This window comes from Pararhodobacter marinus (assembly GCF_003122215.1).
In the GTDB taxonomy this organism is placed as follows: domain Bacteria; phylum Pseudomonadota; class Alphaproteobacteria; order Rhodobacterales; family Rhodobacteraceae; genus Pararhodobacter; species Pararhodobacter marinus.
Window position 1 is genome coordinate 283492 of record NZ_QEYD01000002.1, and the last position, 56816, is coordinate 340307.

Sequence of the window (56816 nt, forward strand, 5' to 3'; positions counted from 1 at the left end):
TGGGCCGCCTTCGCCTGCCTCTGGCCGAGGTGCTGGCGCTTGGGCCGGGGGGCGCCCTGACCCTGCCGCTGTCCAACCTTGAAGAAGTGAAACTCGTGGCCCTCGACGGCACGCCGCACGCCATCGGGCGGCTGGGCCAGACCCGGGGCATGCGCGCCATCCGCCTGACCGGCTGGCCCGGCGGGTTGCAGCACCACACGATGATCGACGCGTCCCCTCCGCGGGCTCAGGGGACAACCGGTCTTGCGTCCGGCTTGGCGCTTGGCGCGTCGTTCCAGGAGCCGACGCAGCACAGCGCCCCCCAAGACGCGCCGCCTCTCGCCTTTGACCCCCCCGAATCCGACGATGCCGCCAACGAGTTCCCCGCCTTGGCGCCGATGTCGCTGGACCTACCGGGCGATGACTGACCCGCCCGCGCGCGCCGCCCGTATTTGTTCCTCAAATATCCTCGGGGGTGAATTGGCCGTCAGGCCAAGAGGGGGCAGACAGCCCCCTCGCTCCCCCCACCGCTGGCGCTGTCAGCGCAGGGTGGCGATGGGGCCCTCGACGCGCCCTTGGGTAAACTGGCGCATCACCGGGTCGTCGGTGGTCAGGGCCTCGGCGGCCGGGCCCTGCCAGTGGATCCGCCCGTCGTGCAGCATCGCCACGCGATCGCCCACCTCGCGCAGGGTCGTCATGTCATGCGTGATCGTCACCGCCGTTGCGCCGGCTTCGGTCACGATCGAGCGGATCAATGCGTTGATCACCGCCGCCATGATCGGGTCCAGCCCCGCCGTCGGCTCGTCGAAAAACAAGACCGGCGGGTCGCCCGCGATGGCGCGCGCCAGCCCCACGCGTTTCTGCATGCCCCCGGACAATTCGGCGGGGTAGAGATCGGCCACCCGCTCGTCCAGCCCCACGCGCGCCAGTTTCTCGATGGCCAGCGCCCGCGCGCCCGCGCGCCGGGGGCCGCGCAGCATCCGGAAGGCCACGTTCTGCCAGACGGGCAGCGAATCGAACAAGGCCGCGCCCTGAAACAGCATGCCGACATGCGCGGCCAGCGCCTGCGGCTTCGGATCGCGCAGCCCGGCAATCTCGACCGTGCCGCTATCGGCGCGCTCCAGCCCCAGAAGACAGCGCAGCAGCACCGATTTCCCGGTCCCCGAACCGCCGATCACGACAAGGCTCTGACCCCGGTCCAGCGTGAAATCCACGCCGTTCAGGACCTGCTTGGCGCCGAAGGCCTTGTGTAATGCGTTTGCCCGGATCATGCGGAGAAGAACGCCTCGGTCAGCAGGTAATTGGCCGCGAGGATCAGCACCGAAGCCAGAACCACCGCCGATTTCGTGGCCTCGCCCACGCCCTGCGCGCCCCGGCCGGAATTCATGCCGAAAAAGCAGCCCGCCAGCGCGACCAGGAAGCCGAACACCGCGCCCTTCACAAGCCCCGAGGCCACGTCCCAGAATTGCAGGAATTCCAGCGTGTTGCGCAGATAGGTCGCGCCGTCGAATCCCAGCCGCGTCACGCCGACCGCGTAGCCGCCCAGGATGCCGATGGAATCCCCCGCCGCCACCAGAACCGGCATCGCCAGCGTCGCCGCGATCAGGCGCGGGACGGTCAGGTATTGCATGGGTTCCACCGCCAGCGTGCGCAGCGCGTCCAGCTGTTCGGAGACTTTCATCGTGCCGATTTCGGCGGCGATGGACGAGGCCACGCGCGCGGCCACCATCAGCCCGCCCAGAACCGGCCCCAGCTCGCGCACCATGCCGATGGCGGTGATCGAAGGCACGGCAAACTCGGCCCCGTAGCGCGCCGAGCCCGCGAAGATCTGCAGGGCCAGCGCGGCGCCGGTGAAAAGCGCGGTCATGCCGATCACCGGCAGCGACAGCCAGCCGATCTGCATCAGTTGCGCGCCGATCTCGCGCGGGTACCAGGGCGGGCGAAAGATCCAACCCAGCGACTGCACGCCAAAGCCCAGGAAGCGACCGATGGCGCCCAGGATTCCCGCCGTCCCGCGTCCGGTCGCGCCCAGGAACGCCGCGGGGCTCATGCCCCGCCGCCCAAGTAGCGCCGCTTGTAGCGCGCACCCAGCGAGGTCAGGATTTCGTAGCCGATCGTGCCTGCCGCGTCGGCCAGTTTGTCGACGGTCTGGTGCGCGTTCAGCAGGTCCAGCGCCTCGGGCTCGTCGGGCAGGTCGGTGACGTCGACACCGATCAGGTCCATCGAGATCCGCCCGACCGTCGGGCAGGGCGTGTCGCCTGCCCAGAGCTGAAGCTTGTGCGACAGTGCGCGGTGGATGCCGTCGGCATAGCCCGCCGCGACCGTGGCAATGCGCGAGGGGCGCGCGGCGGTCCAGGTATTGCCGTAGCCCACCGTCTCGCCCGGCTCGACATCGCGGATCTGGATCACCGGCAGCGCCGCATGGACGACGGGCTTTGCACCCTCGAAAGGCAGCCCGCCATAAAGCCCGACGCCCGGACGGCTGAGCTCGAAATGATAGTCGCGACCCAGAAGCATACCGCCTGTCGCCGCCAGCGAGCGCGGCGCGTCCAGACCCGCGGTCATCTCGATAAACCTGTCGCGCTGTCTGGCATTCATCTCGTGCGCGGGCTCGTCGGCGCAGGCGAGATGCGACATCACAAGCTGCGGCGCGGTCTGCAGCGCGATCTGCCGGACCGCGGCCCATTCGGGCGCCTCCATCCCCAGCCGGTTCATCCCTGAATCGAGCTGGATGCCGAAGGGATGATCGGGCAGCGTTTCGGCGTGACGGGCCATCTGCTCGGCCGAGTTGATCAGCGGGATCAGTCCCAGCTCGCGCAGCATCGCCGCGTCACCGGCCATGTGCCCCGAGAAGACGAAGATCCGGGGCCCGTTGCCCAGCACCTTGCGGATTGCCAGCCCTTCCTCGGCCAAGGCGACGAAGAAACTGCGCGCCCCGGCTTCGGCCAGCCGGCGGGCCACGCGGCTGGCGCCAAGGCCATAGCCATCGGCCTTGACCGTGGCCCCGGTTTCCGAGCCGGAGAGTTGCGCAAGCCGCCGCCAGTTATCGGCGAGGGCGTCGAGATCGAGGGTCAGAAGGGGGGCGCTCATGGGGCGTGGTTTGGCCCCCGGCCCGGCGTCAAGTCAAGCGGGAAAACACGCTGGGCGAGCTTCCGCTCAGCCTGTGGATAACTCGCCATAGAATCGGCGCATTCGGAAATGAACCTCTTGTGCATGACAAGCGACAGATAGATGTAACGCCAGCGATTCGAAGAACCGTATCGTGCAGTAACCAAGGACAGGACAATGTCGACCACCGCTCGCAAGAACACGCCCAAGCCGGCCCCGGAAAAGAAGGGCCAGACCCATCGGTTCACGGATTGGGCGATGATCTGAGCGCCACGAGATATGCAGCGATTGCCGCCCTGTCCGGGGCGGCAATCCGGCTCATGTTGTCAATGACATCGGCCATCTCTCCGCCCGCCGTGTCGAATTCCGGGGTAAAGCCGGTCTCCAGATAGGCGGCAATGTCGAAGGCGCTCCAGCCTTCGGGCGGCAATGCGGGAATACGGCCCTCGCCGGCCGGGTTCGGCGCTCCCGCCAGCCACTGGCCCCGCTCCAGCCCGCCAAGGGCATCGCGCGGCGTGTGGCATTCGGCGCAATGCCCCAGAGCCTCGACCAGATACTGCCCGCGCGCCAGTTCGGCATCGTCGAAAGCGGGCGTCGCGTAATCGTCGTGCAGGTTGAACCGTTTCCACAGCCCCAGACCTCGCCGGAACGAGAACGGAAAACCGACATCATGCGCGCGCGATGGCGTCGCGTCGGCGGGCAAGGTCTGCCAGAAAGCCCAGAGATCGGCGATATCGCCGGGCGTGGCGTGGATATAGGTCGTATAGGGGAAGGCGGGGTAGTAATGCGCGCCCTCGGGCGAGACGCCCTGCATCACGGCATGGGCGAATTGCGGCAAGGTCCAGTCACCGATCCCGTGCTCAGGGTCGGGCGAGATGTTGGGTGCGTAGAAGGTTCCGAAATCGCTGGGGAAACTGCGCCCGCCCGTCAGCACCATGCGGGCTTCGGGCGCGGCGCCGGGGGCCAGATCCGGGGCGCTGTGGCAGCTGGCGCAGCCCGCCGCCCAGAACACCGCCTCGCCCGCCTGCGCGTCGGCATCATGCGCGGACAGGGCGGCCAGCGTTTCGTCGGACAGACTGGCCGGCTGCGTCAGCATCCAGAAGGCACCGCCCGCAAGGACGGCAAGGACCGCGACACCCCCCGCCAGTCTTCCGATCATCGCCGCTTACTCCGGCTGCCGGAACGTGCGGTGACAGCCCGAGCAGCTTTGCCCGATACCGCCGACACCGGCCTGCAGGCTGGCCAGATCGGTCCCGACCGTGCCCATGGCGGATTCCGCCGCGGCCGTCAGCGCCTCGGCGGCCGCATCGAACTCGGCGCGGTTTTCCCAGATCGCGGGAAGGGCGCGCGAATCCTCGGTGGCGCCGGCTTCGGTGCCCTCGGGCCACATGCGGTCGGCATGCGCCATCGAGACATGGTAAATCGCCGTCGCGGCTTCGGTCGCCAGCTCGGGATCGTACTCGATCCGCGCCTGCGCCATGCCGCCCAGCACGCCGAGGTTATAGGCGTAAAGCTGCATCATCGCGTGGCGCGCGGTGACATTGGGGTCGGTGGCCTCCTGGGCCTGGGCAAGGCCCGGCAGAAGCGTCGCGGCGGCAATGGCGGCTGCGCTCAGGTAACGGAACATCGGAAACTCCCTGTACGTTGCGTAACCCGAGGATAGACACGAAAGCCGGGTGTTGTGGTCGCGAATGCGTGATCGCCCTGCGTGGATTGCACAGGCAGTGTTGAGCGATGCACAAAGTTATCCCTTCGCGCGATTCGCCCGGGATCGCGCGGCTGCCGGGCTGAAGGGTCGGGCGCCCCCGTCACCGTGCCCCGGGCGCGAGCACCGGGACCAGCCGAGCGCCCAGCCATTCGAGCCCCGCGCGCCCAAGGTGATCGCCGTCGCGCCACAGAAGACGCTCGCAGGTGAGGAAATCCCCGGGCATCGTCAGGTCTAGCGCGGCAGGTTGGTCCACGACGCGCAGGTTCGGAACATCGGCGGCGAAGTCCTCGATCGCCGATGTCAGACGCTCGAAAATCGCGAGTTGCCCGGGCCTCAGCGCGAACGGGTAGTCGCAGCCATGCTCCATGATCCAGCTGTCGGGAATGTGCGGCTCGATCCGGGGGGACAGCCAGACCACCGGCAGCCGTCGAGCCAGCGCCGCGGCATAGGCGCCATTGGCGGCAATCGCATCGTCCAGCAGGCGGATATCGGCCTCGGGGATCTCGGCATCGGGGGCGTAATAGCGAAACAGGCTTTCCGTCCGGCGCCCGCCCGGTCCCTCGATCAGGCGCTGACCCGCGACTTCGAACACCACGTCGGAAAAGAGATGCGGCGCCTCGTCCATCAGGGCCGAGAACCCGTCATAGCCGCATTCGCCGCGCGGCGTGTCGGGCCGGCAATTTCCCTGCGTCATGCCGTACACGAACGGCGCAGCCTCGGCGAGGATCAGGGCATCGGCAAGATTGATGGCATGGCTGTCCCCAATGACCGCCAGTCCCGGCCCGTATTCAGCGTGGCAGCGTTCAAGCCGGGCAGGGGTGCCGGGGCCGACCACCCGTTCGTTGAACCGGCAATCGCCGTCATCGAGATGGCGGATCAGTTCGCGCGCGGGGGCGAACAGGGCGTAGGTCCGGCGCTCGAGCTCGCTTGCGTGGCGCAGCCAGAGCGCGGCGCGCCCCTCGCTGGTCCAGCCCCACAGCGCGACCAGGACGAAGGCCGCGATCCCGCCAAGCGAGGCTGCGAAAACCTGCCAGCGGCGCGCCAGCAACGCCTTGCGGACCCCGCCGGTGCGGAAGGGTTGTTCGATGAACCGCCAGCTGAGCCAGGCGAGGACCAGCGACAAAACCGAAAGCCCCAGCATTCCCAGCGTACCGGGCTCGCGGTCGCCGGCGGCGCGGGCAAAGACGAAGACCGGGTTGTGCCACAGATAGGCCGAGTAACTGATCAGCCCCACCGCGACCATCGGCCGCCACGACAACAGCCGCCCGGCAAGGCTGCCCTCGGCCAGGATCACCGCCACCGCGCCCCCCACCGGCAGCAAGGCCCAGAGCGAGGGGAAGGGATAGGAGCGATCCAGCATCACCACCGCGACGACGATCGCGGCCAGACCGGCGAGCCCCAGCACCTCGCGCGCGGCCTTGCCCGGACGGGCGGGGATCAGGGCACAAAGCGCGCCCGCGCCCAGTTCCCACGCGCGGGAGGGCAGGAAATAGAAGCTCGCCGCCGGGTCATGGCGCCATGCCCATTCCGAAAAGACCAGCGAGGCCAGCGTGATCGCCGCCACGCCCCAGGCCAAAGCCCGCCCGCGTCCCAGCTTCCACAAGGCCCACAGGATCAGCGGAAATAGGATGTAGAACTGCTCTTCCACGGCCAGCGACCATGTGTGCAGCAGCGGCACCTCGTCGGCGGAGGGGCCGAAATAATCCACCTCGCTGATGAACAGCATGTTCGACAGGAAAAGCGCCACGGCAAAGACCGAGGCCGAGAAATCCTTGAAGGCGGGTGGCATCAGCAACAGATGCGCCACCACCGCGCTGACCGCCATCATGACGAACAGCGCGGGCAGGATCCGCCGCGCGCGACGCTCGTAGAAGCGGGCGATGGAGTAGCGTCCCTCCGCCAGATCCCCGGCCAGGATGCCGGTGATCAGATAGCCCGAGATGACGAAGAACACGTCGACACCCACGAAGCCGCCCGAAAATCCGGGGAAACCGGCGTGAAAGGCAATCACCGGCAGCACGGCCACGGCGCGCAGCCCGTCGATATCGGCGCGGTATTTCTGGCTCACGGATGTTCCTCTGAGGGGCTTTCTTGATGCGGACGGTCTTCGGGGTCGTAGCCCAGAGCCGTGAAATCCTCGGCGTAAAGCCGCGCGACCAGCGCCGCGCGCGCGGGCGTGTAGAAGCTGCCGAGCTGCCGGTCGGCGCCGGTCTGTTTGCCCTTGTCGCCCTTGTGCTCGCCTCCCAGCGCGTCCTCGGGCAGGGCGAGGCCGCGCGCGCTCAGGAACGCCACGGCATCCGCGCGCAGGGTTTCGAACCGCAGCACCGCGTCGTAGCGGTCGAGCGGCAGCGCCAACAGCCGCACCTGCCGGTCCCAATGCGCGTCGCGCGACAGACCGCCCGCGTCGAGCCAGTCGAGAAAGGCGCCGAACCCGTCGGGCGTCAGGGGGAAATCGCCATGCTTGCGGCGATATTCGTCGAAACGGAACTTGTCGAGAAAGGCCGACAACACCCGGGAATAGGGGTTCCGGATGGTCACGAACACGGCGAAGTCATCGAACCGGACCAGATCGGCGGGCGACAGCTCGAACAGCTTCACCGCCGCGTCCTTGGCCTGGTCCGACAGCGTGGACTGGCCGGTTTCCAGCTCGTGCAGCAGCAGGATCAGCGCCGAATTGGCGTTTTTCTTGATCCGGTTGAAGCCAAGCCCAAGCCCCGGATAGAACGCCAGCCGCCGCAACGCCTTGCGATGCGCGACGCCCTTGCCATAGCGCCGGTCCACGGCGGCCAGCGCGCGGGGCGCGCGGATCAGGTTGCGCAGGTTGCGCGCCAGCAGCGGCAGCCCCGACATCCCGCCTTCGGTCTCGTCCTGCGTCATCGCGCTTGTCCCCTTCTGTCCTGCCCCAAGCACCGGCTCATCGCGGGCCGATCCGGGCGATCAGCGCCTCGATCGCGGCGAGCGACACGGCGAGCGGATGCATGTTCTCGGCCTGAACCCGCGCCGCGCCGTCGAGATAGGGCTTGCGGAAGTCGGGATCCTGCGCCGCGACCACCGCCCGCGCCATCGCCGCGGCATCGGCCACTTCCAGCGCCCCGCCCGCCGCTTTCAGCCGCGCATAAGCATCGGCGAAATTGCCCACATCGGGACCATGCACCACCATCGCCCCCAGCGCGATGGCTTCGAACGGGTTCTTGCCGGTAAGGGGTGTCCCGGGCACCCGCAACGAATTGCCGGTATAGGCGACGGGCGCCAGCCGGTACCACAGACCCATCTCGCCGATCGTGTCCGCGATATAGACCCTGGTGGCCACCGTGATCGGCTCGCCGCGCGAGCGCCGGGCGATCTGGGCCTGCGTGAACAGGGTGCGGGCGGCGGTTTCGGTGCGGTCGGCTTCGGTCCGCTGGCGGGGCGCGATCAGGAACAACAGGTCGGGACAATCCTGCAAGGCCATGGCCTGCGCCTGCATGAGCAGCGGCTCTTCGACAACCTTGGTCGAGGCGGCGAGCCACACAGGCCGCCCGCCGATCTGCGCCTCGAGCGCGGCGCGCTCGTCCGGGCGGTCGGGCAGCGGGTCCGAGGCGGCCTTGAGCACGCCCATCACCGACATTTTCGCCGCCGGCGCGCCCAGATCCCGGAACCGCGCCATCGAGACCTCGTCCTGCACGAGGATGCGCTCGAAAAGGTTCATCAGATAGCCGTTGGTGGCGGCCATGCGGCTGCGCCGCCGGTAGCGCCGGGCGGTGACATGGGTGTTGAGCAGCAGCATCGGCACCGCCGCCCGATGCGCCCGGGTCAGCATGACGGGCCACATATCGGCCTCGGCCACGATCAGCGCATCGGGGCGCCAATGCGCCAGAACGCGCCCGACCGCACCGGGATAATCGGCGGGGGCATAGGCATGGATCACCCGGGGGGGCAGCCCGCGCGCGTCGAGCGCCCGGACCGAGGCCAGCGTATGGGTCGTCAGCAGCACCTGCACGGCCGGATGCTTCGCGGTCAGGCGGTCCAGAAGCGTGACCAGCGCCTGCGCTTCCCCGACCGAGACGGCGTGAAACCACAGCAACAGGCCCTCGGGCCGGGGGGGCAGTCCGTAGCCCAGCTTCTCGCGCCCGCGCACAGGATCCTCGCGCCCGGTGCGCTGACGCCGCCACAGAACCAGCCGCCACAGGGGCGCCGAGACGGCGGCAAAGGCGAGGTACAGGCGCAACAAGAGCGGCATCGGGCATCCTTTCCCGGCGGGGATAGCCGGGGGGCGCGCGTGGCGCAAGGGCGAGGGGTTTCGCCCTTATCCCCCGCGCTGACGCGCGGGCTCTGCGGGCGACCCGGGCGGGGGGCATTCTGCCCCCCGCACCCCCCTGAGGATATTTAAGGAACGAAGACGAGGGGCGCTTGGTGTCAGGGCAATGCGCATCGTCAAGGGATTGATTTTATTGCAAGACGCGATCCGTGCAGCGACCCGGGCCCGCTCAGCGGCCCTTCCAGACCGGGTCGCGTTTCTCGGTGAAGGCGCGCTGGCCCTCGTGCAGGTCCTCGGAGCCATAGAGCCGGTCGACGGTGGCGAATTGCCGCTTGGTGATCCGGTTGAGCGCATCCTGAAATCGCATGTCCTCGGCCTCGCGCACGATCTCCTTGATCGCGGCGAAAACCAGAGGCGGGCCGGATTCCAGATGGCGGGCCAGGTCCCAGGCCTTGGTCATCAGCTGGGCCTGGGGGACAATCTCCTTGATCAGGCCCCACCGCTGCGCCTCCTCGGCATCGAACCAGCGGCCTGTGAGCAGAAGATCCATCGCGACGTGATAGGGGATCCGCTTGGGCAGACGGAGCGTCGCCGCATCCGCCACGGTGCCAGAGCGGATCTCGGGCAGGGCGAAGGTGGCCTGGTCGGCGGCAAGGATCAGGTCGCAGCTGAGCGCCAGCTCGAACCCGCCGCCGCAGCAGATCCCGTTGACGGCGGCGATCACGGGCTTGTTGAGATGCGGCAATTCCTGCAAGCCTCCGAAGCCGCCGACGCCGTAATCGCCGTCGACCTCATCGCCCTCCGCCGCGGCTTTCAGATCCCAGCCGGGGCAGAAGAATTTCTCGCCCGCGCCGGTGAGGATGGCCACGCGGAGCGTCTCGTCATCGCGGAAGTCCTTGAAGACCTCGCCCATGATCCGGCTGGTGGCAAGGTCGATCGCATTCGCCTTCGGGCGATCCAGCGTGACCTCGAGGATCCCGCCCTCGCGCCGGGTTCTGATCGGGCCGTCGGTCCGGTCGTTCATGTCTCTCTCCATATCACTGCATCCACGGCGACCGCGCGATCCTGCGTGAGGATCAGTGGGTTCACCTCGATTTCCCGCAAGGCGGGGTCGGTCGCCATCATCGCCTGCATCGCCAGCGCCGCATCGATGGCTGCGCCCAAAGCCGGGCGCGGGCGCCCGCGCCAGCCGTCCAGCAGCGGCCAGAGCCTGAGCCGCCGCAAGGCCGCCGCGATTTCGGGCCCCGTGACCGGCGCCACCAGCGTGACCGTATCGGCCAGAAGCTCGGCCGTCACGCCCCCCAGACCCAGCGTCAGCGTGGCGCCATAGACCGGATCGCGGCGGATCCCGATCAACAGCTCTGCCACGCCGTCCGTCACCATTTCTTCCAGAAGGTAGCCCTGCACGCCCGGCATCGGCGGCTCGGCGGCGGGATCGGTGACGCCCAGCCTGACCGCCCCGGCCTCGGTCTTGTGCGCAAGCCCGAGGCCTTTGAGCGCAAAGGGCCCTACAAGCCCGGATCGGTCGAGCGCACCGGGCGCTGGCGCGGTCACACCCCGCGGCACGGCGATGCCGGCACGGGCCAACAAGGCCTTGGCCTTGGCCTCGTCCAGCATCTCGGCCGGGGATGCGCCGACCAAAGGCCAGGGCCGCCAGCCGGGGTCGACCGAATCCGTGCGCAGCGCCGACAGCGCCTCGAGCGCGGTCTCGATCCCCATCAGCGGAACCACGCCGCGCGCGATCATCGCCTCGGCGCGGGGCTCGTCGAAATTCTCGGGCATCGACGAGACCGGGAAGGCCGGCTTGCCGGTCCGCGCCTGCGCGGCCTCGATGGCCTGCAACGCCGCCTCGAAGCTCGACGGGTCGCAGCGGTCGGGTCGCGGCGGGTCGATCAGGTATATCCCGGCGTCATACCCGTCGAGCATGGCCGCGAAAACCTCGGTCGTCTTCTCCAGATCGCCCCAGATGAACGTGTGGTAATCGAGCGGGTTCGCCAGCATCACCAGCGGTCCCAGCACGGCGCCCAGCTTTTCCTTCTGCGCGTCGGAGGGCGGGTCGAAGGTAATCCCGGCAGCGGCGCCCAGATCCGCTACCAGCCCGGCTTCGCCCCCCGAACAGGACAGCGAACACAGGCGGCCGCCCAGTCCGGGCCCGTGGACATGCACGATCTTCAGCGCCTCGATCAAGCCGCCCAGGGTGGCGACCTCGGCCACGCCCAGCTGCCGCAGGAAGGCGCGCGACGCCGCGCCGCCACCGGCCAGCGCTGCCGTGTGGCTTGCCGCCGCCGCGCGCGAGGCTTCGGTCTTGCCCGATTTCAGCGCGACGATCCCCTTGCCCGCCGCGCGCGCGGCTTCGGCCAGTTCCGCGAAGGCGCCGGCATCGTCGAAGCCCTCGACATAGATCCCCAGAGCCGTCACGCGCGCATCGGCCAGCAAAGCCTCGCCCAGCTCGGCCAGACCGACCTGCGCCGCGTTGCCCAAGCAGGCGACATAGGCCACCGGCAGGCCGCGCGCCTGCATCGTCAGGTTGATGACGATGTTCGAGGACTGGCTGATCAGCGCGACGCCGCGTTCCACGCGCTTGCCGCCATGCTGGTCGGGCCAAAGCAGCGCCCCGTCCAGATAATTGATCACCCCGTAGCAATTGGGCCCGAGGATCGGCATGTCGCCGGCCGCCTCGACCAGCTGCGCCTGCAGGGCCGCCTCGCCGCTTTCGCCCCAACCCGAGGCGAAACAGATCGCGCCGCCCGCGCCCATGGCCGATAATTCGGCCACCACGTCGAGCGTCGCGTGGCGGTTGACGCCGATGAACACCGCGTCCGGCGCCTCGGGCAAATCGGCAAGGCGTCGGAAACAGGCCACGCCGCCGATCTCGTCACGCGTCGGATGCACCGGCCAGACCGGCCCGTCGAAGCCCATCTTCCGGCATTGCTCGATCACGTTGGCCGCCCAGCCCGCGCCCAGAACGGCGATCGAGCGAGGCCGCATAAGCCGCGAGAGCCGCGTGTCCTGTCGCAAGGGGCGGGCCAAGCTTGCCATCTTTGTTCTCCAAATATCCTCGGGGGTTTGCCAAGGGGGCAGACAGCCCCCTTGGTCGGGGGGCGCGGGGGGCTGGCCCCCCGCTTACCCGCCGACCGATCGCAGCATCTCGCGCGAAATGATGTGGCGCTGGATCTCCGACGTCCCCTCCCAGATCCGTTCGACCCTTGCGTCGCGCCAGATGCGTTCGAGCGGCAATTCGTCCATCAGGCCCATCCCGCCATGGATCTGGATCGCCTCGTCCGCGATCATCGCCAATGCCTCGGTCGCTTTCAGCTTGGCCATCGCCATGTCGCCATCGGTGACGCTGCCCTCGTCGAATTTCCACGCGGCCTCGTAGGTCAGAAGTTCGGCCGCCTTCAGCTCCAGCGCCATATCGGCCAGCTTGAAGCTGACGCCCTGGAACTTGCCGATCTGCTGGCCGAACTGCTTGCGTTCGGCGGCGTAGGACAAAGCGTGGTCGAGCGCCCGCTGCGCCCGCCCGATCGAGGTCGCGGCGACCTGCAGCCGGGTCGCGCCCAGCCAGTCATTGGCCACGTCGAACCCCTTGTGGACCTCGCCCAGGATATTCCGGGCCGGGACGCGGCAATCGTCGAATTCCAGAACCGAGTTGGTATAGCCGCGATGCGAGACGTTGCGGTAGCCGTCGCGCACGGTGAAGCCCTTGGTGCCCTTGTCGACGAAGAAGGCGGTGATCTTCTTCTTCTTGCCGCGCGGCGTGTCCTCTTCGCCGGTGGCCAGGAAAGCGATGGTGAAGCCCGCGACATCGGCATGGCTGATGAAATGCTTGGTGCCGTTCAGGATCCAGTCCTCGCCGTCCTGCCGGGCCGAGGCGCTCATGCCGCGCAGGTCGGATCCGGCGCCCGGCTCGGTCATGGCCAGGCAGTCCCAGGTCTCGCCGCGGATGCAGGGCATGAGGTATTTCTCACGCTGCTCGGGCGTGCCGGCCAGCAGGATGTTCGACGGCCGCGCCACGCAGGTCCAGTGCAGCGCGTAATTCGTCCGGCCCAGCTCGCGCTCGTAGAGCAGCCACGACAGCGTATCGAGTCCCGCGCCGCCGACCTCTTCGGGCATGTTGGCGGCATAGAGCCCGGCCTCCATGGCCTTCTTCTGCAACTCGCGGATCAATTCCATCGGCAGATGGCCGGTCCGCTCGACCAGCGCTTCGTGCGGATAAAGCTCGGTCTCGACGAAGGCGCGCGTCGTATCGACGATCATGCGCTGTTCTTCGGTCAGTCCAAAATGCATCTTTGTCAGCTCCTTACGGGTCGACGTTATGGTGTCGGGCCACCGGCGCCCGCGGCATTCCGGGCACCTTGGGAAGCAGGTCGCCCCGGGTCACCCCCGCGGCGCGCCCACGAAACGACCGGCGGCGGCGGGACGCTCCAGCGCCTTGTGTGCCTCGGCGATGGGCATCAGCCGGTCCAGCACTGCGGGTTTCGCCGCGCAGGTCTTGCCCGCTTTCATGTCCACATGCAGCAGCATCTGCTCGATCGAGGCGACCAGCGTGTCGCCGCGCTGGATGCGGATGAACAGGTGGAGCCGCTTCTCGTCGGCCGACAGAACCTGAACCGAACCGGTCAGCCGGTCGCCCAGCTTCGCTTCGCCCGCGTGCAGAATGTGGCTTTCGGCGGTGTAGTAGCTGTGACCGCCCGCGACATAGTCGAGCCCGGCCCCGATATGGCGCAGGAACGCATCGCAAGTCTCTGACGAGGCGAACAGATACCGGCTTTCGGTCATGTGCCCGTTATAGTCGATCCAGCCGGGCAGCACCTGCATATGCGCCATCACCATCGGCGCGGCGGTCTCGGGCGTGGGATCGGGCGCGGTCGCACGGCGGCGGGCGTCATGCTCCAGAAGCACCTTGCCGGCGCCCCAGTTGCTGTCTTTCAGCACCCGCATGAAGCCGATCAGGTTGCGGTCGCGAATACGTTCCAAGTCGCGGATCGAATGCATGCCCGATTGCGCATCCGACTGCCCGGCGATCAGCTCGACCAGTTCGTCATTGTATTCCGGGACGTCCATGAGCCGCGTCCACGGCCAGCTCAGGCAGGGGCCGAACTGGTCGAGGAAGTGCTTCATCCCGGCTTCACCGCCGGCGATGCGATAGGTTTCGAACAGACCCATCTGACCCCAGCGCAGGCCGAAGCCCATGCGGATCGCCTCGTCGATTTCCTCGGTCGTGGCGACGCCGTCCTTGACCAGCCACAGCGCCTCGCGCCAGACGGCTTCCAGGAAACGGTCGGCGATGTGGGCGTCGATCTCCTTGCGCACATGGAGTGGGAACATCCCGATTTCGCGCAGGATTTCCTTTGCGTTTTCAATCACTCCCGAGTCGTTCTTGTCGGACGGGACGATTTCGGCCAAGGGCAACAGATAGACCGGGTTGAACGGATGCGCGACGAAGATTGTCGCGGGATTGGCGGCGTTTTCCTGCAATTGCGAGGGCTTGAAGCCCGACGTGGATGACCCCATCGGCACATGCGGCGCCGATTGCTGGATCTGGGCATAGACGCGGTGTTTCAGGTCCAGTCGCTCCGAGATGGATTCCTGAATATAATCAGCGCCTTCGACGGCGTCGTGAATGCTGTCTTCGAAGGTCAGCGTGCCTTCTTCCGGCATCGGGACGTCGGCCAGAGCGGGCAGCGCGGCGCGGGCATTGGCCAGAACCTCGGCCACCTTGCGGGGGGCTTCGGGATCGGGGTCGAAGACCGACACGTTCCAGCCCGAGAGCAGGAAGCGGGCGGCCCAGCCACCCCCGATGACGCCCCCACCGATGATGGCGGCCTTGCGATTGTTGGACATGGAGTTCTCCGGGTCAGTCGACGCAGATGTCGACGCGTTCGCCATCTTCGGCGAGGAACGCGTAACAGCCGAACGGGTAGTTGTAGATTGCGCAGGTGCGCGTGTCGGCGTCGCAATAGGACGAGCAGTCGGACGCGACCGAACAGCTTTCACCGGCCTGAGGCGAGCGTGTCGCGCACATCTCGTTGCCGCTGAGCCCGGCGATCAGGACCTGTCCGCCCGCCGCCTCGCATTGCGCCCGTGCGTCGGGTGCAAGCCGGTCGGCCGGAGGCGGGGAATCGTCGCCGGACGGGGTGCAGGCGGCAAGGGCCAGCGCGACCGACAGGATCAGCGGCAATTTCACAGCGGCGCCCTCTTTTCCAGCTTCAGCCGGGTGCGCACCTCGTCGGGGGTGATGACGCGCGCGCCCATGTTCTCGGCGATGGTGACGGCGCGCTCGACCAGCTGCGCGTTGGTCGCCAGCACGCCCTTGTCGAGCCACAGGTTGTCTTCCAGACCCACCCGCACATTGCCTCCCGCAAGGATCGAGGCCGCGACATAGGCCATCTGGTGACGTCCCAGGGCGAAGGCCGACCAGTGCCAGTCGGCGGGCACGTTGTTCACCATCGCCATGAAAGTGTTCAGATCGTCCGGCGCCCCCCACGGCACGCCCATGCAAAGCTGCACCAGCACCGGGTCCTTGATGATCCCTTCGCTGACCAGTTGCTTGGCGAACCACAGATGGCCGGTATCGAAGGCTTCGATCTCGATCTGCACACCCGAATCGGTCATCCGCTGCGCCATGTCGCGCAACATGCCGGGCGTGTTGACCATGACGTAATCGGCTTCGGCGAAGTTCATCGTGCCGCAATCGAGGGTGCAGATCTCGGGCCGGCAATCGACGACGTGCTGCACGCGCTCGGCGGCGCCGGCCATGTCGGATTTCTGCGACATGCGGTTCATCGCCTCGGTGCCGTCGAACATCAGGTCGCCGCCCATCCCGGCGGTCAGGTTCAGGACAACATCGGTGCCCGAATCGCGGATCCGCTCGGTCACCTCGCGGTAAAGCGCCGGATCGCGCGAGGGCACGCCCGTTTCGGGGTCGCGGACGTGGCAATGGACGATGGCGGCACCCGCCTTGGCCGCGTCGATCGCGCTGTCGGCGATCTGCTGCGGCGAGCGGGGCACATGCGGGCTGCGGTCCTGCGTCCCGCCCGAGCCGGTGATGGCGGCGGTGATGAAGACCTCGCGGTTCATGGTCAGAGGCATTGGTTTCTCCCGTGTTCGGGCGCAGCGTAACAGGGTTGCGGCATAAGAATTGGCGCAGTACGAAATCGATATGGCAAATTCCGAAACCATCTTTGCGCCGTCCAACGCCACGCTGGAGATCGCCGTGCTGGTCCTTCCGCGCGCCTCGATCCTCGAAGTGGCCTCGGTGCTGGACCCGATCCGCTCGGCCAACCGGCATCTGGGGCGCGAAGGCTTCCGCTGGCGCGTGGTCTCGCCCGATGGTGGGCCGGTGCCCTTGACCTGCGGGATCGAACTGCCCGCGAAGGGCGGGTTGGCGGCAGCCGAGGGCGCGGACGTGCTGATCGCGGTGGCGGGCTACGGGCAGTCCGAGGGGGCGCCGCGCAGCGTCATCGCCGGTCTGCGGCGCATGGCCGGGCGGTTCCGCGCGGTCGGGGGGGTCGATGCGGGGCCGTGGGTGCTGGCGCGCGCGGGCTTGCTGGATGGCCACCGCGCGACCGTCCACTGGGAGGATATGGAGGATTTCGCCGCCGCCTTTCCCGCCGTGGACGTGGTGGCGGACCGCTATGTCGTCTCGCGCAACCGGTTCACGGCGGGCGGCGCGGTGCCAGCGGCGGACCTGATGCTGCATCTGATCGGCAGCCGTTGCGGGGCGGGCGTTGCGGGACAGGTCGCGGATTCGTTCCTGTACGACGCCCGCGCGGACGGCGCCCGGCCGCAGCGCACGGGGCTGGTCCCGGGCGCGCGCGACCCGAGGCTTTCGGCCGCGCTGACGCTGATGAGCCGCCATCTGGAAGAGCCGCTGAGTCTTGAGCGGATCGCGCAGGATCAGGGGGTCGGCGTCCGTCGGCTGGAGCAAGTGTTCCGCGACGGGCTGGGGCAGGGACCGGGTGCCGCCTATCTGGAATTACGGCTGCAGGGCGCGCGGCGGATGATGGCCGATACCGCGCATCCGGTGCAGGAAATTGCCCTGCGCTTCGGCTTCAGCGACCAGTCCAGTTTTTCGCGCGCGTTCCGGCGGCGTTTCGGTCACCCCCCGCGCGCGATGAGAAGCGCGCGGACGGGGACGGGCTGACGATTTTGCCAGTTGGACTGCGCCTCAGCTGGGCGCGGGGCGTTCCGGCGCCTTCCTGTGGATGAAAGCTGCCGATGCGCTCGGGATCTTGAACTTATTTAGCGATAACTTGTAGATAAGCTTGCCTGCTCATGTCAGGCAATTAAATGCCTGACATATCAATCCAGCGCAACCAGCGCGTGACGCTTGCGTCCGGCGGTCAGTTTCAGCGGCGACGACAGGTCGGCACCGGTGATCACCAGTCCGGTGTCACCCAGCGCTTCGTCGTTCACCCGCGCGCCACCTTCCGCGATCAGACGCTTCGCGTCCTTGCCCGATTTCGCCAGTCCCGCGCGTACGAAAAGCTGCACGATCGACACGCCCTCGGCCGCTTCGGCGGCGGTGAGCGTGACGCGGGGCAGATCCTCGCCCAGGCCGCCCTGCTCGAACACCGCTTTCGCCGTGGCCTCGGCCGCCTCGGCCGCGTCCGCACCATGGCACAGCGTGGTGACTTCGCGCGCAAGGACGATCTTGCCCTCGTTGATCTCCGACCCCTGCAGCGCCCCCAGACGGTCGCATTCCTCGACCGGCAACTCGGTATAGAGCTTCAGGAACCGGCCCACATCGGCATCCGTCGTGTTGCGCCAGAACTGCCAGAACTCGTAGGGGCTGAGCATGTCGGCATTGAGCCACATGGCCCCGCCCTGCGACTTGCCCATCTTCCGCCCGTCCGAGGTGGTCAGAAGCGGCGTGGTCAGGCCGAAGATCTGCGCGTCGATCACCCGGCGCGTCAGGTCGATGCCGTTGACGATGTTGCCCCATTGATCCGACCCGCCCATCTGCAACAGGCAGCCATAGCGGCGGCGCAGTTCCAGGAAGTCATAGGCCTGCAGGATCATGTAGTTGAATTCGAGGAAGGACAGAGATTGCTCGCGGTCGATGCGCGACTTGACGCTTTCGAACGACAGCATCCGGTTGACCGAGAAATGCCGCCCGATATCGCGCAGGAATTCAAGGTAGTTCAGCCCGTCCAGCCATTCGGCATTGTTGAGCATGATCGCGTCCGACGCCCCGTCGCCATAGGCGAGGTACTTGGCGAAGACGTTCTTCATGCTGGCGATGTTGCCGTCGATCGCCTCGGGCGTCAGCAGAGGGCGCTCGTCCGAGCGGAACGAGGGGTCGCCCACCTTGGTCGTGCCGCCGCCCATCAGGGTGATCGGCTTGTTGCCGGTCTTCTGGAACCAGCGCAGCAGCATGATGTTCAGAAGATGCCCGACATGCAGCGATTTCGCCGTCGCGTCATAGCCGATATAGGCGGGCACGCCGCCCTTGAGCAGCGCCTCGTCGAGGCCCTGAAGATCGGTGCAATCGGCAAGGAAGCCGCGCTCGATGATGATGCGCAGGAAGTCCGATTTGGGCTGATAGGTCATGGCGTCTGTCCGGTCATTTCGCTTGTCTTCACCGCGCGGGTCGGGCTGTCTATAGACCGAAGCGCCCGTGAAGGGAAAGAGCCGCGAAAGGTTGCGCGATGAAGAAGGCCGGAATGCAGCGCGTGCTGGGTACGATGTCGGGAACCTCGCTGGACGGGGTGGACGCGGCGGTGCTGCTGACCGACGGGGTCGAGATCGGCGGCTTCGGTGAAACGGCCTATCGTCCCTACAGCGACGACGAACGCGATATCCTGCGCGCGGCGCTTGGCAGCTGGCCCGGCTCGGCGCTGGCCGAGGCGGCGGCCGAAGTGGTCGAGCTGGCCCATGCCGAATTGCTGGCGAAGTTTCGCGATATCGACCTCGTGGGTTTCCACGGCCAGACCCTGGCGCATGATCCGGGCGGTCGGGGGACGCATCAGGCGGGCTCGGGGCAGGATCTGGCGCAGGCGCTGGGATGGCCGGTCGTGTGGGATTTCCGCTCGACCGATGTCCGGCTGGGCGGGCAGGGCGCGCCCCTGGCGCCGTTCTATCACCACGCTCTGGCGCGTTTCATAGGCGCGGACGGGCCGCTCGGGTTCCTGAACCTGGGCGGGGTTTCGAATGTGACCTGGTGCGATCCGCGCATCCCCGCGCCCGACCATGCCTGCCTGGCCTTCGATTGCGGACCGGCCAACGCGCCGATGGACGATTATTGTGCGACCCACCTGGGATGCCCGCGCGACGAGAACGGATCGCGTGCGGCGCGCGGCGTGCCCGAGGCCGCGCGGCTCGAAGCTTATGTCGCCCATCCGTTCTTTCGCCGGATCCCGCCCAAATCGCTCGACCGCGCGGCCCCGGTGCCCGATGTTCAGGGCCTGTCCCCCGAGGACGCGCTCGCCACGCTTGCCGCCGCCTGCGCCGCAGGCGTGTCGCTGGCCTTCGAACATTTCCCCGAACCGCCCGCGCGGCTTCTGGTCTGCGGCGGCGGACGGCACAACGCGACGCTGATGGCGATGATCACGGCGGGATGCGATTGCCCGGTGGCGCCGGTCGAAACCGCGGGGCTCGACGGCGACATGATCGAGGCGCAGGCCTTCGCCTATCTCGCCGCCCGCGTCGCGCGGGGGCTGCCGACCTCGGCCCCCGGCACGACGGGCGTCGCCGCGCCGGTGGGCGGGGGCACGCTGAGCCGGCCATAGCGGGTGCGGCGGGCAGGCAGGGGGGCTGTCTGCCCCCCTCGCGCTGACGCGCTCACCCCCCGAGGATATTTATGGAACAAAGATGGGGCGTTAACGAGGCTTTAACCCCCCTCATCGCTCGCAGGATGTCCCTGAGAGGCTGATTCTGGCGCGCGGTCGGCTCAGGGTTGCAGCAGCTTGTCGAACAGCGTCTCGAGATAGGTCTCGGCGCCATCCATCGGGTCGGCGCCGGTGCGGATCATGCGGATCTGGGCGTCGAAATCGGCATAATGCTGGGTCAGCGCCCAGATCGAAAAGATCAGGTGGTAGGGGTCCACGGCCGCGATCTGCCCGTTGGTGATCCAGCGGCGGATGACCTGCGCCTGATCGTCGACCAGCCGTTTCAGATCGCCGCCGATCAGGTCGGCAAGCCGGGGCGCGCCCTGCAGCACCTCGTTGGCGAAGAGCCGGGATTCGCGCGGCAATTCACGCGACATCTGCAGCTTGCGGCGCATATAGGCCTTGATCTCGTCGCGGCCGTTGCCGTCGGGATTCATCGCCCTCAGTGGCGCGAGCCAGGTGTCGAGCAGATCAGCCAGAAGCGCGCGGTGCATCGCTTCCTTGCTGTCGAAATAATACAGCAGGTTCGGTTTCGACAGCCCCGCGACGCCCGCGATCTGGTCGAGCGTGGCGCCGCGGAACCCCTGGGCCGAGAAGACGTCGAGCGCGGCTTCGAGGATGACGCGCCGGTTGCGCCGCTGGATGCGGGTCGTCATGCGGGGCGATCCGCGTCGGGGCGGATGCCGATCCCGCGCAGGATGATGTCGCAGACGGTTTCCGTCGCGCTGGCCCACTGGCTGTCGTCGAGCGGCCCGTGATTGAGCGTTTCAATCTGATGCGCGAAATCGGCGTAATGCTGCGTCGTGGCCCAGATCATGTACAAAAGCCATCGCGGATCGACCGGGCGGACCTGTTCCTCGGCGATCCAGCGCCGGATCACCGCGACGCGGGTCTCGGTCCAGCTGCGCAGCGTGGTTTCCAGATAATCCTGAATGATCGGCGCGCCGTGCATCACCTCGTTGGCCCAGACCTTGGAGCCGTAGCGATGTTCGCGCGACAGCTGCATCTTGCGCGCGATGTAGCTGCGCAGCGCCGCTTCGGGGCTGAGCTCGGTGTCGAAACTGTCCGCGGCTTCCAGCCAGATGGTGAAGATCCGCTCGACCACGCGGCGGTAGAGCTTTTCCTTCGATGCAAAATAATAATGCAGATTGGCCTTGGGCAGGCCGCAACTGTCGGCAATGGCCTGCATCGTGGCGCCGCCGAAGCCTTTCTCGGCGAAAACCACTTCCGCCGCATCGAGGATCGCCCGTTCGGTCTCTTCGCGCATGATGGCGCGGCTGCCTGTTTTTTCAGCGCCCCCGGTCTGAGCCATGCGCGCCTTGCCCCCCGTGCGGCTGTCTTTCAGCCGTCTGCCTGCCATCCCCCTGACGCCGCAGGAGGCCCGATTTCGCGGCACCTTGACTGGTTGGTCAGGTCTGCTAGCGTCGTTTCTGCACCGGGGCTTTGCGGCCCGGTTTCAACGAGAATAGGCAAGCGCCCCGCCAGTGACAACCCGGTGACGATCCGGCGGCCGATGCCGGGGCGTCACGGAGCCGCCGCGCCCGCGCCGACCTGGGAGACAGACATGAGCCTCGACCATACCGGCAAGCCTGCCGTGGCCCCCAACGACCTTTCGGCCTTCTGGATGCCGTTCACGGCGAACCGGCAGTTCAAAGAGAACCCCCGGATGCTGGTGGCGTCGAAGGACATGCATTACACCAGCGCCGATGGCCGCCAGATCCTGGACGGGACGGCGGGGTTGTGGTGCTGCAATGCCGGGCATTGCCGTCCGAAGATCGTCGAGGCGATCCAGCGCTCGGCGGCGGAGCTCGATTACGCGCCCGCGTTCCAGATGGGCCATCCCGCCGCGTTCGAGCTGGCCAACCGGCTGGTCGACATGGCGCCCGATGCCTTCAACCATATCTTCTTCACCAATTCCGGCTCGGAATCGGTGGATACCGCGCTGAAGATCGCGCTGGCCTATCACCGTGCGCGCGGCGAGGGGCAGCGCACCCGCCTGATCGGCCGCGAGAAGGGCTATCACGGCGTGGGCTTCGGCGGCATCTCGGTGGGTGGTCTGGTCAACAACCGGCGCGTCTTCGGCACGCTTCTGAACGGCGTCGATCACCTGCCGCATACCTACCTGCCCGAAGAAAACCGCTGGTCGAAGGGCCTGCCCGAACACGGCGCCTGGCTGGCCGAGGACCTGGAGCGCAAGATCGCGCTGCACGGCGCGGACACGATCGCCGCGGTGATCGTCGAGCCGGTGGCGGGCTCGGCGGGTGTGATCCTGCCGCCGAAGGGCTATTTGGAAAAGCTGCGCGCGATCACGAAGAAACACGGCATCCTGCTGATCTTCGACGAGGTGATCACGGGCTTCGGCCGTCTGGGCACGCCCTTTGCCGCCGATTTCTTCGGCGTGATGCCGGACATGATGACCACGGCCAAGGGCCTGACCTCGGGCACGGTGCCGATGGGGGCGGTGTTCACCACCGCCGAGGTGCACGACGCGTTCATGACCGGCCCCGAGCACATGATCGAGCTGTTCCACGGCTATACCTATTCCGGCTCGCCCATCGCCTGCGCGGCGGCGCTGGCGACGCAGGAGGTCTACCGCGAGGAGGGGCTGTTCCAGCGCACGGCCGAGATCGCGCCCTATTGGGAAGAGGCGCTGCATTCGCTGAAGGGCACGAAGCACGTCATCGACATCCGCAACCTGGGGCTCATCGGCGCGATCGAGCTGGAGCCGATCGCGGGCGAGCCCACGAAGCGCGCCTTCAGCGCGTTCCTGAAAGCCTATGAGAAGGGCATCCTGATCCGCACGACGGGCGACATCATCGCCATGTCGCCGCCGCTGATCATCGGCAAAGAGCATGTCGACCAGCTGGTCGGAACCATCAAGGACGTGCTGGAAGCGCTCGACTGACGACGACCGCGCGGCGCGGGGCCTCCCCCCGCGCCGTCGCCGCGCCACGGGGGCGACAGACCGCCGGGCCAAACTGCGAATAGCCAACAGGAGTCACCATGACCGCGCCTGCCGCGAATATGCGCATCAATCCCGACCGGCTGTGGGACAGCCTCATGGACATGGCCAAGATCGGCCCCGGCGTCGCGGGGGGAAACAACCGCCAGACGCTGACCGATGAAGACGGCGAGGGCCGTCACCTGTTCCAGCGCTGGTGCGAAGAGGCCGGGATGACCATGGGTGTCGATCAGATCGGCAACATGTTCGCCACCCGCCCGGGCGAAGATCCCGACGCGCTGCCGGTCTATATGGGCAGCCATCTGGACACCCAGCCCACGGGCGGAAAATACGACGGGGTGCTGGGGGTTCTGGGCGCGCTGGAAGCGGTGCGCACGATGAACGATCTGGGCATCCGGACCAAGCATCCCATCGTCGTCGTCAACTGGACCAACGAGGAAGGCACGCGGTTCGCGCCGGCGATGCTGGCCTCGGGCGTGTTCGCGGGCCGCCACACGCTGGACTGGGCCTATGACCGCGTGGATGCGAAGGGCAAGCGCTTTGGCGACGAGCTGGAGCGGATCGGCTGGAAGGGCGAGGAAGAGGTCGGCGCGCGCAAGATGCACGCGCTGTTCGAGCTGCATATCGAACAGGGGCCGATCCTGGAAGCCGAGGGCAAGGAGATCGGCGTCGTCACCCACGGCCAGGGTCTGCGCTGGATCGAATGCACGGTGACGGGCAAGGACAGCCATACCGGCTCGACCCCCATGCCCATGCGCAGGAATGCCGGGCGCGGGCTGGCGCTGTTGACCGAGCTGGTGCACGAGATCGCGATGAAGAACCAGCCCGGCGCGGTCGGCGCCATCGGGCATATCGACGTTTATCCCAATTCGCGCAACGTGATCCCCGGGAAGGTCGTGTTCACGGTCGATTTCCGCTCGCATCTGCCCGAGGTGCTGCACGCGATGGAGGCCGAGTTCTACGACCGCGCGCCAGGCCTGTGCGAGGAAATCGGCGTGAGCCTGTCGACGCAGGTCGTGGGCCAGTTCGAGCCGCCGGCCTTCGACGAAGGCTGCGTGGCGAAGGTCCGCGCCGCGGCCGAGCGGCTGGGCTACAGCCATATGGATATCGTGTCGGGCGCGGGCCACGATGCCTGCTGGATCAACGACCTGGCGCCCACGGCGATGGTGATGTGTCCCTGCGTGGACGGGCTGTCGCATAACGAGGCCGAGGAGATTTCGAAGGACTGGGCGGCGGCGGGAACGGATGTTCTGCTGCACGCCGTCCTCGACGCGGCGGAAGTGGTCAGCTGAAAGGGTGCGGGGGGCCAGCCCCCCGCACCCCCCGCCGGGAGGGTTTTCCACCCTCCCGGACCCTCCCGGAGGATATTTAGAGAACAAAGATGGCAACAGGCGCAGCGGCCATGGCAGTTCAGATCGACGCCCTGATCGAGGCGGAGATCGCGGGGTTCGATGCCTCGTCGCGCGCAGGGGCCATGACGCTGCGGGACTTTCAGGCGCGGCGGGTAAAGCGGCATCGGGCGATCACCGTCAACTTCTCGGGCGGGATCACGCAGACCTGCTGGACGGTGGTACGCTCGGACGGGTGTTACAGCGTCCTCTACGTGCCGCGCGCGGGCTGTTTCGCGCTTTGCGTGGACAGCGATTTCGGACCTTTAGACATCGGGGTGCACGGGCCGGCCCTGGCCTGTTTCGCCTCGGTATGAACCAACAGGAGAGACCATGAGCACCGTCATCAGGAACGGCACCATCGTTACCGCGGATCTGACCTATTCGGCGGATGTCCTGATCGAGGATGGCGTGATCATCGAGATCGGCAAGGGGCTGAAAGGGGATACCGAGCTGGACGCCACGGGCTGCTACGTGATGCCCGGCGGGATCGATCCGCATACCCATCTGGAAATGCCCTTCATGGGCACCTATTCCACCGACGATTTCGAGAGCGGCACGCGCGCGGCCCTGGCGGGCGGCACGACGATGGTCGTCGATTTCGCGCTGCCAAGCCCCGGACAGGGGCTGATGGACGCGCTGCAGATGTGGGACAACAAGTCGACCCGCGCCAATTGCGATTACAGCTTCCACATGGCCGTCACCTGGTGGAGCGAGCAGGTTTTCAACGAGATGGAAACCGTGGTGCGCGAGCGCGGCATCAACACCTTCAAGCATTTCATGGCCTACAAGGGCGCGCTGATGGTGAATGACGACGAGATGTACGCGTCGTTCAGCCGTCTGGCCGAGCTGGGCGGCATCGCCATGGTCCATGCCGAGAATGGCGACGTGGTGGCCGAGATGACCGCGAAGCTGCTGGCGGCCGGCAATGCCGGCCCCGAGGCGCATGCCTATTCGCGCCCCTCCCAGGTCGAGGGCGAGGCCACGAACCGCGCGATCATGATCGCCGACATGGCGGGCGTGCCCCTCTATGTCGTGCATACCTCGTGCGAGGAGGCGCATGAAGCCATTCGCCGGGCCAAGCAGAACGGCAAGCGGGTCTGGGGCGAGCCGCTGATCCAGCACCTGACGCTGGATGAGAGCGAGTATTTCAACCCGGACTGGGACCATGCGGCGCGCCGCGTGATGTCGCCGCCCTTCCGCAACAAGAAGCATCAGGACAGCCTGTGGGCCGGTCTGCAGGCGGGCACGCTGTCTTGCGTGGCGACCGACCATTGCGCCTTCACCACCGATCAGAAACGCTATGGTGTCGGCGATTTCTCGAAGATCCCGAATGGCACGGGCGGGTTGGAAGACCGCATGCCGATGCTCTGGACGCAGGGGGTCAATACCGGGCGTCTGACGATGAACGAATTCGTGGCCGTGACCTCGACCAACATCGCGAAGATCATGAACATGTACCCCAAGAAGGGCGCGGTGCTGGTGGGGGCGGATGCCGATCTGGTGGTCTGGGACCCCGCGAAATCGAAGACGATCAGCGCATCCAGCCAGCAATCGGCCATCGATTACAACGTGTTCGAGGGGTTCGAGGTGAAGGGCCTGCCGCGCTTCACGCTGACGCGCGGGCAGGTGGCCGTGCATGACGGCGAGATCCGCACCGAGGAAGGCCATGGCAAATTCGTCAAGCGCGAGCCCAACGGGTCGGTCTCGAAGGCGCTGTCGACGTGGAAAGAGCTGACCTCGCCGCGCCCGGTCGAGCGCTCGGGCATCCCGGCGACGGGCGTGTGACGATGACGGCAAGGTTGAACGGCATTCTCGAGGCGGCGGTCTATGTCGATGATCTCGACGCCACCGAGCGGTTCTATTCGGGGGTGCTGGGCCTGCCGGTCGTCGTGCGCAAGGACGGGCGCCACGCCTTCTTTCGCGCCGGCGACAGCATTGTGCTGACCTTCATCGCCGAGGCCACGCGCGAGGTCGATCCGACCTCGCCGCTGCCGGTGCCGCCGCATGGCGCGACGGGGCCGGGGCATCTGTGCTTTGCCGCCGATGCCGCGCAGCTCGACCATTGGGCGAAAACCCTGCCCGAGGCCGGTGTGCCGATCGAGGCGGATTTCAACTGGCCCAATGGCGCGCGCTCGATTTATGTGCGCGACCCGGCGGGAAACAGCATCGAGTTCGCGGAACCCAAGCTTTGGGCCGAGGGGGATTGATCCACGCGCGCGGGACTTTGTCCTGCGCGGAAGGCTGTGGCAGCATCGGGCTTCGGGGCGCGCGGGCGGGTTTGGGACGCAGCGCGCGCCCCCCCGGGCCGAACAGAACAAAAGAACAGGGACGGACAGGATGGGATCAACATGGCGATGACGGACGCAACGACGGCCCGCGCTGAAGGAGCGTCCGCCGCGGTGATCGAGGCGAAGGGTCTCAATCTGACCTTCGAGACCAATGACGGGCCGGTTCACGCGCTCAAGGACGTGGATCTGACGATCCGCAAGGGCGAATTCGTCAGTTTCATCGGTCCCTCGGGCTGCGGCAAGACCACGTTCCTGCGCACCATCGCGGATCTGGAATCGCCCACCGGCGGCACGCTCAGCGTGAACGGCATGACGCCCGAAGAGGCCCGCAAGGCGCGCGCTTACGGATATGTCTTTCAGGCCGCGGGTCTGTATCCTTGGCGCACGATCGAGGCGAATGTGCGCCTGCCCTTGGAAATCATGGGCTATTCCCGGCAGGATCAGTCCGCGCGGGTGCGCGAGGTTCTGGAACTGGTCGAGCTGTCGGGGTTCGAGAAGAAATTCCCGTGGCAATTGTCGGGCGGTATGCAGCAGCGCGCCTCGATCGCGCGGGCGCTGGCCTTCGACGCCGATATCCTGCTGATGGACGAACCCTTCGGGGCGCTCGACGAGATCGTGCGCGACCGGCTGAACGAGGAATTGCTGAAGCTCTGGGCGCGCACGCACAAGACCATCGGATTTGTCACCCACTCGATCCCCGAGGCGGTCTACCTGTCCACCAAGATCGTGGTGATGAGCCCGCGTCCCGGGCGGATCACCGACGTGATCGAATCGACCCTGCCCGCCGAGCGGCCGCTCGATATCCGCGACAGCCCGGAATTCATCGCCATCGCCCACCGCGTCCGCGAAGGGCTGCGGGCGGGTTACGAGGACAATGTCTGAGCCATGCGCAAACGGTTTCCGGCTCTTGGCCCCGTCCTTGTCGTCGTCGCGGTGATCCTTGCGATCTGGTATGTCGCCGTGATCCCGATGAACGCGAAATGGGAATACGATCAGGCCGCGCGCGCGGGGCAAGAGCTGCCCTTCGGCGAGATGGTCGCGCGGACCATGGCGCAGGATCGCCCGGTTCTGCCCGCACCGCATCAGGTGGTGATCGGCGTCTACGAGCAGACCGTGGGCTGCGATGCTGTCGGGCGCCGGATGTGCCGCGAGACGACGCCGCTGACGCTGCAGGGCTTCGGCGAGCGGATCGCCGCGTCCTTCACCTCGAACCGCAGCCTGATCTACCATGCCGGGATCACGCTCAGCGCGACGCTTCTGGGCTTTCTGATCGGCACCGGCGGCGGGATCCTGCTGGCGATCGGGATCGTCTATAACCGGGCCGCCGATGCGTCGGTCATGCCCTGGGCGATTGCCAGCCAGACGATTCCGATCATCGCGCTGGCGCCGATGATCATCGTGGTGCTCAATTCCATCGGCATCTCGGGGCTGATCCCCAAGGCGATCATCGCCGCCTATCTCAGCTTCTTCCCGGTCGTCGTCGGCATGGTGAAGGGGCTGCGGGCGCCCGATGCGATGCAGCTCGACCTGATGAAGACCTATTCCGCCCCGGGGCGCGACATCTTCGCCAAGCTCCGGCTGCCGATGTCGATGCCCTATCTCTTCGCCTCGCTGAAGATCGGCATCGCGGCGGCGCTGGTCGGCACCATCGTCGGTGAATTGCCGGTGCAGCAGGGCGGGCTGGGCGTGCGGCTTCTGTCAGGCAGCTATTACGGCCAGACGATCCAGATCTGGGCCGCGCTTCTGGTCGCGGCGATTCTGGCGGCGGGGCTCGTGGGCATTGTCGGCCTGATCGAGCGGCGGGTGCTCAAACGAATGGGGATGGCGGCATGAACGGGCTTTTCGCAATCGGCGGTGGCTATCTGCGCGTGCTGTTCTCGCTCGCGGTGCTGCTGACCTGCTGGCTGGAACGCGGGGCAGGGGCGCAGCCCACCGATCCGGTCTGCTGGGTGCTGGTGGGCGCGGCGGTGCTGGCCTGGCTCTATGACGAGCTGCCCGAGGGCGCAGCACGCGTCGTGCTGACCCTGGCGCTCGGCGCGGCGCTGGTCTTTGCCGGGCTGGAACTGGCCGCCGCGCAAACCGGGGGCGAGGGCCCGGCCTTCTGGGCGGGCTTCGTCGCGGTCTGGCTGGGGGCCTGGGTTCTGGTGGCCTTCGTGGCCGAACTGCCGCAGAAATCCGGCCTTGCGGCGCTGGCCGCGCCGCTCATCTTCGGCGCGACAATCCTGTGGGCCTGGGAGACGGCGGTGCACGGGCTGAATGTGCCGCGCGTGATCCTGCCCGCGCCCAGCGAGATCGCCGAACGGCTGGTCAATTCCACGGATACGCTCTGGACCGATCTGGTGCAGACCTTCGGGCGCGGCGCGCTGTCGGGCTTTGTCATCGGCTGCGGCTCTGCCTTCCTGTTCGCGCTGGTGGTCGACCGCTACCCGTTCCTGCGCCGGGGCCTTCTGCCGGTCGGCAACTTCCTGGCCGCTTTGCCGATCATCGGCACGGCGCCCATTTTCGTGATGTGGTTCGGCTTCGACTGGCCGTCGAAAGCGGCGGTCGTGGTGGCGATGGTGTTCTTTCCCATGCTGGTCAACACCGTGCAGGGGCTGGCCGCCACCGACAGCATGCAGCGCGACCTGATGCGGACCTATTCGGCCAGCTGGTGGCAGACGCTGATCCGCCTGCGGCTGCCGGCGGCGATGCCTTTCGTTTTCAACGGGCTCAAAATTTGTGCCACTCTGGCCCTGATCGGGGCGATCGTAGCCGAGTTCTTCGGCTCGCCCACCTATGGAATGGGCTTCCGTATTTCCACCGAGGTCGGGCGCTTGCAGCTTCCGATGGTGTGGGCAGAAATCGCCGTGGCCGCGGCCCTCGGGTCGGCGTTCTATGGCGTCTGGGCTCTGCTCGAACGGCGGGTGACCTTCTGGCACCCCTCGCAGCGCGGCAGATAAGACCGGTCCCGCAAAAGGGGCCGACAACAAGGAGGTTGAGAACCATGAAGAAGATTACCCTTGCCGGTTTCGTATCGGCCCTCGCCCTGACCGCCGGCATGGCGCAGGCGCAGGACGCGGTGACGCTGCAGCTGAAATGGGTCACGCAGGCCCAGTTCGCGGGCTATTACGTCGCGCTTGAGAACGGCTATTACGAGGAAGCCGGGCTCGACGTGACGATCCTGCCGGGCGGTCCCGACATCGCGCCGGTGCAGGTGCTGATGGGCGGCGGCGCCGATGTGATGGTCGACTGGATGCCCTCGGCGCTGGCCGCGCGCGAGCAGGGCGCCCCGGTCGTGAACATCGCCCAGCCCTTCACCCGGTCGGGCATGATGCTGACCTGTCTGGCCGAATCGGGCATCACCTCGCCCGAGGATTTCCCGGGCCGCACGCTGGGCGTCTGGTTCTTCGGCAACGAATACCCGTTCCTGTCGTGGATGGCGCATCTGGGCATTCCGACCGAGGGCGGCGAGGACGGTGTCGAGGTCCTGCGTCAGGGCTTCAACGTCGATCCGCTGCTGCAGGGGCAGGCCGACTGCATCTCGACCATGACCTACAACGAATACTGGCAGGTCATCGACGCGGGCATCACCGAGGATCAACTGATCACCTTCAAATACGAAGACCAGGGCGTCGCCACGCTCGAAGACGGTCTCTATGTGCTTGAAGAGAACCTCGAGGATCCGGCCTTCGTCGACCGCATGGCGCGGTTTGTCGCGGCGTCGATGCGCGGCTGGGAATGGGCGGCCGAGAACCCCGAGGAAGCGGCCGAGATCGTGCTGGATAACGACCAGACCGGCGCCCAGACGCTGGAGCATCAGGTCCGCATGATGGGCGAGGTCGCGCTGCTGACCGAAGGCTCGACCGGCGTGCTGGACGAGGAAGCCTATGAGCGCACCGTAGCCACGCTGCTGGGCGGCGGCTCTGACCCGGTGATCACCGCCGAGCCCGAAGGCGCCTGGACCCATGCCGTCACGGATGCCATGACCGCCGAGTGAGGCTTTCCTGCATCACCGTTGCAAGACAACCGGGGCCCCGCGCGGGCCCCGGATTTTTTTCGCCCGGCGCAGGGATGAGAGATTCGGTCGGCAAGCGGGCCGAAACACTGGTAAACAAAAGGGCGCCCGATCGTGAATCGGTGCACCCCTTGTGGGCACTTCCCGGGTCAAGCGCAAAATCCGGTGCCCGGTGCAAAGAATCGCGTTGACCATCCCTGCCAATTTGCTGCAAGTTGTATGGGCCGACAACAGGGCCACTAGATATAGTAAGGCTCGCCGAGGCAGGGACAGACCGAGCAGAATCGCAGCCGCTACCGGGATTCCGGAGCAATCGGCGCACGGACAGGTGCGCCGAGCGAGAGGATATGTCGAGAGTTCCAGCCAACCGCGGGCGCGTTCGTGCCGCCGTCCTGTTGTCACTATCATTCTTAGGACACAGGGGACCGGGCCTATGAAAATCGAGCGCAAATTCACGACCGAAGGCAAGGACGCCTACGCGGCTCTCGCCTTCACGACCACCGTATCGGAGATTCGCAATCCCGACGGCAAGATCGTGTTCCGCAACGATCAGGTCGAAGTCCCGCAGGGCTGGTCGCAGGTTGCCTCGGACGTCATCGCCCAGAAATACTTCCGCAAGGCCGGTGTCCCCGCCCGCCTGAAAAAGGTCTCGGAAAAGGGCGTGCCCGAATTCCTGTGGCGCTCGGTCCCCGACGAGAAAGCGCTGGCCGAGCTGCCCGAGGACGAGCGTTTCACCGGCGAGACCTCGGCCAAGCAGGTCTTCGACCGCCTGGCCGGCGCCTGGGCCTATTGGGGCTGGAAGGGCGGCTACTTCTCGACCGAAGCCGACGCGCAGGCCTATTTCGACGAGATGCGGGTGATGCTGGCGCGCCAGATGGCCGCGCCGAACTCGCCGCAATGGTTCAACACGGGCCTGCACTGGGCTTACGGCATTGATGGCCCGTCGCAGGGTCACTTCTACGTCGACCCCTTCACCCACAAGCTGGTGAAATCGAAGTCGAGCTATGAACACCCGCAGCCCCACGCCTGCTTCATCCAGTCCGTCAGCGACGATCTGGTGAACGAGGGCGGGATCATGGACCTGTGGGTTCGCGAAGCGCGGCTGTTCAAATACGGCTCGGGCACCGGCACCAACTTCTCCAGCCTGCGGGCCGAGGGCGAGAAGCTCTCGGGCGGCGGCAAGTCGTCGGGTCTGATGGGTTTCCTGAAGATCGGCGACCGCGCGGCAGGCGCGATCAAGTCAGGCGGCACCACGCGCCGCGCGGCGAAGATGGTGATCATCGACATGGATCACCCCGATATCGAGGACTTCATCAACTGGAAGGTCATCGAAGAGCAGAAGGTGGCTTCGCTGGTCGCCGGCTCGAAGGCGCATGAAGCGCGCCTGAACGAGATCTTCGACGCGATCCGCACCTGGGACGGCTCGTCCGAGGACGCCGTCGATCCGGCGAAGAATCCGACGCTCAAGGCGGCGATCCGCTCGGCCAAGAAGGCGATGATCCCCGACACCTATACCAACCGCGTGCTGCAATACGCGCGTCAGGGCTATACCTCGATCGAGTTCCCGACCTACGACACCGACTGGGATTCCGAAGCCTATGTCTCGGTCTCGGGCCAGAACTCGAACAACTCGGTCCGCGTGACCGACGCCTTCCTGAAGGCCGTCAAGGAAGACGCGCCGTGGGAATTGCTGCAGCGCACCGACGGCAAGGTCGCCAAGACCGTCTCGGCGCGCGAGCTCTGGGATCAGGTCGGCCATGCCGCCTGGGCCTGCGCCGATCCCGGCATCCAGTTCCACGACACGGTCAACGCCTGGCATACCTGCCCGGAAGACGGCGCGATCCGCGGCTCGAACCCGTGCTCGGAATACATGTTCCTCGATGATACGGCCTGCAACCTGGCCTCGATGAACCTGCTGAAATTCTTCGACGGCCAGAAATTCGACGCCGAAGCCTATATCCACGCCTCGCGCCTGTGGACCATCACGCTGGAAATCTCGGTGATGATGGCGCAGTTCCCGTCCAAGGAAATCGCGCAGCGTTCGTACGATTACCGCACGCTGGGTCTGGGCTATGCCAATATCGGCGGCCTGCTGATGAACATGGGCTTCGGCTATGACAGCGACGAGGGCCGCGCGCTGGCCGGTGCGCTGACCGCGATCATGACGGGCGTGAGCTATGCCACCTCGGCCGAGATGGCCGCCGAGCTGGGCGCCTTCCCGGGCTATGCCCGCAACCGCCAGCACATGCTGCGCGTGATCCGCAACCACCGCCGTGCGGCGCATGGCCTGACCGATTTCGAAGACGTCAACGTCACGCCCGTTCTGCTTGACGCGGCCAATTGCCCCGATGCCTCGCTGGTCGCTCTGGCCCGCTCGGCCTGGGATGAAGCGCTGGCGCTGGGGGAACAGCACGGCTACCGCAACGCGCAGGCTACCGTCATTGCGCCCACCGGCACGATCGGTCTGGTCATGGATTGCGACACGACCGGCATCGAGCCCGATTTCGCGCTGGTGAAGTTCAAGAAACTGGCCGGCGGCGGCTATTTCAAGATCATCAACCAGTCGGTCCCCGCCGCGCTGACGAAACTGGGCTACAAACCCAGCCAGATCGAGGAAATCGTCGCCTATGCCGTGGGACATGGCACGATCGGTCAGGCGCCGGGCATCAACCACACCGCGCTGATCGGGCACGGCTTCGGCCCGGCCGAGATCAAGAAGGTCGAAACCGCGCTGGCCACGGCCTTTGACATCCGCTTCGTGTTCAACCAGTGGACGCTGGGCGAGGAATTCTGCCGCGAGACGCTGGGCATCCCGCAGGCCAAGCTCAATGATCCGTCCTTCGACCTGCTCAAGCATCTGGGCTTCACCAAGGCGCAGGTCGAAGCTGCCAACGATCACGTGCTGGGCACGATGACGCTGGAAGGCGCGCCGCATCTGAAGCCCGAGCATTACGCGGTCTTCGACTGCGCCAATGCCTGCGGCAAGAAGGGCAAGCGATACCTGTCGGTCGACAGCCATATCCGCATGATGGCGGCGGCGCAGAGCTTCATCTCGGGCGCGATCTCGAAGACGATCAACATGCCGAACTCGGCCACGATCGACGAGACCCTGGCAGCCTACGAGCTGTCCTGGTCGCTGGGGATCAAGGCCAACGCGCTTTATCGCGACGGCTCGAAACTGTCGCAGCCGCTGGCCTCGGCGCTGATCGAGGATGACGAGGAAGCCGAAGAGATCCTCGCCAACGGCTCGCTGCAGGAAAAAGCGGCGGTGATCGCCGAGAAGATCGTCGAGAAGGTGATCGTCAAGGAAATTGCTCGCGGTCGCGAAAAGCTGCCCGAGCGCCGCAAGGGCTATACCCAGAAAGCCATCGTCGGCGGCCACAAGGTCTATCTGCGCACCGGCGAATACGGCGACGGGCGTCTGGGCGAGATCTTCATCGACATGCACAAGGAAGGCGCGGGCTTCCGGGCGATGATGAACAACTTCGCCATCGCAGTGTCCGTGGGCCTGCAATACGGCGTGCCGCTGGAGGAATTCGTGGACGCCTTCACCTTCACCCGGTTCGAACCGGCGGGCATGGTGCAGGGCAACGAGGCGATCAAGAACGCGACCTCGATCCTGGATTACATCTTCCGCGAGCTGGCGATCTCGTATCTCGACCGCACGGATCTGGCGCATGTGAAACCTTCGGGCGCGTCGTTCGACGACCTGGGTTCGGGGGACAAGGAAGGCCAGAAGAACGTGAGCCCGGTCTCGGACGACGCGGCCTCGCGCGGGCTGGAAGTGCTGCGCCAGATCTCGTCGACCGGGTATCTGCGCAAGCGCCTGCCGCAGGAGCTGGTGGTGCTGCAGGGCGGGTCGTCGTCGGTGAGCGCGGTCTCCTCGGTCCAGCCTCTGGCCCGGACCGCCGACGGCACCATGGCGCCGCAACCGATCCCGCCGCTGGGCGGCGTTTCGATCGCCGCGCGGACGGAAACCTCGGTCGAGGCGGTCTCGGCAATGGGGATGGATGCGCGCACCAAGGCCCGGATGCAGGGCTACGAGGGCGATCCCTGCGGCGAGTGCGGCAACTACACGCTGGTGCGTAACGGCACCTGCATGAAGTGCAACACCTGCGGCTCGACGAGCGGTTGTAGCTGATCCCGGCGCCCAAGGCCGGAGAGGCGCAAAGGGCCGGGGGTAACCCCGGCCCTTCCTGATTGTCAGCCGATGATCGTCAGGGCAGGCGGCTAGGTGCCAGCCCGTGGGGCGATCAGTCCCCGACCGACACGGACAGGCCGCCGCTGCCCAGCGACACGCCGACACCGTCCTCGCCGCCGATGCCGGCATTGATGCCGCCATCGTTGTCCGACCCGTCGCCGGTGCCACCGCCGCCTATATCGGCGTTGATCCCGCCGGTATTGTTGCTGGCGGTGCCTTCGCCAAGACCGACATTGATCCCGCCGCTATTGTCCGACCCGGCATCCGAGCCGACGCCGGCATTGATCCCGCCGTCATTGTCGGACGCGGCCTCCGTCCCGACACCGACATTCACGCCGCCGTCGTTCGACTGGGCAGCGCCTTCGCCGATTCCGACATTGATGCCGTCGCCGCCCGCGGTGACGCTGATCGTGCCATCGCCGTCATCAGCGCCGTCACCGTCGCCATCGCCCTCACCGTCACCATCTCCCGGAGAGTCGGGATCGGGCGACTCGGGGTCGGTGCCGGGCGGTGTTCCGGGCTCGCCGGCATCCGCGAAGATGTTCTCGCATTCGCCGTCGAGAACCATTTGCAGCTGTTCCGGCGTCAGATCGCGGGCCGAGCGTTCACAAAAGGCCGCCCCTTGAGCGAGCGCCGCGCCAGGAAGGCTCGCGCCGGCAACAATGAGGGCCAAAACTATGGAATTGTTACGTTTCATGGTCAGTCTCCTCTCTCGGTAGGTCGCCGCGGTGGAAAATGCGGCTACACTTGGTAAACGATTCCGGTGGCAGAACAGTTTCAAAAAACGTCCCAGAGTTGAGTGCTGCCCCGCCGCATGGGGCAGTTCGTCAGACATTCGGAAAGGGCCGGGCGCGGCATATTGGGATGCCCCCGGGGAGACGAAAAAAGGAGGGCTCGCGCCCTCCTGATATCGCTGACTGTGTTGCCGGCCGGGAACCTCGGGTCAGCGCCCGCGGATGCGCGGGTCCAGCGCGTCGCGCAAACCGTCGCCGATATAGTTCACGCTGAGCACCGTGAGAGAGATGAACACGCCCGGCAGCATCGCCCGCGAGGGATATTGCTGCAGGTAGTCGATCCCGTCATTGACCAGCCGCCCCCAGGTGGGGAAATCGGGCGGAAAGCCCAGCCCCAGGAAGCTGAGGGCGCTTTCGGTGATGATGGCGGTCGCGATCATCAGCGTGGCCGAGACCATCACCGGCGACAGCACGTTGGGCACCACATGGCGCAGGATCAGCCGTCGCGGCGGCGTGCCGATGGATCGCGCGGCGAGAACGTATTCGCGTTCCTTCAGCGCCAGCACATCCCCGCGCACGACCCGCGCGGTGGGCATCCAGGACGTGATGCCGATCGCCGTCACGATGAGCAGGAACATCCCCGTCTCGACCCCGAAAGCGGCCGAGAGCGGCTGGCGGAACAGCATCGACATGACCAGCAGCAGCGGCAGCAGGGGCAGGGCGAGGAACAGGTCGGTCATCCGCATCAGAAGCCCGTCGATGCGGCGGAAATAGCCCGCCAGCACCCCGATCCCGGTGCCGATCAGCATCGCCAGGGCCATCGCCACGATCCCCACGGCCAGCGAGACCTGACCGCCCGACATCATCCGCGCCATGATGTCCCGTCCCAGCTGATCGGTGCCAAAGGGATGCGCCCAGCTCATGCCCTGATTGCGGGAGCGGATGTCGATATAGGTCGCATCATAGGGCCAGACGAGCGGCCCGACGAAGCAGAAGATCACGATCGCCAGGAACACGACAGAGCCTGCCAGCGCGCCGCGATGGATCTTGAACTGGTCCCAGACATCCCACCATTGGTTGCGCGGCGGGCGGATCCGGGCGGTCTCCGGGGAGGGGGGCGTTGCAGCGTCAGTCATAGCGGATCCTCGGGTCGAAGACGGCATAGAGCAGGTCGGCGATCAGGTTGAACACCACGATCAGGATCGCGAAGACGACCGACAACGTCAGGACCATGGGAATATCGGTGGCATAGATCGCCGTGATCAGAAGCTGGCCCAGCCCGTTCACGCGGAAGATCTGCTCGGTGATGATGGCGCCGGTAAAGATCTGCGGGATACCCAGCGCGATCACCGTGATGACCGGGATCATCGAATTGCGCAGCACATGGACCAGCACCACGACACGCTCGGTCAGGCCCTTGGCGCGGGCGGTGCGGACGCAATCCTGCGTCAGGTTGTCCAGCATGGAGGCGCGCATGAAGCGGGTGATCTGCGCCGCGTTGTACAGGGTCAGCACGAAAACCGGCATCGCCATCTGCCGCATCTGCAGCGCGAAATCGTACCAGCTGTCGACCACCAGCGTGGTGTCGTAGATGATCGGGAACCAGCCCAGCCAGATCGAGAAGATCAGGATCAGAAGCGGTCCGGTGAAGAAGGTGGGCAGCGAGAAGCCGACCATCGACACGAAGGTTCCGGCCTGGTCGAACCACGAATACTGGCGATAGGCCGAATAGATGCCGATCGGCAGCGAGACGAGGATGCCGAACAGATAGCTCAGCCCGACCACCCAGAGCGTCTGCGGCAGGCGCTGCGCGATGATGTCGCCCACCGGCGAACGGGTCTGGAACGAGATGATGCGCTGGCCGTCGATGGCGAGGTTCTCAAGCCCGGTGATGCTGGCCAGCACATGGCTGGGTTCGACCACCGAAAACAGGTAGAGCCATTTGAAGAAGCGGGTATACCACGGCTCGCCCAGTCCCAGCGCCAGGCGCATCTGCTCGCGGATCTCGGGCGGGATCGTCAGCGGCATGTCCGCCATCGGATCGCCCGGCGACAATTCGAGCAGCAGGAAGATGACGAGGGCGATGAACAGAAGCGTCGGGATCGCCAGCAGCAATCGTCGCATCGTGTAATTGAACATCGAAGACGGCGCCTTTGGTCAGGGGGGCGTGGCGGGCTTTGCCTGCGTGTCGGGCAGGCCCGGGCTCCGGGCCGGCAACGCGGGCAGAACGCGAGCGGGTGGCCCGTCCCGAAGGGGGCGGGCCGGTCTTGGGTCAGGCGATCAGCCTTCGACGCGATACCAGTCGGCCGCGTTCCACAGCTCGGAATCCCAGGTGTTCAGCAGTACGCCGCCCAGGCTGTTGGCATGGGCCGAGACACGGCCGCGATCCACCAGCGGAATGATGACGAAGTTCTGCATCAGGATATCGTTGAGCGCGCGCCCGATACGGCCGCGTTCCTCGATATCGGCGGTCTGCGCCAGTTCGAGATGCAGCGCATCGTATTCGGGATCGCAGAAGCGGTTGATATTCTCGCCCTGCCACTGGTTCGACGGACGCGGTTCCATTCCGCAGCGATAGGCGCCGAGATATTGCTCGGGATCGGTGCCGGGGAAGTTGTTGGCGTACATCTCGACATCAGCATAGAACTTCTGGAACGTGTCGGGCGAACCCGGATCGCCGCCGAAGAAGACCGACGAGTTGATGTTGCGCAGGTTGGCCTCGATGCCGATCTCGCGCCACCATTGCTGGATCAGCGCCTGGAAGTCCTGACGCACGGCGTTGGTCGAGGTCTGGTAATCCAGCACCAGCCGGTCGCCATCGGCATTGACGCGGATGCCGTCGCCGCCGACGGTCCAGCCGGCTTCCTCGAGCAGAGCGCGCGCGCCGTCCAGATCCTGCACCAGGCAGGCATCGTTGGCCTCCGAGGCAAAGATCGGCGGGGCCGGGACAAGGTTGCAGGTCGGGCGACCGGCCTGACCGTAGCCGATTTCCACCAGAAGCTCGCGGTCGATGGCCATCGACAGCGCCTGACGCACGCGGATATCCGACAGGATCGGGTGCGGCGCCTCGCGGGTCGAGCGGATTTCAGGTGGCAGGTCGGGCGAGGGATCGGTCATGTTGACCTCGATCCGTTCGACCAGCGTGCCGAAGGCCGAAACCGGGACGCCCTGACCGCCCTGGGCCATGGTCTGGATGACGTCGGGCGCCAGCTGCAGGTTCCAGGCGTAGTCCATCTCGCCGGTTTCCATCACCGCGCGTCCGGCCGAGGCCGCGTCGCCGCCGCCCTTGAGCGTGACGGTCGCGAAATGCGGCAGCATCGGGTCGCGGTAATTGGGGTTGGCTTCCAGCTGGATCACGTCGTTGGGACGGAAATCGGTCACCACGAAGGGGCCGGTGCCGATCGGGTTGAAATTCGCCTCGGTGCATTCGGGTGCGCGGGCGCCCAGGCAATCGGCGAATTGCGCGGCCTGAAGGATCGGCGCCTGCGCGGTCACGAAGGGGCCGTAGGGAACGGGCTTGGCGACCGAGAAATGCACGGTGACGGTGCGGTCATCGACGATCTCGACGCTTTCCACGTCCTGATAGCGCGCGCCCTGCGCGCAGCCGCCTTCTGGATGCATGCAATATTCGGCGGTAAAGGCCAGGTCGGCCGAGGTAACCGGCGTGCCGTCGGCCCACAGGATCCCTTCGCTGATCGTCCAGGTGATGGACATCAGGTCTTCGGAGACGCCGCCATTCTCGACGGTCGGGATTTCGTCGACGAGCCACGGCACCAGTTCGCCGGATTCGTTGTAGCGGGCGAGCGGTTCGAGCACCAGCGACGAGGCTTCGACATCCTTCGTGCCACCCGACAGATACGGGTTCATGATGGACGGCGCTTGCCAGTAGATGATGTTCAGATGGCCGTCTTCGCCGCGCTCCGCCGATGCCGCCAGCGGCATCAGCGCAAGTGCGGCAGCCGCCCCGTACAGGGCAATTCTGCGTTTCATAGAACCTCTCCTTGTTGGTGTTTTGGGTGCTCGGCCTCGGTGCCGCCGGTTGCGCCGGTGGTCTGGTGTTGCGTGACAAGATGGCAGGCCACGACATGCCCGGGCGCGATTTGCACCGTCTCGGGGTCGATATCGCGGCAGATCTCCATCACCCTGGGACAGCGGGTGCAGAAATTGCAGCCTTTCGGCGGATTCGCGGGCGAGGGGACATCGCCTTTCAGCACGATCCGGTCCTTGCGCGCTTCGAGCGAGGGATCGGGTTCGGGCACGGCCGACAACAGCGCCTCGGTATAGGGATGGCGCGGCGCATCGTAGAGCACGCCGACCGGTGCCATCTCGACGATCTTGCCCAGATACATCACCGCGACCCGGTCGGCGATATGGCGGACCATCGACAGGTCGTGGCTGATGAACAGATAGGTCAGCCCGAATTCGTCCTGCAGCCGTTCCAGCAGGTTCACCACCTGCGCCTGGATCGACACGTCGAGCGCGGCGATGGGCTCGTCGCAGACGATGAATTTGGGATTCAGCGCCAGCGCCCGGGCGATGCCGATCCTTTGACGCTGCCCGCCGGAAAACGCATGTGGATAGCGGTTGGCGAAGTCGCGGTTCAGGCCCACGGCATCCATCAGTTCGTAGATCCGCTCGAGCTTTTTCGCGCGGGGCCAGTCGGTATGTTCGTCCAGCGGCTCGCCGATGATGCCCGCCACCGTCATGCGCGGGTTCAGGCTGGCCTGCGGATCCTGGAACACCATCTGCATGGTCGGGCGCTTGCGGCGCAGCTTCTCGGCAGGCATCGCCGCGATATCCTCGCCGTCGATGATCACCGAACCCGCCGTCGCCTCGTAAAGGCGCAGCACGGCGCGGCCCACCGTCGACTTGCCGCAGCCCGATTCCCCCACCACGCCCAGCGTCTCGCCGGGCTGGATGTCAAAGGACACGCCGTCCACAGCCTTCACCGCGCCGACCTGGCGGCGCAGGATGCCGCCCAGAATGGGAAAGTGCATCTTCAGGTCGCGGACCTCGACCAGCGGACGCGGACCGCTCATGACGCCACCTCGGCGAGATCCTGAACCGGCTCGCCGGTACGGTGATCCCAGTGACAGGCCACATCGTGCCCGGCGCCGATATCGCGCCGCGTGGGGTTCTCGCGCGCGCAGCGGTCGAACGCATGGGCGCAGCGGGCCATGAAGGGGCAGGATTCGGGGTGACGGCCCATGACCGGCGGCTGGCCCTCGATCACCCGCAGCTTGGCGTCGCGCGCGCCGTGGATCTTCGGCATCGTCTGCAACAGCGCGCGGGTATAGGGATGGGCGGGATTGGCGAAGAGTTCGCGCACGGGGCCATGCTCGGCCACCTGACCGCCATACATCACCATGACCCTGTCGGCGATTCCGGCGATGACACCCAGATCGTGGGTGATCCAGATGATCGCCATGCCCAGCTTCTGGCGCAGCTCTTTCACCAGTTCGAGGATCTGCGCCTGGATGGTCACGTCAAGCGCGGTGGTCGGCTCGTCCGCGATCAGCACCTTCGGATCGCAGGCGAGAGCGATGGCGATCATCACCCGCTGACGCATCCCGCCCGAGAACTGGTGCGGGTAATCGCCCAGGCGCCGCCTGGCATCCGGAATGCCCACCAGCTCCAGCAATTCGACCGCGCGTTCGCGGGCGCGGGTCTTGGACATGCCCAGATGCGTGCGCAGCGGTTCGGTCAGCTGAAAGCCCACGGTGAATACCGGGTTCAGCGAGGTCATCGGGTCCTGAAACACGAACCCCACTTCGCGGCCCCGGACCTTGCGCAGCCCGTCCTCGCCCAGCGTCAGCAGGTCCGTATCCCCAAGCCATACCTCGCCGCCGCGAATTTCCGCGGGCGGAGACGGCAGAAGCCCCAGAAGCGACATCATGGTGACGGACTTGCCCGAGCCGGATTCGCCCACGACGCCAAGCAGCTCACCGGGGCGCAGATCGAAGCTTACGGAATTGACGGCATGGACCTCACCCGACCGGGTGCTGAACACCGTCTTCAGGTTCCTGACATCAAGAACCGGCACCGCCCCGTCATGCATGGGCGTCTCCCCGTTGTGTTTTTTTGTTCCGGTCAGTGTTCTGACTCGGTCTTTATCGGGGAAGCTTGGCAACATTCCCGCGTTACGGCAAGAAAAAACGCGGAGCCCCGAAAGCGCGATAAAAGCGCGGATTGCTCAATTTTTCCGCGAAAATAATCGCCTATGCGCCGGTTTCTGCCTGCCGCAACGTCATTGGCTTGCGGCGTCGCGGGGCTTGACCTCTCTATGGGCGCGTGGCGAGGATGGCCTTGTCCAACCCCCTGGAGACCCTGATGACGACCCCCGACAGCGCCGCCCTGAACCCCGAGGCCGGCCCGCGAGAGATCCTGCAATCGCTGATCGCCTTTCCGACCGTCAGCCGCGACACCAACCTGCCGCTGGTCGAGTGGGTCGAGGCGTTTCTGGCGTCGAACGGCATCGACAGCACGCGCGTGATGTCGCCCTGCGGCACCAAGGCGCATTTGTACGCGCAGGTCGGGCCGGATGCGCCGGGCGGGGTGGTCCTGTCGGGCCATACCGACGTGGTGCCGGTCGACGGGCAGGCCTGGGATACCGACCCCTGGACGCTGACCGAGAAGGACGGCAGGCTTTACGGTCGCGGCACCTGCGACATGAAGGGGTTCGACGCGCTGGCGCTCTGGGCGATGGCCCGGGCGTCACGCCTGCCGCTGACGCGCCCGCTGCAGCTGGCCTTCAGCTATGACGAAGAGGTGGGCTGCATGGCGGTCGCCGATCTGGTCGAGGCGATGATCGGCTCGGACCTGCCGCGCGCCGAGACGGTAATCGTGGGCGAGCCGTCGATGATGAAGGTGGTGACCGGCCACAAGGGCGGGCTGGGCGTGCATGTCCATATCCGCGGCTACGAGGTCCATTCCTCGATGCAGCCTTACGGCGTGAGCGCGATCATGGAGGGCGCGCGGCTGATCCAGTGGTGCAACGAGATGAATGCCGCGAATGCCGCCGACGCGCCGCCCAGCGCCTTGGCCGCGCCCTTCGATCCGCCCTTCACGACGCTGCATGTCGGCGTGATCTCGGGCGGGACCGCGCATAACATCACCGCCAAGGATTGCGATTTCCTGATCTCGGTGCGGCAGGTGCCGGGCGATACCGGCTGGGGCGAGAAGATCGAAGCCGCCGCGCGCGAGATCGAGGCGGGGATGCAGGCGATCCGCCCCGAGACGGGGATCGCGCTGGACATGGGCTTCGGCGTGCCGCCGCTGACGCCCGAACAGGGCGGCCCGGCCGAACTGCTCACCCGCCGCCTGACGGGCGACAATGGCGAGCATGTCGTGAGCTACGGCACCGAGGGCGGGCAATTCCAGAGCCGCGGCTACTCGGTCGTGGTCTGCGGGCCGGGCGACATCGCGCAGGCGCATCAGCCCAACGAGTTTCTGGACATCGCCCAGCTCGAAGCCGGGCAGGTCTTCATGGAAAAGCTGCTGGACGAACTCTGTCAATGAGCCGGATCCTTCTGGTCAGCCATGGCTATGACGGGCCGGTGCCCGATCGGGTGCGGCTGTTTCTCGAGCGCACGGGCCGGCCCTACGACGTGGTCGCGCCCCATGCCGGGGACAGCTTGCCCGACAGCATGGCGGGCCTCGGCGGCGTGGTGATCTATGGCGGCGGGCAGGAGATCTACCAGACCGACCTTTATCCCTACCTTGCCGATGAACACGCCTTTGCCCGCCGCGCCGTGGCCGGGAACGTGCCGCTTCTGGGGATCTGTCTTGGTGCGCAATGCATCGCCCATGCTCATGGCGCCGAGGTGCGCCCGCGCTCCGACGCGGCCTATGAATTCGGCTATTACGACATCGCGCCGACCGCGGCGGGCAAGGCGCTGCTGCCCGCCCCCATGACGATGCCGCAATGGCACTGGCACGGCGCCGCGCTGCCCGAGGGCGCCGAGCTTCTGGCGTCCAGCGCGATGTTCCCGACACAGGCCTTCCGGCTGGGATCGGCCATCGGCTTCCAGTTCCATCCCGAAGTCACCGCCGATCTGATGCGTCACTGGCAAAGCCTGCCCGAAGCGCCCTTCGGCGCGCCCGGCGCCCAGACACGGGCCGAGCAGCAGGCGCTGATGGATCGCCACGACGCGGCGATCGACACGTGGTTCAACAGCTTTCTTTCCGGATTCTTCGCATGAACGATTTTCCTCTGACCGCAGCCCTGTCCCGACGCCATGCCGACGCTCTTCCCGCCGAGGCGGATGTCGTGGTGATCGGCGGCGGCATCGCCGGTGTCAGCGCCGCGTGGGAGCTTGCAGGGAAGGGCCTGAAGGTCGTTTTGTGCGACAAGGGCCGGGTCGGGGCCGAGCAATCGGGGCGCAACTGGGGCTGGATCCGGGTGCATGGGCGTGACCCGTCCGAGATCCCGCTGGTGCTGGAAGCGCGGCGGATCTGGGAAAGCTGGGCGCAAAGGCTGGGGCCCGATCTGGGCTACAAGGTCGTCGGCGTCACCTATCTGGCCCGCACCAAGGCCGAACTGGCCGAGGACGAGGCGTGGATGAAACACGCCCGCGCGCATGATCTCGACACGCGGATGCTGAGCCGGGCCGAGACCGCCGAGCGGATGGTCAATGCCGCGCCCGACCGCTGGATCGGCGCGATGCACACGGCCTCGGACGCCAAGGCCGAGCCCTGGGTCGCGGTGCCGATGATGGCGCGATCCCTGGCCGGGGCGGGGGTGACGATCCGCGAATCCTGCGCGGTGCGCAGCCTGATCGTCGAAGCCGGGCGCGTGCGCGGCGTGGTGACCGAGGACGGGCCGGTCCGCGCGGACGCGGTGGTGCTGGCTGGCGGGGCGTGGTCGTCGCTTTTCCTGCGCGCCCACGGTGTCGACATCCCGCAATTGTCGGTTCTGGCCTCGGCCTGCGCGACGGTGCCATTGCCCGAGGGCTTCGACGGCGCGGCATCGGACCCGCAATTCGCGCTCAGGCGCCGGGCGGATGGCGGCTATACCGTCGCGCCGGGCGACACCCATGTCATGTATGTGGGGCCCGACGCGTTCCGGCATCTGCGCGCCTATCTGACCGTGCTGAAAACCGACTGGCGCAGCACCAAGCTGCGCCCCTATGCGCCGGCGGGCTTCCCCGATGCATGGTCGACCCGTCGTCACTGGGCGCCCGACCAGCCATCGCCGTTCGAAAAGATGCGCATCCTCGACCCCAAGCCTGACGGGAAAGCGCTCGACGCCGCCCTGACGGCGTTCGGCAAGGCCTATCCCACGATCGGCAAACCGGCGATCCGCGCGTGGTGGGGCGGGATGATCGACACGATGCCCGACGTGGTGCCGGTTCTCGACACGATCGACGCTTTGCCCGGCCTGACCGTCGGATGCGGGCTGTCTGGCCATGGTTTCGGCATCGGTCCGGCCATCGGGCGGGTGCTGGCCGATCTGGCGACCGGGGGCGATCCAGGGCACGATTTGTCGCGCTTCCGTCTGGCGCGGTTTCGCGATGGCAGCGTGGTGACGCCGGGTCCGGCGCTGTAAGAGCGGGTATCACCACTCTTGTCCGGGCGCCGTTTCCGCGTCACGCTCGGCTATAAGGAAACCGCAGGAGCGTATCGATGCCCGTCCGTAACCGTCTTGCCGAGCTGCACCCCGAAATCACCGAGTGGCGCCACGACCTGCACGAGCATCCCGAACTGCTCTATGACCTGCCGCGCACGCAGGCTTTCGTGGCCGGGAAGCTGACCGAATTCGGCTGCGATGAGGTGGTGCAGGGAATCGGACGTTCAGGCGTCGTGGCGGTGATCCGGGGGCGCAAGACCGGCTCGGGCAAGGTGGTGTGTTTCCGCGCCGATATGGACGCCCTGCCGATCACCGAGGCGACGGGGCTCGATTTCGCGTCGAAAACGCCGGGCAAGATGCATGCCTGCGGGCATGACGGGCATACCTCGATCCTGCTGGGGGTGGCCAAGTACCTGTCCGAGACACGCAATTTCGACGGCACCGTGGTGCTGGCCTTTCAGCCCGCCGAGGAAGGCGGGGCAGGGGCCAAGGCGATGGTCGATGACGGGCTGATGGATCGCTGGGGCGTGCAGGAGGTCTATGGGCTGCACAACATGCCCGATCTTCCGGTCGGCCATTTCGCGATCCGCGAGGGCGCGCTGCTGGCCTCAGCCGACGAATTCGAGATCACCGTCACCGGGCGCGGCGGACATGCCGCGATGCCGCATGCGGCAGTCGATACAACGCTGGTGGCCAGCCATATCGTCGTGGCGCTGCAATCGGTGGTCGCGCGCAATATCGACCCGCTCGGCTCGGTCGTGGTGACGGTGGGCAGTTTCCACACGGATTCGGTCGTGTCGAATGTGATCGCGCACGAGGTCGTGCTGAAAGGCACGGTGCGCACGCTTGACCCCGCGCTGCGCAAGCTCGCCCATGAACGGATCGCGGCGCTCGTGCCCGCCACGGCATCGGCCTTTGGCGCCAGCGCCGCGCTGGATTATCGCTGGGGCTACCCGGTGACGATGAACCATCCCGAGCAGACCGCCTTTGCCGCCGATTGTGCCGTCGAGGTCGCGGGCGCGGCCCATGTGGACCGCGCGACGAAGCCCGTGATGCCGGCCGAGGATTTCGCCTATATGCTCGAGGCGCGGCCGGGCGCCTATATCTTCCTGGGCAATGGCGACACGCCGATGTGCCACCACCCCGCCTATCGCTTCGACGACGAGGCGATCCCGCATGGATGCAGCTGGTTCGTCACGCTTGCCGAACGCCGGATGCCGCTGGAGTAACGCCGATGCCGATCAAGAACCGTTTCGCCGAACTTCTGCCGGAGATCGCCGCGTGGCGGCGGGATTTCCACGCCCATCCCGAATTGCAGTTCGAGCTTCCCCGAACCTCGGCGCGCGTGGCATCGCTGTTGCGCGATTTCGGCGTCGACGAGGTGGTCGAGGGGATCGGGCGCTCGGGCGTGGTCGCGGTGATCCGGGGCCGGCAGGCGGCTTCGGGCCGCGTGCTGGGCTTTCGCGCCGACATGGACGCGCTGCCGATCATCGAGGCGACGGGAGCGGATTACGCCTCGACCCATGCGGGAAAGATGCATGCCTGCGGCCATGACGGACATACGTCGATCCTGCTCGGTGCCGCGAAATACCTGGCCGAGACGCGGAATTTCGATGGCACCGTGGTGCTGATCTTCCAGCCTGCCGAAGAGGGCGGCGGCGGTGCCAAGGCAATGGTCGAGGACGGCGTTCTGGACCGGTTCGGCATCCAGGAAGTCTATGGTCTGCACAACAACCCCGGCGCGCCGGTAGGGTCCTTCGCGATCAAGGAGGGTCCGTTGCTGGCTGCTGCGGACTTCTTCGAGATCACGGTCAAGGGCAAGGGCGGCCATGGCGCGCAGCCGCATGTGACCGCCGACGCAACGCTGGCGGGCGCGGCGGTGGTGATGGCGCTGCAACAGGTCGTGTCGCGCAATATCGACCCGCTGCAACCCGTCGTCCTGTCGGTCACGGGCTTCGCCACCGACACGATGGCGCATAACGTGATCCCCGATACCGCGCGGCTGACCGGCACCGTCCGCACCTTCGACGTGGCCACCAAGAACCGTGTCCGCGAGCGGATGCAGGCGGTGGCCGAGGCGACGGCGCAGGCCTACGGGGCCACGATCGCGATGGATTATGTCGACGGCGTGTTGCCCACGATCAACGCGCCAGAGGCAACCGGCCACGCCATAGCCGCCGCCGAAGCGGTCGCGGGCCGCGTCGATACCACGCTTGAGCCGTCGATGGGCGGCGAGGATTTCTCGGAAATGCTGGCACAGCGCCCGGGGGCCTTCATCCTGCTGGGGAATGGCGACAGCGCCGATCTTCACCATCCGAAATACGATTTCAACGACGAGGCGATCCCGGCCGGTTGCAGCTGGTTCGCGGCCCTCGCCGAACAACGTATGCCGATCACGGCCTGAGGAGACATCCATGCCGGTCAAGAACCGTTTCGCCGAATTGCTGCCCGATATCACCGCCTGGCGCCGCGATTTCCACGAGAATCCCGAAATCCTGTTCGAGGTGCATCGCACTGCCGGCATCGTCGCCGAGAAGCTGCGCGCCTTCGGCTGTGACGAGGTGGTCGAAGGCATCGGGCGCACCGGCGTCGTGGGCGTGATCCGGGGCAAGGCGACCGGCTCGGGCAAGGTGATCGGGCTGCGGGCGGATATGGACGCGCTGCCGATCTTTGAGGCGACGGGCGCGCCCCATGCCTCGAAAGTGCCGGGCGCCATGCATGCCTGCGGCCATGACGGCCATACGGCGATGCTGCTGGGTGCCGCGCAATACCTGGCCGAGACGCGCAATTTCGACGGCACCGTCGTGGTGATCTTCCAGCCCGCCGAAGAGGGCGGCGGCGGCGGGCGCTTCATGTGCGAAGACGGGCTGATGGAGCGCTGGGGCATTCAGGAAGTCTACGGCATGCATAACTGGCCCGGCATGCCGGTCGGGTCCTTCGCGATCCGCCCGGGCGCTTTCTTTGCCGGCACCGATCAGTTCCGCATTCTGGTCGAAGGGCTGGGCGGCCATGCCGCGAAGCCCCATGAGACCGTCGACACGACCGTGGTCGCCGCGCATCTGGTCACTGCCTTGCAAACCATCGCCAGCCGCAACCACGACCCGGTGAAAAATCTGGTGGTTTCGGTCACGTCGTTCCGCACGGAATCCGAAGCGTTCAACGTCATCCCGCAGCATGTCGAACTGCGCGGCACGGTGCGCACGATGGATCCCGAAACCCGCAAGATGGCCGAACAGCGCATCAAGGAGATCGCCGCGGGCGTCGGCGCGACCTTCGGCGCGAAGGCCGAGGTCGACTGGCGCCCGGGCTATCCGGTGATGGTCAACAGCGAGGAACAGACGGCTTTCGCCGCCGAGGTCGCGGCCAAGGTCTCGGGCGACTGCGCCGAGGCGCCCTTGGTCATGGGCGGCGAGGATTTCGCCTACATGCTCGAGGAACGGCCCGGCGCCTATATCCTCGTGGGCAACGGCGATACCGCGATGGTGCACCATCCGGCCTATGATTTCGACGACAACGCGATCCCGGCGGGGTGTTCGTGGTGGGCCGGGATCGTCGAGCAGCGGATGCCGGCCTGATCCGCTCAGCGCTCTTTCCCGCGCGCGTCGCGACAGGCGGCCTGCGCGCGGTCGCGCAGGGTTTCCAGCACCTCGGCCCGCCCGAAGGCGCGGCTCGCGGCGGGTCGCTGGCGCAACCAGTCGGCGGTGGTCGCGGCCAGCTGCTGGTTGAGCCGGCTATGCCGTGTCTCGATCCAGCGTCGGTGCGCCAGCCGCGCGGCCAGCATCGCCGGGTCGACCGAGCCGCCCTCGTCCTCGGCCGTCAGCGGCGCCTCGGTGGTCTTCAGCGCCGACAGCGCCGTCTTCAGCCGGTTGCGGCTTTGGGCGACGGCGGCCAGCTTGGCCAGTTCCGCATCGCGCTTCATCGCGCTCAGCGCCGCAAGCCGCTGCAGGGTCTCGAGCTTCCGACGGTCCATCAGCGTCTCTTCCCGCGGCGGGTGCCCCGTGCCCGGGCCTTGGCCCGCATCGTGTCGGCAAAGCGGATCGCGGCGGCGACGGGCTGATAAAGCTCAGGCGCGATCTCGGCGCCCAGGGGCACGGTGGCAAAGATCGCCCGCGCGGTGGGCGGGTCGGAATGGATCGGCACGCCCGCCTCGCGCGCCACCTCACGGATGCGCGCGGCGGTATCGTCGGTGCCCTTGGCCACGCAGACCGGCGCCCCGGCCGATCCCGGCGCCCAGGCCAGCGCCACGGCGTAATGCGTCGGGTTGACGATCACCACGGCGGCGCGCGGCACTTCGGCGATCATCTGGTTCGAGGCATAGCCGGCCGCGCGCGCGCGCCGCTCCTGTTTCAGATGCGGATCGCCCTCGGCCTGTTTGTGATCCTCGCGCAGCTCCTGATGCGACATCTTCTGTTTGCGCCGGTGATCGAAGACCTGCCACAGGTAATCCAGCCCCCCGATCGCCAGCATGATCAGCACGACCAGCGCCATGAACTCGGCCAGCATCCGCATCAGGGCGACGCTGGCCTGACCCGGGCTCTGCTCGATCGTGATCACCAGATCCGGCATCCGGGCCCAGAGGAACAGCCACAGCAGCAGGCAGTAGATCGCCAGCTTGATCGAGGATTTCGCAAATTCGACCAAACCCGAAAGACCGAACTTGTTCTTCGCATTCGCGATGGGCGAGATGCGCTGCGCCTTGAACTGCAGTTTCTCAGGCGCAAAGACCAGGCCGCGCAGCGCGATCAGCGCGGCGATCACCAGAGCGCCGGGCACGATCAGGATCGGCGCCATCGCCGCGATCACCGCGTTCAGGATCGTGCCCCCCAGCGCCGTCCCGCCACCCAGAAGCAGCGGCCCCAGGCTGTCGGGATGATCCAGCAGCGACACCCCCAGCTCGCCCAGCTTCATCGGGACCCAGCCGCCGGGCAGCAGCACCAGACACAGGAAACCCGCCATCGCCACGGCGGCGGTCAGGTCTCCGCTGCGCGGCAGGTCGCCCTTGCGCCGCGCCTCGTCCAGCTTGCGCGGCGTGGCCTCGTGCGGCTTGTCGGCGCCGTCGTCTTCGCCGCTCATGGCGCCACCGGGTTGCCCAGCGTGGCCAGGAAAGCGGGGATCCAGACGCTCAGCATGATGGGTGCGGTGATGAAGAGCAGGAACAGCCCGCCCAGCGTCAGCGCCGGGGCGCCCACGAAAGCCACCATCAGCTGTGGCATCGCCCGGTTGATCGCCCCAAGCGCAAGGTTATAGAGCCCCGCGCCGATGACGAAGGGCGCGGCCAGCGAGAAGGCCAGCGCGAAAGCCTGAGCGACCCGCGCCACGCCCCATTGCGCGACCGATGCCGGATCGGGCCACTGGCCGGGAGTGAACAGCTCGTAGGACAGGACGAGATACTGCACCAGCCGCTCGGGCAGTCCCGCCATCGCCGCCGCGCAGAGCCCGGCCATGACCAGCACCTGCGAGATCGCCGGTTGCGGATCGACGCCCGCACCGCCAAAGGCCTGCGACAGCGAGGTCGCCTGCGCGGCCATGGTGCCGGCCATCATCAGCGCCTGGATCATCAGCCGCAGCGCCATGCCCAGCATCACGCCGATCAGCGTTTCCTGCGCCGAGAAGATCACCCAACCCAGCGGCGTGGGCGGGGGCACAGGCACCGCCTCCACGACTGCCGGGGCCACGACGACGGTCGTCACCAGCGCTGCCGCCAGCCGGATCCGCGCGGGCACGACACGCTCGCCGAAAACCGGCACCACGGCAAAGACCGGTCCGATCCGCGCGAAGACCAGCGCGCCGCCTGCAAACCACGCCTGAAGCTGCGCGGCGAGCGCGGTCAGCGCGGCGATCATCTCGGCGCTCAGTGCATCGGTCATGCGGCGATCTGCCCGACAAGCGCGGGACGCGCCTCCATCCCGATTTCCTCGAAGGCGAGAACCGGGGCCGAGACGTCGCGCGCGGCCATCACGGTGCGCAGGAAGCGGCGGCGGCGCGCGGGCGAGACCAGCGCGGCCTGCGTCCCCTCGTCGGCCAGATCGGCAAAGGTGCGCGCCAGCGCGGTGGCGAGCTTGCCGAAATCCTCGGGCGGCAGGGCGATGTCGAAGGCGCCGCGCTCGCCGTCGATCTGGTAGCGGGTAAAGACCTCTTCCCATTCGGGTGCCAGCTGGACCAGCGGCAGCGTGCCATCGGCGCGTTTGAGCGCCGCGACAAGCTGAAACCCCATGCGCTGGCGCACATGCTCGCAGACCGCTTCCGGGGTCAGATGCTGCACCCGCAATTCGGCGATGCTTTCAAGGATCAGCGGCAGGTTGCGGATCGACACCCGTTCATCGAGCAGAAGCCGCAGCACCGCCAGCAGCGTGTCCACCGGCACCTTGTCGGGGATCAGTTCATCGATCAGGCGGCGATTGGCCTCGGCCCGCGCGGGGTCCGAGAGATTGGTCATCTCGTCGAGCATCCGGCGCAGCCCGCGCAGGGTCAGAAGCCGCGCGAAGTTCGATTTCAGCACTTCGAGCAGATGCGTCGCCAGCACCTCGGCGGGCGAGACCACGGTCAGCCCGCTCAGCGCCGCGCTTTCCTCGTCGGCGCGGTCGATCCAGCGGGCGGGGGCGGCATAGACCGGCTCGCGCACATCGGTGCCGGGGGGCGCGGTATCGGCCGCGCCGTCGGGCAGCAGCGCCAGCCGCTGATCGGGGCGCAGGCGGTCGCGGCCCTGTTCGACGCCCTGGATGAGGATCGCGTATGCGCCCGGGTTGAGCGCCGGATCGTCGGTCAGCCGGACCTCGGGCAGGATCAGCCCGAAGCTGCGCGCCACGTGGTTGCGCATGTTCATGATCCGCGCGTCGAGCCCGGTCGCGGGGTCCAGCACCATCGGCACGAGATCGGGCGCGAAGGTGACGTGGATCTCGTCGAGATCCAGCACGTCGCCCAGCGATGTGGGTTTCTCGGCCGGGGGCGGCGCTGCCTCGGTCTTCTGGCGCGCAAGGGCGGCGCGGCGCGCGACCCAGCCGGCGGCCCCCAGAAGCGTGCCGCCGATGACGAAGGGCGTGAAGGGCAGGCCCGGCACCAGCGCGAAAAGCAGCATCAGCATCGCCACCGTCAGCAGCGCCGAGGGGTATCGGCCCAACTGCGCCATCAGCGCGGTATCGGTGGCGCCGCTGGCCCCGCCGCGCGCCAGAAGAAGCGCCGCCGCGATCGAGATGACGACGGCGGGGATCTGGCTGACCAGCCCGTCGCCCACGGTGAGGATCGCGTAGGTTTCGAACGCTTCGCCCAGCGACAGGTCATGCACGAGCGTGCCCATCAGCAGGCCGACGACGATGTTGAGCACGGTGATCAACAGGCCCGCGATGGCGTCGCCCTTGACGAATTTCGACGCCCCGTCGAGCGAGCCGAAGAACGTGGTCTCGGCCTGTTCCCGTTCCCGCCGGGCGCGGGCCTCGACATGGGTGATGGCGCCCGCCGACATATCCGCGTCGATCGCCATCTGCTTGCCCGGCATCCCGTCCAGCGCGAAGCGGGCGCCCACTTCGGCCATCCGTCCCGCGCCCTTGGTGATGACGATGAAATTGACGATCAGCAGGACGCAGAACACCACCACGCCCAGAAACACGCTGCCGCCCATGATGAAGCTGGCAAAACCCTGGATCACGCTGCCGGCGGCCTGCGGGCCGGTATGCCCTTCGCCGATGATCAGCCGGGTCGAGCTGACATTGAGCGACAGGCGCAGCATCAAAGAGGCCAGCAGCACGGTTGGGAAGATCGAGAAATCGAGCGGTCGCTCGATGAACAACGTGATGGTGAACATCAGGATCGCCAGCGCGAAGGACGCGGCGAGGCCGATATCCAGCATCCAGGCGGGCATCGGCAGGATCATCATCACGATGATCGCCATCAGCGCCATGGCCAGAAGGACGGTGGGCTGGAACAGGCGGGTCATGGGCGGACCTCGATGAAGGGGCGGGGGCCCGTTGCGGTATCCGGGACCAGCGACGCGCCCGAGGCCCGTCCGCCCAGAAGCGGGTAGGTATTGACCCGGGGCGCGCCGGCGCGGGGCGCGGAGATCAGCGCGCTCAATGTCGGGCGGTCGCGCAGTTCCGCGCGGATGCGCGTGAAGCGGGCGCGGTAGCGGTCGGCAAAGCGGGGCGTGCGCGAGTGGTAGGCTCCCGCCGCGCCCTCCCATGATCCGAATTCGTCGTAAAGTTCGGCCATGAGGCGCGCGGCGTAGCGCCCGGCGGTTGTCGGGTCGAGCAGGTCCTCGGGCCGGGTGAAATGCGCGCCGTGCCAGTGCCAGTTGATCTGGAAACAGCCCAGATCGAACAGATCCTGTCCGCGCGCCAGCAGGCTGCGGGCGAATCGCGCCGCCTCGTCGGGGGTGTCGAACCAGTGGCCGCGCCCTTCGGCATTGGCGGTCCAGGGCCAGGGGCGCAGGCCGCCATCGCCGCCGCGGCCGGTTTCGGTCAGGGTGATGGCCAGCATCACCTCGGCGGGTACTCCCGCCTCGCGCGCCGCGCTGACGGCGGCCGATTCGCACAGTTCCGGACGGGCAAGGGCAGGGGGCGCCGCCGCGAGATGCAGGGCCAGCGCCAGGGCAGCTGCCTTGGTCGCAGCGGGACGGGGGCGAGATTTCTTCATCGCGTTCACCGGGGCGTGGGCAGGATAGACAAAGAAGCGGAGCGGGCAGGGCAAGCGCAGCCTAGCGCGGGTATGGTTGACAAAGCGTTGACCGCGCAGGGGAAGGGCAAGACGCCGCATCGCCCGCCGGATCGGTGCCCTGACGGGGGGCCGGGCCGCCCTCCTGCTGCGTCCCCTCGTCGCACCAAACCGCCGCCCGGCACCCGGCAAAGAGCCGCCGTCCGGACAGGCACGAGCCGTCTTGCGCCACGCTGCTCTTGTACTTCGACGCATTTTCGGCCATAAGTAGGCCTGCGACGTTATCTGCATCGACCTGTCGGCCCTTATCGGCCTCCTCTGCTCGATTACGATGTTACCGAGCCGGGTTGCCGCATACTGTGGGCAGCATTTTGACAGGAGTACTCACGATGGCCAATGGCACCGTGAAATGGTTCAACGAAACCAAGGGTTACGGCTTCATCCAGCCGGAAAGCGGCTCGAAGGACATCTTCGTGCATATCAGCGCTGTCGAGCGTTCGGGCCTGCGCGGTCTGAATGACGGCCAGAAAGTGACCTACGATCTGGAAACCAGCCGTGACGGCCGCGAGTCGGCCACCAACCTCGCGCTGGTGTGATCGATACGGATCCCCGTATCCCCTTGACTTTCAAGACGGGCGGCCGCTTTGGCCGCCCGTTTTATTTTGTCGCACCCTGCCGCGGATCACGGCCTCCGGTTTCGCTTGACACCGACGCTCAGTAAACAATTTTTAGGAATGAGGCCGGGGCTTTCCGGCCATTTTTGTGATCGGCCCCCGGCGGGCCGCCCTCGGACAAAGGAACCGACATGTCCCTTGCCCTGATCGCGGCGCTGCCTTTCATTGGCGCTCTGTTTCCTGGCCTGATGATCCGCGCGGGCCGCAATGTCTGCGCCTCGATAACCCTGTCGGCGACCGCGCTGGCGCTGATCGGTCTTCTGATGAACGCGCCCGCCGTGTTCCTGCGCGGCGAGACGATCCTCGAAAGCTACGAATGGCTTCCGCAGATCGGGCTGAACGTGAATTTCATGCTCGACGGTCTGGGGTTCCTGTTCGCGCTGATGATCCTCGGGATCGGGCTGCTGATCATCATCTACGCGCGCTTCTACCTCGCCGGCTCGGACCCGATGGGGAATTTCTATACCTATCTGCTGTTGTTCCAGGGCGCGATGGTGGGCATCGTTCTGTCCGATAACATCCTGCTTTTGCTGATTTTCTGGGAGCTTACCTCGCTCTCGTCCTTCCTGTTGATCGGCTATTGGAAGCACCTGCCCGACGGGCGGCAGGGCGCGCGGATGGCGCTGACGGTGACCGGGATGGGCGGGCTGGCGATGATCGGCGGGATGCTGATCCTGGGCCAGATCGCGGGCAGCTACGACATCCACGTCATCTTGCAGAATGGCGATGCGATCCGCGAGAGCGAGCTGTACCTGCCCGCGCTGATCCTGATCCTGCTGGGCGCTTTTACCAAGTCCGCGCAGTTCCCGTTCCACTTCTGGCTGCCCCACGCCATGGCCGCGCCGACGCCGGTATCGGCCTATCTGCACTCGGCCACGATGGTGAAGGCGGGGCTGTTCCTGATGGCGCGGATGTGGCCGGCATTGTCGGGGACGCCGGAATGGTTCTGGATCGTGTCGGTGGCGGGGCTGATCACGATGGTTCTCGGCGCCGTGATCGCGCTGTTCAAGGACGATCTCAAGGCGCTTCTGGCCTTTTCGACCGTATCGCATCTGGGCCTGATCACCCTGCTTCTGGGGCTGGGGACGGAGTATGCGGCCTATGCGGCGGTGTTCCACATCATCAATCACGCGACCTTCAAGGCGGCGCTCTTCATGACCGCCGGGATCGTCGATCACGAGGCGCATACCCGCAACATCCGGCTTCTGGGCGGCTTGCGGCGGCTGATGCCGATCACCTTCACCATCGGCACCATCGCAGCGCTGTCGATGGCCGGGATCCCGCTGTTCAACGGCTTCCTGTCCAAGGAGATGATGCTGCAGGCGGCCGAGGAAACGGGCCTGTGGTTCGCCGTTATCGCCACGATCGGCGCGATCTTCTCGGTCGCCTATTCGTTCCGTTTCATCGTCCATACCTTCCTGGGCCCGGTGCGCGACGATTATCCTCACCGCCCGCATGATCCGGGCTTCGGCATGTGGGTGTCGCCGGCCATCCTGTGCGTTCTGGTCGTGGTCATCGGCCTGTTCCCGGCGCAGACCGTGGGCGGCTTCGTCGATGTCGTCGCCTCGGCGGTGGTCGGCAATTACGTCCACGAACACCTGGCCATCTGGCACGGGGTCACGCCCGCACTGATCATGTCGATCATCGCCGTCGGCGTCGGCATCGTCGTGCTGGCCTTCCAGCGGGGGCTGGCGCCGGTCTGGGACAAGGCCCCGCGCCCCGAGGCGAAGGCGATGTTCGACGCGCTGGTCTCGCGCGCGGCCAAGGGCGCGAACGAGCTGACCGATGCGCTGCATGACGGCGCGATCTCGCGCTATCTGGGGATCCTGACAGTGGTCATTCTGGGCTATGCGGTCTGGGCCTTCGTCTCGGGCACGCATGTGCCGGGCACGCGTGAGCTGCTGCCGATCGGCCCGGTCGAGATGGTGTTCTTCGCGGTGCTCATCACCTGCAGCCTGGGTGTCGTGCTGATGCACCGGATGCGGTTCGTGGCGCTGATCGTCATTTCGATCTGCGGACTGGTCGTGGCGATGTCCTTCGTGCGCTTCTCGGCGCCCGACCTGGCGCTCACGCAGCTGACGGTCGAGGTGGCGACGATCATCCTGTTGCTTCTGGCGCTGAATTACATGCCCAAGGAGACCCCCGTCGGCACGACCTTCCCGCGACGGGTGCGCGACGTGGTGATCGCGTTGGTTACCGGCGGCGCGGTGGGCGGTCTGGCCTATGCGCTGCTGACCCGCAGCCCCAGCCTGCCGACGATCTCGGATTACCATGTCGCCAATTCCTATACCGGCGGCGGCGGCAACAACGTGGTCAACGTGATCCTGGTGGATTTCCGGGGCTTCGACACGATGGGCGAGATCATCGTGCTGGGCATCGCCGCGCTGGTCATCTTCGCCATCGTCGAGGCGGCCCTGCAGGGCCCGGCCTCGCGGCGGCTGCGCAACTGGGTGCCCGACATGCCGCAAAGCCGCGACCGTCACCCGCTGATGATGGT

Annotated in this window: 49 protein-coding genes (2 of these 49 only partly in view); 21 read left to right on the top strand and 28 right to left on the bottom strand. The window is 66.8% G+C overall.

All coding sequences use genetic code 11. The annotated features are described in order from the left end of the window. A protein-coding gene (locus C4N9_RS03955) for a FliM/FliN family flagellar motor switch protein (protein ID WP_109531995.1) crosses the window boundary here: on the top strand, positions 1-407 show its end. Its footprint begins 685 nt before the window's first position; 407 of the gene's 1092 nt are visible here — the last part of the coding sequence; its start codon lies off the left edge, out of view; it ends in the stop codon at positions 405-407. A gap of 111 nt (positions 408-518) precedes the next feature. Here C4N9_RS03955 and C4N9_RS03960 read toward each other — a convergent pair whose 3' ends face one another. The 14 genes from C4N9_RS03960 to bcoG all read right to left on the bottom strand — a co-directional run bounded on the left by C4N9_RS03960 (position 519) and on the right by bcoG (position 16124). Then, complete coding sequence (locus C4N9_RS03960) at positions 519-1250, bottom strand: ABC transporter ATP-binding protein (protein WP_109531996.1); 732 nt, start codon at positions 1248-1250, stop codon at positions 519-521. Beyond that, positions 1247-2029 carry an MlaE family ABC transporter permease gene (locus C4N9_RS03965; protein WP_109531997.1) on the bottom strand — a complete coding sequence of 261 codons (783 nt, stop codon included), beginning with the start codon at positions 2027-2029 and terminating at the stop codon, positions 1247-1249. Before C4N9_RS03965 ends, C4N9_RS03960 begins: the two co-directional genes overlap by 4 nt. Next, positions 2026-3069 (bottom strand): alanine racemase, encoded by a 1044-nt coding sequence (gene alr / locus C4N9_RS03970; RefSeq protein ID WP_109531998.1) that lies wholly within the window; start codon positions 3067-3069, stop codon positions 2026-2028. Before alr ends, C4N9_RS03965 begins: the two co-directional genes overlap by 4 nt. Before the next feature lie 262 nt (positions 3070-3331). Next, positions 3332-4246, bottom strand: coding sequence for a c-type cytochrome (locus tag C4N9_RS03975; protein ID WP_109531999.1), 915 nt, complete (start codon positions 4244-4246; stop codon positions 3332-3334). Between the two features lie 6 nt (positions 4247-4252). Further along, positions 4253-4714, bottom strand: coding sequence for a c-type cytochrome (locus C4N9_RS03980; protein ID WP_109532000.1), 462 nt, complete (start codon positions 4712-4714; stop codon positions 4253-4255). A 181-nt stretch (positions 4715-4895) separates the two neighbouring features. Continuing rightward, positions 4896-6863, bottom strand: a complete 1968-nt coding sequence (locus C4N9_RS03985; protein WP_109532001.1) for an acyltransferase family protein — start codon at positions 6861-6863, stop codon at positions 4896-4898. Further along, on the bottom strand, positions 6860-7672 hold the full coding sequence (locus tag C4N9_RS03990) for a sulfotransferase family 2 domain-containing protein (RefSeq protein ID WP_109532002.1): 813 nt from the start codon (positions 7670-7672) through the stop codon (positions 6860-6862). The genes C4N9_RS03985 and C4N9_RS03990 overlap by 4 nt, the downstream gene beginning before the upstream one ends. Before the next feature lie 37 nt (positions 7673-7709). Further along, the gene (locus tag C4N9_RS03995; RefSeq protein WP_109532003.1) at positions 7710-9014 is read right to left on the bottom strand and encodes a 3-deoxy-D-manno-octulosonic acid transferase; all 1305 of its coding nucleotides are present in this window, start codon (positions 9012-9014) and stop codon (positions 7710-7712) included. Between the two features lie 247 nt (positions 9015-9261). Then, entirely contained in the window at positions 9262-10056 is a 795-nt protein-coding gene (locus C4N9_RS04000; protein WP_109532004.1) for a carnitinyl-CoA dehydratase, read from the bottom strand. Then, positions 10053-12071: an acetate--CoA ligase family protein gene (locus C4N9_RS04005; RefSeq protein ID WP_109532005.1), complete on the bottom strand. Its 2019-nt coding sequence runs from the start codon at positions 12069-12071 to the stop codon at positions 10053-10055. Before C4N9_RS04005 ends, C4N9_RS04000 begins: the two co-directional genes overlap by 4 nt. An 84-nt stretch (positions 12072-12155) precedes the next feature. Then, the gene (locus tag C4N9_RS04010; RefSeq protein WP_109532006.1) at positions 12156-13319 is read right to left on the bottom strand and encodes an acyl-CoA dehydrogenase family protein; all 1164 of its coding nucleotides are present in this window, start codon (positions 13317-13319) and stop codon (positions 12156-12158) included. A 90-nt stretch (positions 13320-13409) separates the two neighbouring features. Then, the gene (locus tag C4N9_RS04015; protein WP_109532007.1) at positions 13410-14876 is read right to left on the bottom strand and encodes a carnitine 3-dehydrogenase; all 1467 of its coding nucleotides are present in this window, start codon (positions 14874-14876) and stop codon (positions 13410-13412) included. A 13-nt stretch (positions 14877-14889) separates the two neighbouring features. Continuing rightward, complete coding sequence (locus C4N9_RS04020) at positions 14890-15219, bottom strand: hypothetical protein (RefSeq protein WP_109532008.1); 330 nt, start codon at positions 15217-15219, stop codon at positions 14890-14892. Beyond that, positions 15216-16124: a 3-dehydrocarnitine:acetyl-CoA trimethylamine transferase BcoG gene (bcoG, locus tag C4N9_RS04025; RefSeq protein ID WP_109532009.1), complete on the bottom strand. Its 909-nt coding sequence runs from the start codon at positions 16122-16124 to the stop codon at positions 15216-15218. The genes C4N9_RS04020 and bcoG overlap by 4 nt, the downstream gene beginning before the upstream one ends. A gap of 70 nt (positions 16125-16194) precedes the next feature. On the opposite strand from bcoG, the gene C4N9_RS04030 reads away from it, so the two are divergent. Next, complete coding sequence (locus tag C4N9_RS04030) at positions 16195-17178, top strand: GlxA family transcriptional regulator (RefSeq protein ID WP_109532199.1); 984 nt, start codon at positions 16195-16197, stop codon at positions 17176-17178. Between the two features lie 158 nt (positions 17179-17336). On the opposite strand, the gene tyrS is transcribed toward C4N9_RS04030, so the two are convergent. Then, the gene (gene tyrS, locus C4N9_RS04035) at positions 17337-18587 is read right to left on the bottom strand and encodes a tyrosine--tRNA ligase (RefSeq protein WP_109532010.1); all 1251 of its coding nucleotides are present in this window, start codon (positions 18585-18587) and stop codon (positions 17337-17339) included. Between the two features lie 98 nt (positions 18588-18685). Between tyrS and C4N9_RS04040 the strand changes: the two genes are divergently transcribed. Then, positions 18686-19765 carry an anhydro-N-acetylmuramic acid kinase gene (locus C4N9_RS04040; RefSeq protein WP_109532011.1) on the top strand — a complete coding sequence of 360 codons (1080 nt, stop codon included), beginning with the start codon at positions 18686-18688 and terminating at the stop codon, positions 19763-19765. 161 nt (positions 19766-19926) lie between these two features. Here C4N9_RS04040 and C4N9_RS04045 read toward each other — a convergent pair whose 3' ends face one another. Then, positions 19927-20520, bottom strand: coding sequence for a TetR family transcriptional regulator C-terminal domain-containing protein (locus C4N9_RS04045; RefSeq protein WP_109532012.1), 594 nt, complete (start codon positions 20518-20520; stop codon positions 19927-19929). Then, a complete protein-coding gene (locus C4N9_RS04050; RefSeq protein WP_245902448.1) occupies positions 20517-21131 on the bottom strand; it encodes a TetR/AcrR family transcriptional regulator in 615 nt (204 codons plus the stop codon). The genes C4N9_RS04045 and C4N9_RS04050 overlap by 4 nt, the downstream gene beginning before the upstream one ends. Positions 21132-21428: 297 nt before the next feature. Between C4N9_RS04050 and aptA the strand changes: the two genes are divergently transcribed. The 10 genes from aptA (at position 21429) to C4N9_RS04100 (ending at position 34640) form a co-directional block, all read left to right on the top strand. Beyond that, positions 21429-22769: an omega-aminotransferase AptA gene (gene aptA, locus C4N9_RS04055; RefSeq protein ID WP_109532014.1), complete on the top strand. Its 1341-nt coding sequence runs from the start codon at positions 21429-21431 to the stop codon at positions 22767-22769. A gap of 98 nt (positions 22770-22867) precedes the next feature. Next, the gene (locus C4N9_RS04060; RefSeq protein WP_109532015.1) at positions 22868-24118 is read left to right on the top strand and encodes a Zn-dependent hydrolase; all 1251 of its coding nucleotides are present in this window, start codon (positions 22868-22870) and stop codon (positions 24116-24118) included. A 110-nt stretch (positions 24119-24228) separates the two neighbouring features. Next, positions 24229-24531 (top strand): hypothetical protein, encoded by a 303-nt coding sequence (locus C4N9_RS04065; RefSeq protein WP_109532016.1) that lies wholly within the window; start codon positions 24229-24231, stop codon positions 24529-24531. Positions 24532-24547: 16 nt separating this feature from the next. Then, positions 24548-26002: a dihydropyrimidinase gene (hydA, locus tag C4N9_RS04070; RefSeq protein ID WP_109532017.1), complete on the top strand. Its 1455-nt coding sequence runs from the start codon at positions 24548-24550 to the stop codon at positions 26000-26002. A 2-nt stretch (positions 26003-26004) separates the two neighbouring features. Further along, positions 26005-26424: a VOC family protein gene (locus C4N9_RS04075; protein ID WP_109532018.1), complete on the top strand. Its 420-nt coding sequence runs from the start codon at positions 26005-26007 to the stop codon at positions 26422-26424. 141 nt (positions 26425-26565) lie between these two features. Next, complete coding sequence (locus C4N9_RS04080; RefSeq protein ID WP_210403977.1) at positions 26566-27387, top strand: ABC transporter ATP-binding protein; 822 nt, start codon at positions 26566-26568, stop codon at positions 27385-27387. Positions 27388-27390: 3 nt separating this feature from the next. Then, the gene (locus tag C4N9_RS04085) at positions 27391-28338 is read left to right on the top strand and encodes an ABC transporter permease (RefSeq protein ID WP_109532019.1); all 948 of its coding nucleotides are present in this window, start codon (positions 27391-27393) and stop codon (positions 28336-28338) included. Positions 28339-28568: 230 nt separating this feature from the next. Then, positions 28569-29444: an ABC transporter permease gene (locus C4N9_RS04090; RefSeq protein ID WP_425440795.1), complete on the top strand. Its 876-nt coding sequence runs from the start codon at positions 28569-28571 to the stop codon at positions 29442-29444. Positions 29445-29488: 44 nt separating this feature from the next. Beyond that, positions 29489-30481, top strand: coding sequence for an ABC transporter substrate-binding protein (locus tag C4N9_RS04095; protein ID WP_109532021.1), 993 nt, complete (start codon positions 29489-29491; stop codon positions 30479-30481). Positions 30482-30932: 451 nt separating this feature from the next. Beyond that, the gene (locus tag C4N9_RS04100) at positions 30933-34640 is read left to right on the top strand and encodes a vitamin B12-dependent ribonucleotide reductase (protein ID WP_109532022.1); all 3708 of its coding nucleotides are present in this window, start codon (positions 30933-30935) and stop codon (positions 34638-34640) included. A gap of 112 nt (positions 34641-34752) precedes the next feature. On the opposite strand, the gene C4N9_RS04105 is transcribed toward C4N9_RS04100, so the two are convergent. The 6 genes from C4N9_RS04105 to C4N9_RS04130 form a co-directional block, all read right to left on the bottom strand. Next, a complete protein-coding gene (locus C4N9_RS04105; RefSeq protein ID WP_146195117.1) occupies positions 34753-35535 on the bottom strand; it encodes a hypothetical protein in 783 nt (260 codons plus the stop codon). A 108-nt stretch (positions 35536-35643) separates the two neighbouring features. Then, positions 35644-36570 carry an ABC transporter permease gene (locus C4N9_RS04110; RefSeq protein ID WP_109532024.1) on the bottom strand — a complete coding sequence of 309 codons (927 nt, stop codon included), beginning with the start codon at positions 36568-36570 and terminating at the stop codon, positions 35644-35646. Next, positions 36563-37573 carry an ABC transporter permease gene (locus C4N9_RS04115; protein WP_109532025.1) on the bottom strand — a complete coding sequence of 337 codons (1011 nt, stop codon included), beginning with the start codon at positions 37571-37573 and terminating at the stop codon, positions 36563-36565. The genes C4N9_RS04110 and C4N9_RS04115 overlap by 8 nt, the downstream gene beginning before the upstream one ends. Before the next feature lie 141 nt (positions 37574-37714). Continuing rightward, positions 37715-39424: a peptide ABC transporter substrate-binding protein gene (locus tag C4N9_RS04120; protein ID WP_109532026.1), complete on the bottom strand. Its 1710-nt coding sequence runs from the start codon at positions 39422-39424 to the stop codon at positions 37715-37717. Next, entirely contained in the window at positions 39421-40473 is a 1053-nt protein-coding gene (locus C4N9_RS04125; protein WP_109532027.1) for an ABC transporter ATP-binding protein, read from the bottom strand. The genes C4N9_RS04120 and C4N9_RS04125 overlap by 4 nt, the downstream gene beginning before the upstream one ends. Then, a complete protein-coding gene (locus C4N9_RS04130) occupies positions 40470-41492 on the bottom strand; it encodes an ABC transporter ATP-binding protein (RefSeq protein ID WP_109532028.1) in 1023 nt (340 codons plus the stop codon). The genes C4N9_RS04125 and C4N9_RS04130 overlap by 4 nt, the downstream gene beginning before the upstream one ends. Positions 41493-41764: 272 nt before the next feature. Between C4N9_RS04130 and argE the strand changes: the two genes are divergently transcribed. From argE to C4N9_RS04160, 6 genes are all read left to right on the top strand, one after another. Further along, on the top strand, positions 41765-42952 hold the full coding sequence (argE, locus tag C4N9_RS04135) for an acetylornithine deacetylase (protein ID WP_109532201.1): 1188 nt from the start codon (positions 41765-41767) through the stop codon (positions 42950-42952). Further along, positions 42949-43635 (top strand): glutamine amidotransferase-related protein, encoded by a 687-nt coding sequence (locus tag C4N9_RS04140; RefSeq protein WP_109532029.1) that lies wholly within the window; start codon positions 42949-42951, stop codon positions 43633-43635. The genes argE and C4N9_RS04140 overlap by 4 nt, the downstream gene beginning before the upstream one ends. Then, the gene (locus C4N9_RS04145) at positions 43632-44981 is read left to right on the top strand and encodes an NAD(P)/FAD-dependent oxidoreductase (RefSeq protein WP_109532030.1); all 1350 of its coding nucleotides are present in this window, start codon (positions 43632-43634) and stop codon (positions 44979-44981) included. The genes C4N9_RS04140 and C4N9_RS04145 overlap by 4 nt, the downstream gene beginning before the upstream one ends. 77 nt (positions 44982-45058) lie before the next feature. After that, a complete protein-coding gene (locus C4N9_RS04150) occupies positions 45059-46231 on the top strand; it encodes a M20 aminoacylase family protein (RefSeq protein ID WP_109532031.1) in 1173 nt (390 codons plus the stop codon). A gap of 5 nt (positions 46232-46236) precedes the next feature. Then, the gene (locus tag C4N9_RS04155) at positions 46237-47406 is read left to right on the top strand and encodes a M20 aminoacylase family protein (RefSeq protein WP_109532032.1); all 1170 of its coding nucleotides are present in this window, start codon (positions 46237-46239) and stop codon (positions 47404-47406) included. A 10-nt stretch (positions 47407-47416) separates the two neighbouring features. Continuing rightward, complete coding sequence (locus tag C4N9_RS04160; RefSeq protein ID WP_109532033.1) at positions 47417-48577, top strand: M20 aminoacylase family protein; 1161 nt, start codon at positions 47417-47419, stop codon at positions 48575-48577. Between the two features lie 5 nt (positions 48578-48582). Here the strand turns inward: C4N9_RS04160 and C4N9_RS04165 are convergent, their stop codons facing one another. The 5 genes from C4N9_RS04165 to C4N9_RS04185 are packed head-to-tail and all read right to left on the bottom strand — an operon-like array spanning position 48583 to position 53627. Further along, positions 48583-48972, bottom strand: coding sequence for a hypothetical protein (locus C4N9_RS04165; RefSeq protein ID WP_109532034.1), 390 nt, complete (start codon positions 48970-48972; stop codon positions 48583-48585). Next, on the bottom strand, positions 48972-50075 hold the full coding sequence (locus tag C4N9_RS04170; protein WP_109532035.1) for an EscU/YscU/HrcU family type III secretion system export apparatus switch protein: 1104 nt from the start codon (positions 50073-50075) through the stop codon (positions 48972-48974). Before C4N9_RS04170 ends, C4N9_RS04165 begins: the two co-directional genes overlap by 1 nt. Beyond that, on the bottom strand, positions 50072-50869 hold the full coding sequence (locus C4N9_RS04175; RefSeq protein ID WP_245902449.1) for a flagellar biosynthetic protein FliR: 798 nt from the start codon (positions 50867-50869) through the stop codon (positions 50072-50074). Before C4N9_RS04175 ends, C4N9_RS04170 begins: the two co-directional genes overlap by 4 nt. Continuing rightward, positions 50866-52932, bottom strand: a complete 2067-nt coding sequence (gene flhA, locus C4N9_RS04180) for a flagellar biosynthesis protein FlhA (RefSeq protein ID WP_109532036.1) — start codon at positions 52930-52932, stop codon at positions 50866-50868. Before flhA ends, C4N9_RS04175 begins: the two co-directional genes overlap by 4 nt. After that, positions 52929-53627 (bottom strand): transglycosylase SLT domain-containing protein, encoded by a 699-nt coding sequence (locus tag C4N9_RS04185; RefSeq protein WP_109532203.1) that lies wholly within the window; start codon positions 53625-53627, stop codon positions 52929-52931. The genes flhA and C4N9_RS04185 overlap by 4 nt, the downstream gene beginning before the upstream one ends. A gap of 407 nt (positions 53628-54034) precedes the next feature. Here C4N9_RS04185 and C4N9_RS04190 point away from each other — a divergent pair, with 407 nt between their 5' ends. Both C4N9_RS04190 and C4N9_RS04195 read left to right on the top strand, forming a co-directional pair. Beyond that, a complete protein-coding gene (locus C4N9_RS04190; RefSeq protein WP_109532037.1) occupies positions 54035-54241 on the top strand; it encodes a cold-shock protein in 207 nt (68 codons plus the stop codon). A gap of 209 nt (positions 54242-54450) precedes the next feature. Next, positions 54451-56816 carry the 5' portion of a monovalent cation/H+ antiporter subunit A gene (locus tag C4N9_RS04195; RefSeq protein ID WP_109532038.1) on the top strand. 496 nt of this gene lie beyond the right edge of the window, so the window shows 2366 of its 2862 coding nt (coding positions 1-2366); its start codon is at positions 54451-54453; its stop codon lies off the right edge, out of view.

What these genes read in the sequence shown, in the direction of transcription:
- C4N9_RS03960 (WP_109531996.1), bottom strand. Translation starts at nt 1,250, where the DNA reads ATGATCCGGGCAAACGCATTACACAAGGCCTTCGGCGCCAAGCAGGTC.
- C4N9_RS03965 (WP_109531997.1), bottom strand. Translation starts at nt 2,029, where the DNA reads ATGAGCCCCGCGGCGTTCCTGGGCGCGACCGGACGCGGGACGGCGGGA.
- alr (WP_109531998.1), bottom strand. Translation starts at nt 3,069, where the DNA reads ATGAGCGCCCCCCTTCTGACCCTCGATCTCGACGCCCTCGCCGATAAC.
- C4N9_RS03975 (WP_109531999.1), bottom strand. Translation starts at nt 4,246, where the DNA reads ATGATCGGAAGACTGGCGGGGGGTGTCGCGGTCCTTGCCGTCCTTGCG.
- C4N9_RS03980 (WP_109532000.1), bottom strand. Translation starts at nt 4,714, where the DNA reads ATGTTCCGTTACCTGAGCGCAGCCGCCATTGCCGCCGCGACGCTTCTG.
- C4N9_RS03990 (WP_109532002.1), bottom strand. Translation starts at nt 7,672, where the DNA reads ATGACGCAGGACGAGACCGAAGGCGGGATGTCGGGGCTGCCGCTGCTG.
- C4N9_RS03995 (WP_109532003.1), bottom strand. Translation starts at nt 9,014, where the DNA reads ATGCCGCTCTTGTTGCGCCTGTACCTCGCCTTTGCCGCCGTCTCGGCG.
- C4N9_RS04000 (WP_109532004.1), bottom strand. Translation starts at nt 10,056, where the DNA reads ATGAACGACCGGACCGACGGCCCGATCAGAACCCGGCGCGAGGGCGGG.
- C4N9_RS04005 (WP_109532005.1), bottom strand. Translation starts at nt 12,071, where the DNA reads ATGGCAAGCTTGGCCCGCCCCTTGCGACAGGACACGCGGCTCTCGCGG.
- C4N9_RS04010 (WP_109532006.1), bottom strand. Translation starts at nt 13,319, where the DNA reads ATGCATTTTGGACTGACCGAAGAACAGCGCATGATCGTCGATACGACG.
- C4N9_RS04015 (WP_109532007.1), bottom strand. Translation starts at nt 14,876, where the DNA reads ATGTCCAACAATCGCAAGGCCGCCATCATCGGTGGGGGCGTCATCGGG.
- bcoG (WP_109532009.1), bottom strand. Translation starts at nt 16,124, where the DNA reads ATGCCTCTGACCATGAACCGCGAGGTCTTCATCACCGCCGCCATCACC.
- C4N9_RS04030 (WP_109532199.1), top strand. Translation starts at nt 16,195, where the DNA reads ATGGCAAATTCCGAAACCATCTTTGCGCCGTCCAACGCCACGCTGGAG.
- tyrS (WP_109532010.1), bottom strand. Translation starts at nt 18,587, where the DNA reads ATGACCTATCAGCCCAAATCGGACTTCCTGCGCATCATCATCGAGCGC.
- C4N9_RS04040 (WP_109532011.1), top strand. Translation starts at nt 18,686, where the DNA reads ATGAAGAAGGCCGGAATGCAGCGCGTGCTGGGTACGATGTCGGGAACC.
- C4N9_RS04045 (WP_109532012.1), bottom strand. Translation starts at nt 20,520, where the DNA reads ATGACGACCCGCATCCAGCGGCGCAACCGGCGCGTCATCCTCGAAGCC.
- C4N9_RS04050 (WP_245902448.1), bottom strand. Translation starts at nt 21,131, where the DNA reads ATGCGCGAAGAGACCGAACGGGCGATCCTCGATGCGGCGGAAGTGGTT.
- aptA (WP_109532014.1), top strand. Translation starts at nt 21,429, where the DNA reads ATGAGCCTCGACCATACCGGCAAGCCTGCCGTGGCCCCCAACGACCTT.
- C4N9_RS04060 (WP_109532015.1), top strand. Translation starts at nt 22,868, where the DNA reads ATGACCGCGCCTGCCGCGAATATGCGCATCAATCCCGACCGGCTGTGG.
- C4N9_RS04065 (WP_109532016.1), top strand. Translation starts at nt 24,229, where the DNA reads ATGGCAGTTCAGATCGACGCCCTGATCGAGGCGGAGATCGCGGGGTTC.
- hydA (WP_109532017.1), top strand. Translation starts at nt 24,548, where the DNA reads ATGAGCACCGTCATCAGGAACGGCACCATCGTTACCGCGGATCTGACC.
- C4N9_RS04075 (WP_109532018.1), top strand. Translation starts at nt 26,005, where the DNA reads ATGACGGCAAGGTTGAACGGCATTCTCGAGGCGGCGGTCTATGTCGAT.
- C4N9_RS04080 (WP_210403977.1), top strand. Translation starts at nt 26,566, where the DNA reads ATGGCGATGACGGACGCAACGACGGCCCGCGCTGAAGGAGCGTCCGCC.
- C4N9_RS04085 (WP_109532019.1), top strand. Translation starts at nt 27,391, where the DNA reads ATGCGCAAACGGTTTCCGGCTCTTGGCCCCGTCCTTGTCGTCGTCGCG.
- C4N9_RS04095 (WP_109532021.1), top strand. Translation starts at nt 29,489, where the DNA reads ATGAAGAAGATTACCCTTGCCGGTTTCGTATCGGCCCTCGCCCTGACC.
- C4N9_RS04100 (WP_109532022.1), top strand. Translation starts at nt 30,933, where the DNA reads ATGAAAATCGAGCGCAAATTCACGACCGAAGGCAAGGACGCCTACGCG.
- C4N9_RS04105 (WP_146195117.1), bottom strand. Translation starts at nt 35,535, where the DNA reads ATGTCTGACGAACTGCCCCATGCGGCGGGGCAGCACTCAACTCTGGGA.
- C4N9_RS04110 (WP_109532024.1), bottom strand. Translation starts at nt 36,570, where the DNA reads ATGACTGACGCTGCAACGCCCCCCTCCCCGGAGACCGCCCGGATCCGC.
- C4N9_RS04115 (WP_109532025.1), bottom strand. Translation starts at nt 37,573, where the DNA reads ATGTTCAATTACACGATGCGACGATTGCTGCTGGCGATCCCGACGCTT.
- C4N9_RS04120 (WP_109532026.1), bottom strand. Translation starts at nt 39,424, where the DNA reads ATGAAACGCAGAATTGCCCTGTACGGGGCGGCTGCCGCACTTGCGCTG.
- C4N9_RS04125 (WP_109532027.1), bottom strand. Translation starts at nt 40,473, where the DNA reads ATGAGCGGTCCGCGTCCGCTGGTCGAGGTCCGCGACCTGAAGATGCAC.
- C4N9_RS04130 (WP_109532028.1), bottom strand. Translation starts at nt 41,492, where the DNA reads ATGCATGACGGGGCGGTGCCGGTTCTTGATGTCAGGAACCTGAAGACG.
- argE (WP_109532201.1), top strand. Translation starts at nt 41,765, where the DNA reads ATGACGACCCCCGACAGCGCCGCCCTGAACCCCGAGGCCGGCCCGCGA.
- C4N9_RS04140 (WP_109532029.1), top strand. Translation starts at nt 42,949, where the DNA reads ATGAGCCGGATCCTTCTGGTCAGCCATGGCTATGACGGGCCGGTGCCC.
- C4N9_RS04145 (WP_109532030.1), top strand. Translation starts at nt 43,632, where the DNA reads ATGAACGATTTTCCTCTGACCGCAGCCCTGTCCCGACGCCATGCCGAC.
- C4N9_RS04150 (WP_109532031.1), top strand. Translation starts at nt 45,059, where the DNA reads ATGCCCGTCCGTAACCGTCTTGCCGAGCTGCACCCCGAAATCACCGAG.
- C4N9_RS04155 (WP_109532032.1), top strand. Translation starts at nt 46,237, where the DNA reads ATGCCGATCAAGAACCGTTTCGCCGAACTTCTGCCGGAGATCGCCGCG.
- C4N9_RS04160 (WP_109532033.1), top strand. Translation starts at nt 47,417, where the DNA reads ATGCCGGTCAAGAACCGTTTCGCCGAATTGCTGCCCGATATCACCGCC.
- C4N9_RS04165 (WP_109532034.1), bottom strand. Translation starts at nt 48,972, where the DNA reads ATGGACCGTCGGAAGCTCGAGACCCTGCAGCGGCTTGCGGCGCTGAGC.
- C4N9_RS04170 (WP_109532035.1), bottom strand. Translation starts at nt 50,075, where the DNA reads ATGAGCGGCGAAGACGACGGCGCCGACAAGCCGCACGAGGCCACGCCG.
- C4N9_RS04175 (WP_245902449.1), bottom strand. Translation starts at nt 50,869, where the DNA reads ATGACCGATGCACTGAGCGCCGAGATGATCGCCGCGCTGACCGCGCTC.
- flhA (WP_109532036.1), bottom strand. Translation starts at nt 52,932, where the DNA reads ATGACCCGCCTGTTCCAGCCCACCGTCCTTCTGGCCATGGCGCTGATG.
- C4N9_RS04185 (WP_109532203.1), bottom strand. Translation starts at nt 53,627, where the DNA reads ATGAAGAAATCTCGCCCCCGTCCCGCTGCGACCAAGGCAGCTGCCCTG.
- C4N9_RS04190 (WP_109532037.1), top strand. Translation starts at nt 54,035, where the DNA reads ATGGCCAATGGCACCGTGAAATGGTTCAACGAAACCAAGGGTTACGGC.